Source organism: Mesorhizobium sp. XAP4, from assembly GCF_029269325.1.
GTDB classification, from domain to species: Bacteria; Pseudomonadota; Alphaproteobacteria; order Rhizobiales; family Rhizobiaceae; genus Mesorhizobium; species Mesorhizobium ciceri.
The window spans coordinates 341890-397843 of the sequence record NZ_JARIXW010000006.1; the positions used below are offsets into that span (position 1 = coordinate 341890).

Here is a 55954-nt window from a genome sequence, read left to right on the forward strand (position 1 = left end):
ACACGCCCATGCCTATGAAGGTGAGACCCGAACCGGAAAGCTCGGAGAAGCGCCGCATCGTGTCGCGGAAATTGGCGTTGCCGGCATCGATGACGATGTCGTTGGCCGACAGCACGCCGCGCAGTGCCGCGATCTGTTCGTCGACCGGCTTGCCGGCCAGCACCATGATGATGATCGGGCGCGGCGGCCGGATCGCGGCGGCGAGCTCTTCAAGGCTGTAGCAGGGCACGACCATGTCCCTGAGCGCTCCGGCATTCTCGACAAAGGCATCGGTGCGCGCCCTGGTGCGGTTGAAGACAGCGATGCGGTGCCCGTGCTCGGCGATGTTGAGCGCCAGGTTGGAGCCCATCGTGCCAAGGCCGATCAGGCCGATTTCGGCTTTTTCCATCGTTTCTTCCCTGCTCTCGGATCGTTTGTTGAGACCGCGATTTTGCGGGCGATGATTGACGGGCCTTGACGCCTGCGTCAACCGCCTCGCCGAATTGTGTTGCCCGGATTGTCGGTCGTGCCCGTGTAGAGGTACCTGGCAGTCCCGCCTACGGCCTGATGTCGACGGGCGCCTCGATCTTCACCATCTGAAAATCCGAGACCAGTATGTCGATGCGCACCGTCCACCGGCCAGGCACCGGAATGACGAGGTTGTCGACGCGCCAGCTGCCGTCGCCGGGCTTGGTCGCCGTGCGCTTCAAGGGTTCGATGCCGGAATCGGGCTTTGACAGCACAAGCGTTACCTCCTTGGCGTCGAGCGGGCCGAAATCGCCGCTCATGATGACCATCGAGGCAACGACCGGGCCGGCATGGCCGGGAGTGAAGTTGAGATCGGCCATCGCTTGCAGCGCGTGGATATGGACCGACACCGGTTGCGCTGCCGCGATCGCCAGGGCTCGTGGCGGCGGTGTGAAGCGCCAGCCCGCGGCAACGCCGAAAATCGCCAACACGATCAACATCTCGACGCCGATCGAGCGGACCAGCCTGCGTTGAACTTCCGTCGATCCCGCCTCGGCCGATGCCGTGAGTTTCCAGCGGTTGACGGCAGCGAGCGTGAACAGAAAGACCAGCAGCCCGAGCTTGATCAGCAGCAGCCTTCCATAGGCGGTGTCGACCAATGCCGCGGGCGTTTGCACCTGGATGACGGCAAGCACGGTGCCGGCAGCGGCAAGCACGGCCACCACGGGCAGGATCGCCCAAGAAAATCGCCGCAGGAATGGCGTGGCCTCCGCCGATTGCCCCTTGAGCGCCAGCCCGAGTGGGACCAATGCGCCGACCCACGACGCGATGCAGACGCCATGCAGGAACACCATCGGCCGCGTCAGCCATTGCGGTTCGGCGGCACTGGCATGGCCGCTGGCGGCAAGTGCAATCCCCACCCCGGCCAGGCCGGCCAGCGCCAATGGCTTGGCGGTGGCACGGGGACCGGCCAGCGACAGCAGGCCAAGCCCCAGCGCGATCAGCGCGACCAGCACCGTCCAGCCGAAGCTGGTGCCGAGCCCGGTCCGCCAGATGACCGATTGTGCCAGATGGGAGAGCGGCGCCCCGAGTGCATCAAGCCCCTGCAATCCGAGCGACAGGGACGACGCGACCAGCCCGCTCAGGATTGCAGCTGCAACGAAGCGCTGCCCGGCACGGGCACTTCCGGCCAACCAGGCAAGCGCGAAGGCGCCGCCAACGCCGAGGAAGAGGCCGACGTAGAGAAAGATTTTGCCCGCCCAGATAGCCGACCGCAACGGCCAGTCGACGGTTTCGGATACGGCCGGCGGTTCGCTGGGCGCTCCGATGGAAAACAGCAGCGATCCGCCGACGGGATGACCGTCTGCGGAGATGACGCGCCAGCTCAAGACATGCGTGCCCGACTTGAGCGGCTGCGGATTGTCGATCTCGACGGTCTGGTCGCTGAGACGAAAGGCGGTCAGTGGAACCGGCTTGCCGTCGGGCTTCACCAGCGTCAGCACCAGAGGCGAGACCGGCTCGCTGAAGGTCAGCGAGAACTGCGCCGGTCCCTGTGCCAGCACCGCGCCGTCGGCCGGGTCGGTCTTGATCAGCGCGGCATGGGCAAAGGCCTGATCTGACACGGCAAGGCTGGCAAGAAACACGATCACAGCCAACAGGCCGACGGCAAGCCGGCCGGTGCGTTTGCCGGTCATGCAAGCCGTTTGCAGGAGGGAGGTCGTGCTCATGTCACCGCCACGAAAAAAAGCGGCGCACTCGAAAGAGCGCGCCGCCTGGGAGATCATTTCTTCGGCAGCAGCTTGATGCCGGGTGCCGGGCTTTCCAGTGCGTCTTCATCCTGCCCTGCCGCTGGAATCTCGATCCAGCGATCGGCTGCACCGTCGCATTCCTGCACGACCGGGAAATAGAGTTTTTGGCCGACGGGGAGATCCGCCGTCAGCGTCGCGCGGAAAACGAACTCGTCATAGAATTCATCGGGCAGGTTGCCGCCGCTCCAGTCGACCTCCTTGACCCCATCGGTCACCGCCTGACCGTAGAGCTGGTAGGATTTCTCGTACTTGCCCTTCTTGGTCTGCAGCGTCCAGCCGGGCTTCGGCATCGGCTTGATCGCGATCACCCCTTCCGGAATTTGCACGCGCACGGCGGTCGTCGCCTTGCCGTCGCAGCCATGCGGCACGCGCAAAACGGCCTTGTAGGTCGAGCCGACCGCCGCCTCCTGGGTTTCGAACGTGATATGCGCGAAGGCGGCGCTGGTTCCGAGCGCGAGAAGTGCGCCGGCCGACAAAAGATATTTGTTCATGATGGTCCCTCGGATTTTCAAGATTTGTCGAGCTGGCGCGGTCAATTGGCGTGATCGTCCACGGCGCCGCCGCCCATGCCTTCGACGGCGAAATCGACGCTGACGGCGCCGGCCTTTTCGAAGGTCAGGGTGGCGGAGAACTTTTCGCCCTGTTTGGGTTGCCGCTTCAGGCCCATGAACATCAAATGATAGCCGCCAGGTGCAAGGGCTACCTTGCCGCCGGCCGGAATTTCCAGGCCGCCGGCAACCGGCCGCATGGTCATGACGCCGTCCTTGACGCCCATCTCATGCAGCTCGGCCTTTTCGGAGACATCGGAGGAAATCGACACCAGCCGGTCCGGCGCACTGCCCTTGTTGGTGATGGTGAAATAACCGCCGGCCACTTTGGCGCCGGCCGGCGTGGCGCGCGACCAGGGGTGGCCGATCTCAAGATCGCCAACCTTGAACTCATGCGCGAAGACGGACTGCGCGCCTGTGAACAGCAGCGCAAGAGCCAGCACGGCAATGCCGACACGCTCTTCGATGCCGCGTAGAATGCTGCCGGCCATAGGACGCGCGGCGTCAGGGAAAAAATAGGACATGGTTGCTCCATGAAGTGAAGGTCGCGCCGCTGCCGGTCGCGAGCAGTTAGATCTTTGGATGGGTACGCCCACGAAAGGTTCCGCCGGGCAAACAGGCTCAGGCCGTCAGCGGCGGCGCGCGCGGGTTCGACGGCGAGCGCTCACGCGCAAAGTCGAGATGGATGGCCGCCGGGAAGACAAAGGCGACCGTTTCAAAGGAAAGGCTGCCCGGCGCCAGACCGGCATTGGGCGGCGGCGCAAAGGCCGCCGAAACCATGCTGCAGCCGAGCGCGCAGCATGCCGGCAGATGGGACGGCGGCTGGTTGCCGCCCGGAAGCTGGGTTGCGCCTTCATGGGTACAGATGACGTTGCCGAAAGCGTCGAGTTGCGATGCATTGGGACCGGCGCCGAAGGCGAATGCACCAAGCGTCGACTGGAGCAACAGCAGATAGGCCGCGACAAGCGCGACCGGCATGCTCCATCGTCTCCTCGATACGCCCAAAGCCCTGCCTCTTCGCAGCAACCAACCATATCTAGCACGGGGCCGGCGGGTGGAAAATCGCCAAATCGCCGCGGCGGCAACGCGGCAGGCCCAAGGCATGTCGCCCAGAAGTGTATAGCGGTTTTGGGACAACGACATGCATGAAACAAGGCTGCGAGCCGCGATGCGGCTCAGTGTTTTTGCAGCGACCGGCTCTCCGGGATCGAGGTCAGCAATGTCTGGCGCGCCGACTTCAAATGCTTGCGGCAAGCGGCGTCGACCTTGCCGAGATCGCGTGATTTCAGCGCTTCTATGTAGACCAGATGCTCACCGATCGCGACTTCGTTGCGCTCGCGTTCCTGCGCCTTGTTCCACTGGTAATGGTAGTGGAAGATCATGGCGATGACATCGTAGAAATCGACGATGAAGCGATTGCGCGATGCCCGGTGGATCAGCCGGTGGAAGCGCTCGTCGAGTTCGGAGAACTCGGTGAAGCGGGCGGCTATGTCGTTTGCCAGCTGGCGATGCTCGTCTTCCAGGCGGTCGAGATCGGTCCAGACTGCGCTGTCCTGCGGTAAAGCGGCAAAGGCGGCCGCCGAGCGCAGTTCGAACATCTCGCGGATTTCGGTCAGCTCCAGCGCGAAGGCGCGCGTAAAGCCCTTCAGCACCCAATGACTGTTGCGACGTTTCTCGATCAGGCCGAAGCGGGAGAAGCGGATCAGGAACTCGCGCACGCTGGTGGTGCCAACGCCGATCTCGCGCGCCAGTTCGAGTTCGTTGATCTGCATGCCGGCTTCGGCACCGCCGGCGAGCAGCCGACGCATGAACGACCGTTCGATGATCTCGGCCAGCGTGTCTGTCTCTTCCTCGGGGAAGAAATCATCGGGAAGCGGTTCGCGCAGCACCGTCTTGGCGCGCTTGTTCCAGGCGATCAGCCCGGTCTCTTCCATGCGCGCGAGAATGGTGCGCACCGTGGTCCGGCTGACGCCAAGCAAGGTGCCCAGTTCCGGCTCCGAAGGCAGGCTGCGCGTTTCGTCGAGCAGCCGCAGGCAGCGGTTGTAGGCATCCTTGTAGACGTTGTTGCTCTTCGACATCCCTGACCCGTTGCACGCCGTCGCTTGCAGCGGACGGTTTGAAGCGCAATATGACGTTCGCATGGCTCTGAGAAGCGAAATTGCTTCCCGGAACAACCCGGAGACATGCGGAACTCCCCACGAAAAAACAATTGACGCAAAACTGTTTTTTCACGATAAAAGACAATATCTCTAAACAGGCGCGTGTCAATCCGCCCCGCGCAACCCAGGATCACCCAGGAAACCGCCCGTGAACGCCTCCAACTGCATTCTTCTGTCCCCCGCCGACAATGTCGCCGTCGCCAACGGCCGCATCGAGATCGGCACCGCGCTGCCGGGCGGTGCCGTCGCCAGTGCGCTGATCGAGCCCGGCCACAAGGTGGCGATCAAGCCGATCGCCGCCGGCGAGGCCGTGGTGAAATACGCCCAGGCGATCGGTCGCGCGACACAGGACATCGCAGCCGGCGAGCACGTGCATTCGCACAATCTGGTTTTCGAATCCGGCCGCTTGCCGGTCGTGCCGCCGAGCGAGGCCGAGCACGCGACGGAGGCCGACCGCGCCCGCACCTTCATGGGCTATCGCCGCGCCGATGGCCGCGCCGGCACGCGCAACTTCATCGGCATCGTCGCCAGCGTCAATTGCTCGGCCACCGTCTGCCATTCCATCGCCGATACCGCCAACCGCACGCTGTTGCCGAAATACCCCGGCATCGACGGCTTCGTGCCGATCGTGCACGGCCAGGGCTGCGGCATGAGCGGCACCGGCGACGGCATGATGGTGCTGCACCGCACGCTTGCCGGCTATGCCCGCCACCCGAATTTCGGCGGCGTGCTGATGGTCGGCCTCGGCTGCGAGGTCAACCAGCTCACCCTCTACGGCCAGAAGGGCGTCGCTGCCGGCAAGCGCCATTTCAACATCCAGGACGCCGGCGGGTCGCGCAAATCGGTGGAAAAAGCGATGGGCGTGCTGGCCGAGATCGCCGAGGAAGTCGGCCAGTTGAAGCGTGAGCCGATCCCGGTCAGCGAGATCGTCGTCGGCCTGCAATGCGGCGGCTCCGACGGCATGTCGGGCATCACGGCCAATCCGGCGCTGGGCGCGGCTGTCGACATCCTGGCCGGCGTCGGCGGTATCGGCATCCTCTCCGAGACCACGGAAATCTACGGCGCCGAGCATCTGCTTGCCTACCGCGCGGCAACGCCGGAGATCGCGCAGAAGCTCGACGGCTTCGTGAAGTGGTGGGAGGACCACGTCGCCAAGCATGGCGCCTCGATCGACAACAATCCCTCGCCCGGCAACAAGCGCGGCGGCCTCACCACCATCCTGGAGAAGTCCCTCGGTGCGGTCGCCAAGGGCGGCCAGACGCCGCTCAACGGCGTCTTCGGCTACGCCGAAAAAGTCACCGGCAGTGGCCTCGTGTTCATGGATACGCCTGGCTACGACCCGGTTTCGGCGACCGGCCAGGTGGCGGGCGGCGCCAACGTCATCGTCTTCACCACCGGCCGCGGCTCCTGCTTCGGCTGCCGTCCGACGCCGTCGATCAAGGTCGCCACCAACTCGACCATGTACCACCAGATGGAAGAGGACATGGACGTCAATTGCGGCGTCATCGCCTCGGGTGAAAAGACCATCGCCGGCATGGGCCGCGAGATCTTCGAACTGATCGTCGAAACGGCTTCCGGCCGCAAGACCAAGAGCGAGGACTTCGGCTACGGCGACAACGAGTTCGTGCCCTGGCATCTGGGCGCAACACTTTAGATTTTACTGATATAAAGTAGACTGCGCGCCGGTCAGCGGCGGGCAACGGGGAGGTTTTGCATGGAAAAACGCCGTATCGGTCGGACAGCTCTGGAGGTCACCGAAGTCAGCTTCGGCGGCGCCGCACTTGGCGGCCTTTACCGCGCCTGTTCGCGCGAAGCGGCGATGGAGACGCTGCAGGGCGCCTGGGATGCCGGGCTGCGCTATTTCGACACCGCACCCTTCTACGGTTTCGGACTGTCGGAGCGCCGCTTCGGCGACTTCCTGCGTTACAAGCCGCGCGATTCCTATGTGCTGTCGACCAAGGTCGGCCGGCTGTTTCGCCCGGTGCCGGACGATCAGGTTCCCGATCACTCCTATGTCGATCCGCTGCCCTTCGCGCTCGACTACGACTATTCCTATGACGGCATTATGCGGTCGGTCGAGTTCAGCTATGCGCGGCTTGGCCTAAACAGGATAGACATCCTGTTTGTCCACGACATCGGCGCCTACACCCATGGTATCGAGAAGACCAAGCTGCATTTTCGCGACCTGATGGATGGTGGCCTCAAGGCACTCGAAGAGCTGAAACGGACTGGCGTCATTTCCGCCTATGGGCTTGGCGTCAACGAGGTGCAGATCTGCCTGGACGTGATGCGCCGGGCGCCGCTCGACTGCATCCTGCTTGCCAGCCGCTATTCCCTGCTCGACCGCAGTGCCGAAGCGGAGTTGCTGCCGCTATGCCGGGCACAGCAGACCTCCTTGGTCATTGGCGGCGTGTTCAACTCCGGCATCCTGGCGACCGGCCCGGTGCAAGGCGCACATTTCGACTACCGCCCCGCCAGCCATGACGTGCTCGACCGCGTCGGCGCAATGGAAAGGATCGCCGCCGAGGGTGGCTATCCGCTCGCCGCCGCAGCGTTCCAATTCCCCTTGCATGAAGCTGCCGTCGCCACCGTACTGACCGGCACCGCCAAGCTGGCAAATCTGACGCGCAACCTCGAGCTGCTCGACATCGACGTACCGGAAACGGAATACGCCAAATATCGTCCCTACACGCTGGTGCAGGAGCTGGCGTGAAACGTCATGTTCTTGCGGCACATGGAGGAATGGATATTCCATATTGACGAATTGGTGGAATTAATATTCCATACGTTCCCAGAACGGAACGGAAGCGTGACGGCGCCAATGGGAGAACAGGGCGGGGGATCTGCCTCTGCCAGACCTCGCAACGACTGGTCAAACACCGCTTGCATCGATCTGTTCGATGCACTATCAAAACAGGGCAACTGTTTTTTATTGATAAAGTTCTGTTTGGGACCGCGCCTATCCGAACGGAGCTTCCGTATCGTTCACCGGGCGACTTAGGGAGGAAACCTCATGAAATTCGTGATCAGCATTCTCAACCGCCGCGCCGTCATGGCGCTGGCAGCAGCTTCAATGCTCGCCGGCGTCATGCATTCGGCGCCGGTTTCGGCGGCGGACGTCACCATTCCGATCATCGTCAAGGACACCACGTCCTTCTACTGGCAGATCGTTCTGGCCGGCGCCCGCAAGGCCGGCAAGGATCTCGGCGTCAACGTGCCGGAACTCGGCGCCCAGGCTGAAACCGACGTCAACGGCCAGGTCTCGATCCTCGAGAACGCCGTTGCCAGCAACCCGGCGGCCATCGTCATTGCGCCGACCGAGTTCAAGGCGCTCGGCAAGCCGATCGATGAAGCCGCTGCCAAGGTGAAGGTCATCGGCATCGACTCTGGTGCCGACTCCAAGGCCTTCACCTCGTTCCTGACCACTGACAATGTGCAGGGCGGCCGCGTCGCTGCCGACGGCCTCGCAGCCGCCATCGGCGCCGCCAACGGCGGCAAGATCGAGGGCGACGTCGCCCTGATCACCAACGCACCGGGCGCCGGCTCGCTCGAACAGCGCAAGCAGGGCTTCACCGAACAGCTGGCCGCCAAATATCCGGGCCTCAAGCTGGTTGCCGACAAATATGCCGACGGCCAGGCCACCACCGGCCTCAACATCGCCACCGACCTGATCACCGCCAACCCGAACCTCAAAGGCATCTTCGCTTCCAACCTGATCATGGCGCAGGGCGTCGGCCAGGCCGTCGCGGAAAACAACCTTGGCGGCAAGCTGGCGCTGGTCGGTTTCGACAGCGACGAGAAGCTGATCAAGTTCCTCAACGACGGCGTCATTTCCGCCCTCGTCGTCCAGGATCCGTACCGGATGGGCTATGACGGCATCAAGACCGCGCTCGCCGCCTCCAAGGGCGAGAAGGTCGAAGCCAATGTCGACACCGGCGCCAATCTGGTGACCAAGGACAACATGAAAGATCCCAAGATCGACGCGCTGCTCAATCCGAAGCTCTGAGCCGTCGCATCCGCAATCGTCTCCGGGGCACCTCGCCCCGGAGACACAAACTGCCGCACAAACGGCTTGGCAATCCGCACGCCTGAGCCAGGCTGTTTTCGAGGCATATCCCTGCCTCGCCGCGTGCCAATCGTGAGGCCAGCCTGGGAAGCCAATCCGGGAGGCCAATCTGGGAGGATTGTCATGATTTCGACGGCGCAGGAACTGCATCCCGCACCCGTTCTGGAACAGGGGCGGACTATCCTCGAATTGCGCGGGCTGGAGAAGCGCTATCCCGGCACCCACGCGCTGAAACCGGTCGACCTCGCCTTCAAGTCCGGTGAGATCCACGCCATCGTCGGCGAAAACGGCGCCGGCAAATCCACGCTCATCAAGCTTCTGACCGGCGTCATGCCGCGCACCTCCGGAGAGATTGTCTGGGAGGGCCAGCCGGCCGCCCTGGCGACGCCGCACGAGGCGATGGCGCTCGGCATCAATGCCGTGCACCAGGAAGTCGTGCTGTGCCGTCACCTGACGGTCGCCGCCAACATGTTCCTCGGCGAGGAGAATTCGCGCTTCGGCATCCTGCAGCAGCGCGCCATGGTCAGGCAGGCGCAGACGATCATCGACGACCTCGGCTTCGACCTGCCGGCGCATGTCACGCTCGGCGACCTGACCATCGGCCAGCAGCAGCTGATAGCCGCCGCCCGCGCCACCGTGCGCGGCACCAAATTCCTGATCTTCGACGAGCCGACCGCCTACCTCACCCGCAAGGAAGCCGACCAGCTCTTCACGCTGATCCGCCGTCTGAAGGGCGAAGGCGTGACGATCATCTACATCAGCCACCGCATGGAGGAAGTGTTCGAACTCGCCGACCGGGTATCCGTGCTGCGCGACGGCACGCTGGTCGGCACCCGCAACATCGCAGAGACCAACGATGCCGAACTGGTCAAGATGATGATCAACCGCTCGATCGAGCAGGTCTATCACAAGGAGCATTTCACGCCGGGCGCCGCCATCATCGAGGCGAAAAACCTGTCCGGCAAGGGCTTCGAAAATGTCTCGATGACGGTCCGCGCCGGCGAGATCGTCGGACTCTATGGGCTGATCGGCGCCGGACGCAGCGAGTTCGTCACCACGCTCTACGGCCGCCACCGCAAATCCGCCGGCCAGATCCTCTGGGAAGGCAAGGAGGTACAGGTCAATTCCGAACATGACGCGATCAAGCTCGGCATGGCGCTGGCGCCGGAGAGCCGCCGCGACCAGGGCCTCTGCCTCAACCTGCCGGTCGGCTTCAACCTCAACCTGCCGATCTACAAGCGCATCTCGAACAATCTGCTGATTTCGAGCACGCAGGAGAAGACGCAGGCCGATCGCCAGATCGCCGATCTGCGCATCAAGACACCGACACGTGGCGCGCTGGCATCCAGCCTGTCGGGCGGCAACCAGCAGAAGATCGTCATCGGCAAATGGCTAGCGCACGGCGCCAAGCTGTTCATCTTCGACGAACCGACCGTCGGCGTCGATGTCGGCACCAAGGCCGAGATCTACCGCCTGTTCGGCGCGCTTTTGTCAAAGGGCGCCGGCATCATCCTGATCTCGTCCTATCTGCCGGAAGTCTATGAACTCGCCGATACGCTGCATGTGTTCCGGCGCGGCAAACTGGTGGCGACGCACGGTTTTCACGCCGCCAGCCACGAGGATATTCTCACTCAGGCGCTCGCCGAGAAACAAGAAAAGTTGGGAGGACAGATATGAGCACCGAGGCGATCGCCGTCGAAAAACCGAAGCGCAACTATAATGTCCTGTTCGGGCTGACGCTATTGGCGCTGCTGGTTCTGCTCTGGATCCTCCTCTCCGTGACGACGACGAGCTTCGCCTCGGCCAACAACATAGCCAATCTCCTGCGCCAGGGCTCGATGATCGCCATCATGGCGGTCGGCCAGACCTTCGTCATCATCACCGGCGGCATCGATCTGTCGGTCGGCGCCGTGGTCGGCTTCGCCACCGTGGTCGTGGCCATGATGATCAATGCCGGCTTCCCCATCTGGCTCGCCATTCTGGTGACGCTGCTGGTCGGTGTCGCCATCGGCATGTTCCACGGCTTCGGTATCGTCAAGATGGGCCTGCCGCCCTTCATCATCACGCTGGCGACGTTGACCTCGCTGCGCGGCATCGGCCTTTTGATGACCAACGGCAATTCGATCAACATCAACAGCGACACCTTCACCGCCTTCTCGCGCAATTCCTTCATCGGCATCCCCAACCTGTTCTGGATGGTGATCCTGGTCGGCATTCCGGCCTATATCTTCCTGCACCACAGCCGCTGGGGCAGATACCTGTTTTCGGTCGGCTCCAACGCCGAGGCCTCGCGCCTGTCCGGCGTCAATGTCCAGCGCACCATCTACATGGCCTACACGCTGTCGGGCCTGTGCGCCGCCTTCGTCGGGGTGCTGCTGGCCGCCCGCATCGGCATCGGCAACCCGACGCAGGCCGAGGGCTGGGAACTGCAGGCGATCGCGTCGTCGGTCATCGGCGGCACCTCGCTGTTCGGCGCCGTCGGCTCGGTGCATGGGCCGCTGCTCGGCGCCTTCATCCTGGCCACCATCAACAACGGCGCCAACCTGCTCAACGTCAACTCGTTCTGGCAGCGCATCATCACCGGCGCGCTGATCATCATCATCGTCTACTTCGACGGCCTGCGCCGCCGCGGCAAGTAGCGACCCCGCAATCAACCGCCGGTCCGCCACACCAACGGGCCGGCGATTTCATGACTGGATTAGCGCATGAAAGCCGTCCTCTGCCGTTCGCCCGGCGATCTTGTCCTTGAAGACCGGCCCGCACCCGAGGCACCGCCTCCCGGCTGGGCGCTGGTGGCGGTCAGCCATGTCGGCATCTGCGGCACCGACTACCACATTTTCGAGGGCAAGCACCCGTTCCTCGCCTATCCCCGCATCATGGGTCATGAGGTCTCGGGTACCGTGATGGAGACCGGCGAAGGCGTCGAACTGGCCATTGGTGAGCCCGTCGTCGTCAACCCCTATCTTTCCTGCGGCAAGTGCATCGCCTGCCGGCACGGCAAGCCCAATTGCTGTGTCAGGATCGAGGTGCTTGGCGTGCATCGCGACGGCGCCATGTGCGAACGCATCCTGGTGCCGGCGCAAAATCTCTATCCGGCCAACGGCCTGTCGCTGGCCGACGCCGCCGCCGTCGAGTTCCTGGCCATCGGCGCGCATGCCGTGTGGCGCGCCCGCGCCGACCCCGGCGCCCGCACGCTGGTCATCGGCGCCGGCCCGATCGGGCTCGGCACCGCCATCTTCGCCCGCATCGCCGGGCTCGACGTGACGCTGCTCGACATGAGCAGTGAAAGGCTCGCCTTCGCTGCAAACGAGCTTGGTTTCCAGACGCTAGACGGCTCGCGCGGCGCGGTGCCCGATCTGGTCAGGGAAGCGACATCAGGCGAAGGCTTCGATGTCGTCTTCGACGCCACCGGCAACACCCAGTCGGTGCAGTCGGCCTTCGCCCATGTCGCGCATGGCGGAACGCTGGTGCTGGTCTCCGTCGTCAAGGACGATATCAGCTTTTCCGACCCGGAATTCCACAAGCGAGAGATGACGCTGATCGGCAGCCGCAACGCGCTGCGCGCCGACTTCGATCATGTCGCCGCCTCGATCCGCAACGGGGCCGTACCACTGGCCAAGCTCGTCACACACCGCACCACACTCGCCGCCACGCCGCGCGATCTGGCTCGTTGGGCGCATGAGAAATCCGGCCTGATCAAGGCTGTGATCGAGGTGGGGTTATAACATGGCAGGCGGCGAACCCGGCCCGAATTGACGACGCCCGAGCCAGGTCGACCCCCACTCCGTCTCGGCTTCGCCGAGCCACCTCTCCCCCGATCGACGGGGTAGAGGAAGGGTGCGAGTTCGCCGACCTTGGCGTCCTTCCTCTCCCTCCGGAGGGGGGACAGGTGGCTCGGCGAAGCCGAGACGGAGTGGGGGAAGCCGGTCCTCAAACGCCAAGCCGCTGACAAATGAGCGCGACCGAGTTCAGCGTGAGTCAGATAATCACGGTGTCGTAGAAGCCCGGCACTCCTACAGCGCCGACAGTTTCAGCTCCACCCGCTCGGCCGGGAAGCGCGACTCCGAAAACTGGATCGGCTGGCCGTCCGGCGTGATGTTGACGGCGACCGTGACCAGTACGATGGCGCCGGGCTGCAGGTCGAGGTCGGCAAGGTCCGCCGCATCGGCATGGCGCGCCGACAGCACGGTCGATTGCCTGAGATAGTCGTCGATGCCGAAGCGCGCCAGCGAGGCGGTGATCGACCCTGTTTGCGCCATCGCGGCATCGATGCCGGCAAAGCGCCGGGCTTCGAACCAGCCAGCAGCGCGCGACACCGGCCGTCCATCGGCTTCGCCGCGCGTTTCCAGGCGGATCACATCGGCTCCCTTGGCAAGACCCAGTCCCTCGGCGACGCGCTGGCTGGCCGGCTCGACCGACGAGGCGAGCAAGGCGATGTGCCGTTCCGTCGTCTGCGCTTGCAGCCCTGTCGAAAACCGTGTGCGCGCCCCGATCGGATAGGACAGCCGCTTGCGCGACAGCACGAAGGTGCCGCGCCCCTGCTCGGCCCGCAGCACGCCTTCCCTTACGAGGGCTGATATGGCGCTGCGCACCGTGTGGCGGTTGACGCCATAGCGCTCTGCCAGCGCCACCTCCGGCGGCAGCGCTGCATTCTCCGTGAAATCGCCGATGGCGATCGCATGCAGCATCTTGTCGGCAATCTGCCGCCACAGCGAAACGCCACTGCGCCGCTCGATGCTGTCCGCTGCTAGCCGCCCGACCATCATTGCCCCAACCTTCCAGCGCCCAGTCTTCTATCGCTGTCATCCACCCGTCATGGACACCCGTTAGATAATAGGTATAATTTGTATAGTTGTCTATATCAATAGACAAATTTAGCCACGAGGACTACAGCTCATGCGAGGACAGGAAGCCCGCGACCAGGCCGAGCGCAAGGCCGCCATGGCAACCCTTGCGCAATCCAGCGGCGATGACATCGTGCGGCTCTGGAATGAGGCCGGACTGCCTTCGGACGCCGAGCTGTTGCGCGGCCCCGAAACCGGCCTTGTCACCCTGCGCGGCCGCATCGGCGGCGGCGGCGCGCCCTTCAATGTCGGCGAGGCGACCGTCACCCGCGCCACGGTCCGGCTGCCGTCCGGACAGGTCGGCCATTGCTATGCGCTTGGCCGCGACAAGCAGAAGGCGAAGCTGGCGGCTATCGCCGACGCCCTATGGCAGGACCCTGCCCGCCGCAATGAGGTCGAGACCGGACTGATAGCGCCTCTGCGGTCGGCTCTGACCATGGCGCACGAAAAACGCCGCGCCGAGACGGCGGCAACGAAGGTCGATTTCTTCACAATGGTTCGCGGAGAAGACTGATGGACGCAGCTGTGCAATCGATCGAGGGCGGGTTCGCCGATCCGGTCTTCAACGCCCAGACCGTGTTCCGCGCCGTGATGGACGCAATGGCTCGGCCGGGCAGCGTGCAACCGCTGCCGGCCTTCGCCCGCCCGCCGGTGCCGCTCTCGGCTACCGCCGGCGCCATCGCACTGGCGCTGTGCGACAATGACACGCCGCTCTGGCTCGACCCGGCTTTGCAGGCCTCCACCGCGATCAGATCGTGGCTTGGGTTCCATACCGGCGCGCCATTGGCCAACACACCGGCCGATGCGCATTTCGCCTTGATCGCAGCACCTGCCGAGATGATGGCGCTCGATGGCTTTTCGCAGGGCACGCAGGATTATCCCGACCGCTCGACCACGCTGATCCTGCAGGTCAGCGATCTGGTCTCCGGCACGCCGCTATTGCTCGAAGGTCCTGGCATCGAAACCAGCGCCACGATCGCGCCGGCGCAGATGCCACGCCATTTCGTCGAGCAGTGGAAGCAGAATATCAAGCGCTTTCCGCGCGGCGTCGACATCATCCTCGCCACATCAGGCGGCATCGCCTGCCTACCGCGCACGACGCGCATCAAGACGATGGAGGCGTAAGATGTATGTCGCGGTAAAAGGTGGCGAAGCGGCAATCGCCAACGCCCACAGCCTGCTGGCCGACCGCCGGCGTGGCGACCGTTCGGTGCCCGCCCTTCGTCTCGACCAGATCGTCGAGCAGCTGGCGCTCGGCGTCGACCGGGTGATGAGCGAAGGCTCGCTCTATGATCGTGAACTGGCCGCGCTCGCCATCGTCCAGGCGCGCGGCGACATGATCGAGGCGATCTTCCTGGTGCGCGCCTACCGCACCACGCTGCCGCGCTTCGGCTACTCCAGGCCCATCGACACCGCCAACATGCTGGTCGAGCGGCGCGTCTCGGCGACCTACAAGGATCTGCCCGGCGGCCAGTTGCTCGGACCGACCTTCGACTACACCCACCGGCTGCTCGATCCCGAGCTTGCCGCAGGCGCCGATGTCGCCGAGCCCTTGCTGCGCGACACGGAAGCGCAAGCCATGCCGCGCGTCTCGGCGATCCTCGCCCGCGAAGGCTTGATCGAACCGGATGGCGACATGCCGCAGGACCATGTCCCCGGCGACATCACCCGCGAGCCGCTCGAATTCCCGATGGCGCGCGACATCCGCCTGCAGGCGCTGTCACGCGGCGATGAAGGGTTCCTGCTGGCGCTCGGCTATTCCACCCAGCGCGGCTATGCCCGCAATCACCCCTTCGTCGGCGAGATCCGCATCGGCGAAGTCGAGCTGGAGCTCGACGTGCCCGAACTGCCCTTCTCGGTGCCGCTCGGCACTGTCCGCGTCACCGAATGCCAGATGGTCAACCAGTTCAAAGGCTCGGCCAAGGCGCCGCCGCAATTCACCCGCGGCTACGGCCTCGTCTTCGGCCAGAGCGAGCGCAAGGCGATGGCCATGGCACTCTGCGACCGGGCGCTGCGCGCGAAAGAGCTCGGCGAGGATGTCGTCGCCGCGGCCCAGGACGAGGAGTTCGTCATCTCGCATTCCGACAATGTCCAGGCGACCGGCTTCGTCGAACATCTGAAGCTGCCGCACTATGTCGACTTCCAGGCAGAACTCGATCTCGTACGCCGCATGCGCACCGAATATGACGCGCGCGAAAACCCCGTGAAGGTCGAAGAGAAGCGGGAGGCTGCGGAATGATCGAGGGCCTTTCCCACATGACCTTCATCGTCCGCGATCTCGAGCGGATGACCGAAATCCTCGAGGGCGTATTCGACGCACGCGAAGTCTATGCCAGCGACGCCAGGCAGTTCTCGCTGTCGCCCGAAAAATTCTTCCTGATCGGTGACATCTGGGTCGCCATCATGGAGGGCGAACCCTTGCCAGAGCGCAGCTACAACCACATCGCCTTCAAGATCGATGACGCCGATTTCGACCGCTATGCCGAGCGCATCGGCAGGCTCGGCCTCGACATGCGCCCGCCGCGCCCGCGCGTCGAGGGTGAAGGCCGCTCGATCTATTTCTACGACGAAGACAACCACATGTTCGAACTGCACACCGGCACGCTCAATGAGCGGCTGGCGCGCTATGCCAGGGGATCGGAGGCTGCGGAATGAATTTAGTGCCCGACGCCACCATGGCCGCCACCATCGTGGGAATGACCGCCATAGCCGTCATACCCGGAGTAATCACCATTCCCGACGCCCAGGGACTCACCTTGAGAGCCTTCTTTGGGGCCGGGCAGAATCATGCGCCGAAGGAAGAAGAGAACGACGCCGGCGAACACCACCAACAGAATTCCGAGATGCATCCATCCGGTCGAGTTCATCTGAATTCGCCCCTGTATCCGCGTCCTGGACGCCAATTCGATAACACAATGTGGATGTGATCGCCATGACCGACATCGCCACCTACAACTTCGCCTATCTCGACGAGCAGACCAAAAGGATGATCCGCCGGGCGATCCTCAAGGGCATCGCCATTCCCGGCTACCAGGTGCCGTTCGCTTCGCGCGAAATGCCGATGCCCTACGGCTGGGGCACCGGCGGCGTCCAGGTCACCGCTTCCATCATCGGCCCGGACGATGTGCTGAAGGTCATCGACCAGGGCGCCGACGACACCACCAATGCGGTGTCGATCCGCGCCTTCTTCAAGAAGGTCGCCAATGTCGCGGTGACGACCGACACTGCCAGCGCCACCATCATCCAGACCCGTCACCGCATTCCCGAGCATCCGCTGACGGCGGGCCAGGTGCTGGTCTACCAGGTGCCGATCCCCGAGCCGCTGCGCTTCCTCGAACCGCGCGAGACCGAAACGCGCAAAATGCACGCGCTGGAGGAATATGGCCTCATGCACGTCAAGCTCTACGAGGACATCGCCAAGCACGGCCGCATCGCCACCACCTATGCCTATCCGGTCAAGGTCGAGGGCCGCTATGTGATGGACCCCTCGCCGACGCCGAAATTCGACAATCCCAAGATGCACCGCTCGCCGGCCCTGCAGCTGTTTGGCGCCGGCCGCGAAAAGCGAATCTACGCGGTGCCGCCTTTCACCGAAGTGGTCAGCCTCGACTTCGAGGATCATCCGTTCGAGGTCCAGACCTTCGACCAGCCCTGCGCGCTGTGCGCGGCCGAGAACGTCTATCTCGACGAAGTCATCCTCGACGACCATGGCGGTCACATGTTCGTCTGCTCCGACACGGACCATTGCGAGAAGCGGCGGGCGGACGGCCATCGCGGCCACCTTGCTCCAGAAAGCCATCTTGCCTCGGGAACAAGGGAGCCGGCGCAATGACCGACGAACCGCTGCTGCGTGTCGCAGCACTTTCTAAATTCTACGGCTCGCGCGTCGGCTGCGACAACGTCTCCTTCGACCTGTGGCCGGGCGAAGTCCTGGCTGTGGTCGGCGAGTCCGGCTCCGGCAAGACGACATTGCTCAACTGCCTGTCGACGCGGCTGCTGCCCTCCTCCGGCAGCGCCAGCTACCGCATGCGTGACGCCCAGTTCCGCGAGCTCTACCGCATGAGTGAGGCCGAGCGCCGCTTCCTGATGCGCACCGACTGGGGGTTTGTCCACCAGAACCCGGCCGACGGCCTGCGCATGACGGTGTCGGCCGGCGCCAATGTCGGCGAGCGGCTGATGGCGGTCGGCGACCGCCACTACGGCAGGATCCGCGCCACCGCCGTCGACTGGCTATCGCGCGTCGAGATCGACGAGGACCGCATCGACGACGAGCCCCGCGCCTTTTCCGGCGGCATGCGCCAGCGCCTGCAGATTGCCCGCAACCTCGTCACCGGCCCGCGTCTGGTGTTCATGGACGAGCCAACCGGCGGCCTCGACGTCTCGGTCCAGGCGCGCCTGCTCGACCTGCTGCGCGGTCTGGTCACCGATCTTGGTCTGGCGGCCATCGTCGTCACCCATGACCTTGCCGTGGCGCGGCTTTTGTCGCAGCGCATGATGGTGATGAAGGACGGCCGCGTCGTCGAAAGCGGTCTCACCGACCGCGTGCTCGACGACCCGCGCGCGCCTTACACGCAATTGCTTGTTTCCTCGATTCTGCAGGTTTGACGATGGCGCCAAGGCACCCCCCTCTGGCCTGCCGGCCATCTCCCCCTCAAGGGGGGAGATTGGCTATCGTCCTCGGTTTCGCCACTCTCCAACGTTGCAGAACAAGCGCAACGAGAAAGCTGCCGATCTCCCCCCTTGAGGGGGAGATGCCTGGCAAGGCAGAGGGAGGCGTTGGCCCGCAAACGAACGACAATTGGAGGCCCTTCTGATGGCAACCCCCCTCGTTGTCTCCGACGTCGCCAAGAGTTTCACCATGCACCTGCGCGACGGCATCAAACTGCCTGTTGTCGCCGGTGTCTCGTTCTCGATGAGGGCTGGCGAATGCACCGTGCTCGGCGGTCCTTCCGGTGCCGGCAAGAGCTCGATCCTGAAGATGCTCTACGGCAACTACGCCGTCGACGAAGGCCAGATCATCGTCACGCATGATGATGGGCTGATCGACCTCGCCACCGCCAGCCCGCGCACCGTGCTGGCCATACGCCGGCAAACGATCGGCTATGTCAGCCAGTTCCTGCGCACCGTGCCGCGCGTCTCGGCGCTCGACGTCGTCGCCGAACCGCTGGTTGAGCGCGGCGAGGATCGCGAGATTGCCCGCGGCAAGGCGCGCGCCTTGCTGGCGCAGCTCAACCTGCCGGAGAAACTCTGGGCCTTGCCGCCTGCGACCTTCTCCGGCGGCGAGCAGCAGCGCGTCAACATCGCGCGCGGCTTCATCACCGAGCATCCGATCCTGTTGCTCGACGAGCCGACAGCCTCGCTCGATGCCAGGAACCGCGATGTCGTGATCGAACTCATCGCCGCCAAGAAGGCTGCAGGTGTCGCCCTGCTCGGCATCTTCCATGACCACGATGTGCGCGAGGCGGTTGCCGACCGCATCATCGACGTCACCGCTTTCGCGCCCGGAAAAATCGCCGCATGACCAGGAAATTATCCGAGACGCCGTTGATCCATCCGACGGCGGAGGTGCAGAACTCGACGCTCGGCCGTTGGACCGAGATCGCCGACCGCAGCCGGGTCTCGGAAAGCGAACTCGGCGACTATTCCTACATGATGCAGGACTGCGCCGTCTGGTGCGCGACGATCGGCAAGTTCGCCAACATCGCGGCCAGCGTGCGCATCAACGCCACCAACCACCCGACCTGGCGGCCGACGCTGCATCACTTCACCTATCGCGCCTCGGACTACTGGGACGATGCCGAGCACGAGAGCGAATTCTTCGCCCAGCGCCGCGCCAAGCGGGTCGCCATCGGCCACGACACCTGGCTCGGTCACGGCTCGACCATCCTGCCCGGCGTCACCATCGGCGATGGCGCCGCGGTCGGCGCCGGCGCTGTCGTCTCGAAAGATGTCGCGCCCTATACGATCGTCGCCGGCGTGCCGGCAAAGCCGATCCGCGAGCGCTTCGATCGCCGCACGGCCGAACGCTACCAGGCGCTGGCCTGGTGGGACTGGGACCATGCAAGGCTGCGCGCTTGCCTTGAGGACTTCCGTGAGCTGTCCGCAGAGGCATTTCTGGAGAAGCATGGTTGACGCGAATGGTGCTTTCATCGAACTAATAATCACCCAACCCAGAGCCATGGAGCATATGTGACCTTATTGTCGTAATACCTCTTTTCATTGGACTGGGGTTGGTCGCGTTGGGAATTTTGGTGATTAAGCTTGCAGCTAAGCGTTGGAGGCAATCCCACGTTGGCTCTTCAATAACGTTGATGATATTAGGCTGTGTTTTGTTCACGGCGGCGATAGCTCCACTCTATATGCTGTGGGTCCTTGCGCAACTTACAGGTAAGCCAGGCTGACAAGCTAAGGCCTGTGGAGCGTAACAAAACTGACATCATCGCGACACGGCAGGTTCATGTGGCTGCGTTAGGCGAGAGCCTGACGATCAATGGTCCCGGACTGGAACCTGCCCCCATGCCAGCAAATTCCGCCACGCTCGAAATCCGCGGTGTCACCCGACGATTTGGCAAGAACACTGCCGTCAGCGACATCAACATCGCGATCCCGCAGGGTCAGATGGTTGGCATTATCGGCCGTTCGGGCGCCGGCAAATCAACCCTCCTTCGCATGATCAACCGTCTCATCGATCCCAGCCAGGGGTCGATTTTTTTTGACGGCGCCGAGGTCTCGAAGCTGAGCGGCTCGCCGCTGCGGCGCTGGCAGCGCGACTGCGCCATGATCTTCCAGCAGTTCAACCTGGTGCCGCGCCTCGACGTGCTGACCAATGTGCTGCTCGGCAAGCTGAACCACCGCTCGACCATCACCAACCTGTTCGGCATGTTCTCGCGCGCCGAATGCGCCGAGGCGATCGCGGCACTCGAGCGGCTCGACATCGCCCGCACCGCGCTGCAGCCCGCCGGCACCTTGTCGGGCGGCCAGCAGCAGCGTGTCGCCATCGCTCGTGCCATGATGCAGCAGCCCAGAGTGATCCTCGCCGACGAGCCGATCGCCTCGCTGGACCCGCTCAACGCCAAGGTGGTGATGGATTCGCTGCAGGACATCAATCTGCGCGAAGGCATCACCGTCGTCACCAATCTGCACACGCTGGACACCGCCCGCACCTACTGCAACCGCATCATCGGCATGGCTGCCGGCAAGGTCGTCTTCGACGGCCCGCCGGAAGAGCTCAACCGCGAGGCGGTGCGCCTCGTCTACGGCGCCGACAGCAATGGCCAGGAAATCTCCGAGGCCATCACCTCGACCAGCGTTGCCTTCAGCCGAAAGATCGCCGCATCCACCGGACCGCTCGAGCCCGCATTCCCGGGATATTGAGAGCGGTTGGGATCGCCAGCCCACGTCAAGGGCACCTGTCAAAATCGATAACGCTGCCGGCGCGGGGCCGGAACCTACAGGAGAAATATCCAATGTTCAGGAAGATGGTCTTTGGCGCCGTTTCGGTGCTCGCCATGGCGACCAGCATGGCCCATGCCGCCGACATGAAGGAATTTCGCGTCGGCATTCTCGGCGGCGAAAACGAAACCGACCGGCTGCGCAACTACCAGTGCCTCGCCGACCATCTGAAGGCCGAATTCGGCTTCGAAAAGGTCTCGCTGTTCCCCGCCGCCGACTATGACGGCGTCATCCAGGGCCTGCTCGGCGGCACGCTCGACTTCGCCGAACTCGGCGCTTCCGGCTACGCCAGCGTCGCTCTCAAGGACCCGAAGGCGGTCACCCCGATCCTCACCACCCAGCAGACCGACGGCGCCACAGGCTATTATTCGATCGGCCTGGCGCTGAAATCCTCCGGCATCACCGACATCAAGTCGGCCAAGGGCAAGAAGCTCGGCTACGCCGATCCGGATTCTACCTCCGGCTACCTGATCCCGCTGACCCAGATCCCGAAGGATACCGGCGCTTCGAACGAAACCTTCTTCGCCTCGACCCAGTTCAACGGCGGTCACGAGAACAACGTCCTGGCCGTGCGTGACGGCAAGGTCGACGTGGCGGTGGACGATTCTTCCGGCATCGGCGACTTCAAGGACGGCTACACCTCCGGCACCTTCCACAAGGAAGTCGCCAAGGGCGCCGTCGACCCCAACGACTTCGTCGAAGTCTGGCGCTCGGGTCTGATCCCGAACGGCCCGCTGGTCGTGCGCACCGCGCTCGGCGACGAAATGACCGCCAAGCTCGCCGACTTCTTCACGCAGTTGCCGAAGAAGGACAAGGCTTGCTTCGAAGGCGTCGAGGGCGGCGACTTTACCGGCTACGTCCCGGTTAAGGCGGACTTCTACAACGTCATCGTCGAAGCCCGTAAGGCAGCCATCGGCGGCTAACGGCGAAACCAGGAAGGGCGGCGTCGAGAAAACGCCGCCCTTCTTGCATGTCCGATCATGACCCTTTCCGTGACAGCCCCTTCCGGCGCCACTCACCAGATGGCCGACGCCTGGCGTCGCCAGACGTCCTTGCGCCGGCTCTACACCGCCATCGGTGTCGGCCTGCTCATCACCGCGCTCGGCAGCACCATGTGGTTCGCCGACGAGGCCAATGCCGGGCATTTCTTCGACCGGTTGCCGCATTTGCTGGATTTCCTGAGCTGGCTCGTCCCCAAGGATTGGAACGATGTCTGGCGGGCGATGTTCGACATCGCTTCTCCGCATGACACCGGCACCCAGGAATTCAATTTTCCGCTTGGCCGCTCCTATGTCTGGGGCAGCTTCTACATCCCCGAATATTTCGAGCTGATGCTGACAACGCTCAACGTGGCGCTGGTCTCGACCTTCATCGGCTTCGTCTTCGCCGTGCCGTTCTCCTTCATCGCGGCGCGCAATTTGACGCCGCATCCGGTGCTGCGGCTGATCGTCAAGCGCCTCATGGAACTGCTGCGCGCCTTTCCCGAGATCGTCATCGCCGGCCTGTTCGCCGCCATCGTCTCGATCGGCCCGATCGCTGCCATCATCGCCATCGGCCTGCATTCGATCGGCGCGCTGGGCAAGCTGTTCTACGAGATCAACGAGAACATCGACATGCGCGCCGAGGAAGGCCTGAGGGCCGTCGGCGCCAACTGGTTCGAGCGGGTTCGCTTCGCCGGCCTGCCGCAGGTGCTGCCCAACTTCATGTCCTACACGCTGCTGCGTGTTGAGATAAATGTCCGCATTTCCACCATCATGGGCGCGGTCGGCGGCGGCGGTATCGGCGAGGAGTTGAAGCTGTCGATCTCGCGCGGCTTCGGCGCCAAGACGATAGCCCTCGTGCTGCTCCTGTTCACGACGATCTTCATCGTCGACCAGTTCTCCGCCTGGCTGCGCCGCAAGCTGGTCGGCGAGCAGGCTTTCGTGATGAGCGCTTGACCATGGCCACCATGACCGCCGATCAGATCCAGTCGATCGAAGAGCGCTTCCCGCAGGTGTTCCAGCGGCCGTTCCACAAGCGCTTCGGGCCGCTGATGCTGCTTGGCGGCATCTTTCTCTACCTGCTGTACGCCTTGTGGTTCTTCAACCTGCCGCAGGTCATGCGAGAATCGCACTGGGAGCGCCTGCCGCTGTTCCTGACCCAGTGGATCAGCTACGACGTGCAGCCGATCTTCCGCCTCGATGAACCGCAGATCACTGCCAAATATCCACGCTTCTCGGTGCTCGGCCCGAACCCGGATCCGGACTGGGTCAAGACCAATGCCGATGGTTCGGTGACGATCCTGATCGACGGCACCGCCAAGTCGATCACCTTCACCAAGACGCAAGCGACGATAATTGCCAACGGTGAGACTGTCGCGGTCGCGCTCGGCACCGGCAAGCCGCTGATTTCGGGACCGGCTCCCGGCTGGATCACCGCGCATGAGGATGAGGTGGTCGCCGACATGGGCTTTGCCGGCGAGGCCCGCGTCGCCGTTGACCGCGTCAGGATACGCAAGCGGTTTCTAGGCTGGGCAAACTTCATCTTCGACACGCGTTCGCCTTTCTTCGGCAAGTCGGCAAGCGAAGTCGCTTCGCTGATCGTCTCCGGGCCGGAACTGAAACCGGGCACGTCAAATCTGGCGCTGGCCGGCGACAACATCTGGAACAACGCCCAGTGGCAGCATGGCGATGTCTGGACCAAGCTCCTGCAGACCATCGTCATGGCCTTTCTCGGCACCATGCTGGGCGGCATCGTCGCCTTCCCGCTGGCCTTCTTCGCCGCCCGCAACATCACGCCCAGCCGGCTGGTCAACCAGGTGCTCAAGCGCTTCTTCGATTTCATGCGCTCCATCGACATGCTGATCTGGGCGCTGTTCTTCACCCGCGCCTTCGGGCCGGGACCGCTGGCTGGCAGTGCGGCGATCTTCTTCACAGAGGTCGGCACGCTCGGCAAAACCTATTCCGAGGCGCTGGAGAACATCGACGACAAGCCGCGCGAGGGGATTACCTCGACCGGAGCCAACGGCCTCCTGGTGCAGCGCTACGGCGTGCTGCCGGAAGTGGTGCCGGTGTTCATCAGCCAGACGCTCTACCAGTGGGAATCCAACACCCGCGGCGCCACCATCATCGGCGCTGTCGGCGCCGGCGGCATCGGCCTGAAGCTGTGGGAAGCGATGCGCACCAACTCCAACTGGGCCAACGTCTTCTACATGGTGCTGCTGATCCTGGCCGTCGTCTTCATCTTCGACAACATCTCCAACTTCCTGCGCCGCCGGCTGAGCCGGACCATCCACGACTACAACAGGATCCAGGCTGAGCAGGGGTAGGCTTGTGATGCAGACGCGCAAGTCGTCTCGACCGGCGCCAAAGGATCGACCCCCACTCCGTCGAGCTTCGCTCGACACCTCTCCCCCGATCGACGGGGTAGCGCCAGGCTGTCCGAGCCGACGCCTGTCCTCTTAGGCCGAGTGTCCCCCAGGCCGAGGCTTCCTTCCTCTCCCTCCGGAGGGGGAAAAGTGGCTCGGCGAAGCCGAGACGGAGTGGGGGAACCACCTGGCAACCGCCGCGAACGCAAATAGAAAATGGGCCAGGGCGCTAAGCCGCCTTCTTCCACCCGCTCTTGATATGCCTATACCCCTCCCGATAGACCGCTTCCGGCGTCTCTGAGAAATCCCGCCACACCTTGGTCGCCGCCGCCAAATCCTTGAGTGAGCGGCCGAACGCCTCGATCGTCAGCCAATCGTCATAGCCGCTCTTGCGGATGGCGGAAAACGTTTCGGTCCACGGAATGTTGCCGCGCCCCGGCACGCCGCGATCATTCTCCGAAATATGGATATGCACGACATTCCTGCGGTGTTTCGTGTAGGCGCCGATCGGGTCGGCCTCCTCGATATTGGCGTGGAAGGTGTCGTACATCGCCTTGATGTGCGGCCGGTCGATGGCGTCGATATGCTCCGACAGGTCCGCCATCGTGTTGACGAGATAGCATTCGAAGCGGTTCAGCGCCTCGAGCCCGATGGTGACATTCCTCTTGCCGGCATGGTCGCCGATGGCGCGCTGCGAGCCGACGGAGCGCTTCTTCTCCGCGGCCGTCGGCCCAGAGCCGGAAAAGGACCCGAGCGTCGAATGCAGAGGGCCGCTCAGCGTGTTGGCCCCAAGCGCCTGCGCGCAGTCGATCGCCCGTTTCATGTAGTCGACACCGGCCTTGCGCGTTGCCGCGTCGGCCGAGATCAAATTCATCGCCGGATCGCCCATGGCCGAAACCGCAGTCCGCTCCAGCCCGATGCGGTCGAGCAGATCGCCGAGCTTTCTATAATCGTCCGGCGTGCCGGCGAAGATCGGTATCTCGACGCCATCGAAACCGGTCGCCTTGATGTCGCGCAGCAGCGGCTCGTGTTTCTTCGACACCGCCGTCGTCCACAAGAACATGCACATGCCGATTTTCATCGAAGCCCCCTCCCTTTGACGGCGCACTGGCTGTTCCGCCGCTTCGCGCCATGCCCCCTCATCCGGCCGCTTCGCGGCCACCTTCTCTCCGCTGGGGAGAAGAGACTTGGCGTCGCGCCATCTCCTCCTCCTCTCCCCTCGGAGAGAGGTTGGATTGCCCCGAATTGCCCTTCGCAATTCGGCTGGCAATCCGGGTGAGGGGGTCTTCGTTACCCGCCGCGCCACTAAAGCTTCGTCCACGCCCCGTTTTTCTTCGACGACTTCACGCAAGCCTCGATGAAGGCCATGCCCTCGACGCCGTCCTGTATGGTCGGGAAGACGACATCCTTTGCCGGCTTGCCGCCCTTGCGGCGTGCCGCCCGGATGGCGCGTGCGGCCTCCTGGTAGATGTTGGCGAAACCTTCGAGATAGCCTTCCGGATGGCCCGACGGGACGCGGCTGACACGGCCCGCCACCGGCAGCGCGCCGGCGCCGTTGCGGGTGATCAATTGCTTTGGCTGGCCGAACGGCGTGTACCAGAGATAGTTCGGGTCGGCCTGCACCCATTCCAGCCCACCCTTCGAGCCATAGATGCGCAGCTTCAGCCCGTTCTCATGGCCGGGCGCCACCTGGCTTGCCCAGATCATGCCCTTGGCCGGGTGCGTCTTGCCGGTAGGCTTGAAGCGCAGCATGACGTTGACGTTATCATCCAGTAGCCGTCCCGGCACGAAGGCGTCGAGATCGGCCGACAGGGAGTCCAGTTCCAGCCCCGAGACGAAGCGGGCGAGGTTGTAGGCATGCGTGCCGATATCGCCCAGCGCACCGCCGGCGCCTGCCTGCTTGGGGTCGGAGCGCCACGCCGCCTGCTTCTGGCCTGTCGCCGCCAAATCCTCGGTCAGCCAGTCCTGGGGATATTCGGACTGCACGATGCGGATGTCGCCGAGCACGCCCTTGGCGACCATTTCGCGTGCTTGCCGCACCATCGGATAGGCGGTGTAGTTGTGCGTCAGCACGAACACCTTGCCGGTCTTCTCGACTATCGCCGCGAGCTTTTTCGCTTCGGCCAGCGTCGTCGCCAGCGGCTTGTCGCAGATGACGTGGATGCCGGCCTCGAGGAAAGCTTTTGCCGCTGGCACATGCACATTGTTGGGCGTGACGATGGCCACCGCCTCGATGCCGTCGGGGCGCTTCGCCTCGGCCTTGGCCATCTCGGCATAGGATGCGTAGCTGCGTGAGGGGTCGAGCCCCAGTTCGGCCGCCGAGGCCTTGGCACGGGCCGGGTCGGCTGACAAAGCGCCGGCAACCAGCACGAACTCGTTGTCCAGCCGCGCCGCGATCCGATGCACCGCGCCGATGAAGGCGCCTTGCCCGCCGCCGACCATGCCGTAGCGGATCGGGCCGCCTCCCGTTTCCGACTTCGATGCGCCGACCATATCTTGCTCCTCGCTGTTGCTTGCCCCCCTTGAGGGGAGTTCGATCCGCGCAGCGGATCGGGTGGGGTCGTTGAGGCAGAGCGCGGTGTGAACCGACCCACCCGGCCTTTGGGCCACCCTCCCCGCGAAGGGGAGGGAAAATCGAGCTAGATTCCCATCATGGCGCGCAGCAACTTCTTGTCGGTGGTGCCAGCGGCGAAGTCGTCGAATGCCTTTTCCGTCACCCGGATGATGTGGTGCTCGATGAAAGGCGCGCCTTCGGCCGCACCATCCTCCGGATGCTTCAGGCAGCACTCCCACTCCAGCACCGCCCAGGAATCATAATTGTACTGCGTCAGCTTGGAGAAGATGCCGCCGAAATCCACCTGTCCATCGCCCAGCGAACGGAAGCGCCCGGCGCGGTTGGTCCAGCTCTGATAGCCGGAATAGACGCCTTGCCGGCCGGTCGGGTTGAACTCGGCGTCCTTGACGTGGAACGCCTTGATGCGCTCGTGATAGATGTCGATGAATTCGAGATAGTCGAGCTGCTGCAGCAGGAAATGCGACGGATCGTAATTGATGTTGCAGCGCTTGTGGCCGCCGACCGCGTCGAGGAACATCTCGAAAGTGGCGCCGTCGAAAACGTCTTCAGACGGGTGAATTTCATAGCCGACATCGACGCCGTTGTCCTCGTACACGTCGAGAATCGGCTTCCAGCGTTTGCCGAGCTCGCCAAACGCTTCCTCAATGAGTCCAGCCGGCCGCTGCGGGAACGGATAGAGGTAAGGGAAAGCCAGCGAGCCGGTAAACGACACTGAAGCATTCAGGCCTAGATTACGCGATGCTTTGGCGCCGAACTTCATCTGCTCGACAGCCCACTTCTGCCGGGCTGCGGGATTGTTGTGCACCGATGGCGGCGCAAAGCCATCCATCTGCGCGTCATAGGCAGGATGCACCGCCACCAATTGCCCCTGCAGATGCGTCGACAATTCCGTGATCTCGACGCCGGCGTCGGCGCAAATGCCTTTCACCTCGTCGCAATAGGCCTTGGAAGAGGCTGCCTTCTTGAGATCGAACAGCCGCGCGTCCCAGGTCGGGATCTGCACGCCCTTGTAGCCGAGACCGGCCGCCCATTTGGTGATCGACGCCAGTGAGTTGAACGGCGCGGCGTCGCCCGCGAACTGCGCCAGAAACAGCCCCGGGCCCTTCATTGTCGTCGGCATCGGCATCCTCCCTCATTTCTCTCGCGACCGAGCATAGCGCCGATTGGAAACAGGGCCAGCCACTTTGGTCTTTTCTCAACGGGCGCTTGCACGCACCACCATTCTGGTATTACCAAATGTGAAATTTTGGTCAAGCCTTGCAATGCGCCATCATGACCCCAAAACCACCCGGCGCAGGCATGTATATCTCAATATAATCAAGGAAATACTCCACAGCGAAAGTTGCATCCCGGCGCTTCTTGCCGATCCGGATAATTTGCTGTAGACCTCGCTTCAGGCCCAATTGGTCGAACCAGTTTGCGAGAAAAGGCTGGGAACGCCTTGGGGAGGAACCTTTGTGTCGCCTTTTGGCGATGCATGTCGCAGGCGAACCATAGAGACGAGTTGGGAAGGACAGACCATGCATCTTTCGACGCACAACTGGATGCGCGCGGAACCCCTGGAAACGACGCTCAAGCGCATCAAGAAATTCGGCTATGAGTCGATCGAGATTTCCGGCGAACCCGAGCAGTACAAGACCAGGGAGACCCGGGCGCTGCTGAAGGAGCATGGCATTCGTTGCTGGGGCGCGGTGACCCTGATGCTGGGCGAGCGCAACCTCGCAGCCAGGAACCAGGGCCAGCGCGAGCGTTCCGTTCAGTATGTCAAGGACGTGCTGACCATGGTCAGCGAACTCGATGGCGAGATCATCACGCTGGTTCCGGCGACCGTCGGCAAGGTCGTGCCTGACGGCACCGAGGAAGAGGAATGGAAGTGGGTCGTCGACGCCACCCGCGAATGCTTCACCCACGCCAAGAAGGTCGGCGTCAAGATCGCTGTTGAACCGCTCAACCGCTTCGAGACCTATCTGTTCAATCGCGGCGCCCAGGCGCTGGCTTTGGCCGACGCGGTCAGCCCCGAATGCGGTGTCTGCCTCGACGCCTACCACCTCCATATGGAAGAATTTAACGTCTATGACGCGATCCGGCAGGCCGGAAAGCGCCTGTTCGACTTCCATGTCGCCGACAACAACCGCTTCGCCGCCGGTCTCGGCCAGATCGACTGGCCGAAGATCGTCGCCACCTTGCGCGAGATCGGCTACGACGGCGCGCTGACCAACGAGTTCGTCGCGCCCGTCGACCGGACGCCGGCGGCCCCCTATCCCGACATGGTCGAGCGCAATCCGGTCGATATCTCGCCCGAACAGCTGAAGTTCATCCAGGACCACGGCTCCAGCGTGCTCACCGAGAAATTCTACACCGACCAGATGCGCATCAACGCCGAAACGTTGCTGCCGCTGATCAAGTAGTCGACTGCCTCAGGGAAATTCGCCCTTCCGCCCTGACCGGCGCAGGGCTGGGGAAGAATATGCGTATCAAGTCCGTCCAAGCCTGGTGGATCCGCGTTCCGATCGAAGCCGCTCGGCAGCACCGCAGCGACTTCGGTCAGGTGACGACCTTCGACGCCGCCATCCTGCGCATCGAGACCGATGACGGGCTGGTCGGCTGGGGCGAAGGCAAGAACGCCGCCGGCAGTGCCGGCAGCTACGGCGCGCTCGTCCATATGCTGAACCATGAGGTCGGGCCGCAGCTGGTTGGCCGCGATCCGGCCGACATCGGCGTCATCTGGGAGATGCTCTACAATGGCGTGCGCCACGACAGCGCCGCACGCGGCGGCCACGCCATGCCGCAGCTGGCGCGGCGCGGCATGAGCATCGCGGCGATCAGCGCCGTCGACATCGCCCTGTGGGACATTCTTGGCAAATCGCTTGGCGTTCCTGTCTGGCGGCTGCTCGGCGGCCGCAAGCTCGATCGCATGCCGGCTTACGCGTCCGGCGGCTGGGCGGCCGCCGACGCCATCGGCGAGCAGTTGAAGTCCTATATCGCCAAGGGCGGTTTCAAGGCACTGAAGATGAGGGTTGGCGCCATGGACGGCGCGGCGCACATTTCCGCCACCCGCGTGCGCGCCGCACGGCAGGCGCTCGGCCCCGATGTCGAACTGATGGTCGACGCGCACGGCACCTACACGGTGGCTGAAGCCAAGCGCTTCATCCACCTTGTCAACGATTTGGACCTCGCCTGGTTCGAGGAACCTATCATCGCCGACGATAAGCCGGGCATGGCCGAAGTGCGGGCAAGTGGCGCCGTTCCGATCGCCACCGGCGAAAGCGAGGCGACCCGCTACGCCTTCCGCGACCTCGCCGTGCTCAAAGCCGCCGACATCTTCCAGCCCGATCCCGCCTTCTGCGGCGGCATCAGCGAAGCGATGAAGATCGGCACCATCGCCAGCGCCTTCAATCTGCGCTTTGCACCGCATTTGTGGGCCGGCGCGCCCTGTTTTTTCGCAGGCTTGCATGTCTGCGCCGCCTCGCCGTCGAGTTTCACCGTCGAATATTCGCTCGGCGCCAACCCGATGATCCATGATCTGGTCGAAGAGACTGTCGAAGCCAGGGACGGTATGATAGCGATCCCGGAAAAACCGGGTCTGGGATTCACCATTTCGGAGCGGTTCCTGGAGGCGCACGCGCAACGCGGTTGACGATGAAAGAAAAGAACCTTCTCGCGGAACTCGCTGCCTACCTGTTCTCCCATTCGGACAAGGAGAGCGGCCGAACGCCATCGGAGCGCGAACTGGCGGAGCATTTCGCCGTCAGCCGCGGTCAGATCCGCGAGGCGCTGGCCATCCTGGAGGCCATGCGCATCGTTGAGCGCCGGGCCAAGTCCGGCATCTACATCGACACCAAGCAGGCCAGTGTGGAGGCCATGGCGCTCTTTGCCCGCGCGGGCCTGCCGCTCGACCCGATCCAGATCTACGAGACGGTTGAACTGCGCAAGATCCACGAGATCAAGGCGGCCGAACTTGCCTGTTCGCGTGCCACAGAGGAGAATTTCGAGCGGCTGCGCGAAATCCTGAAGGCTTCGGAAGAGCGCATCGCCGCCGGCGAAGGGCTTGCCAGGGAAGACCGCGAATTCCACCTCGAAATCGTGCGCGCCACCAAGAACAGCGTCTTCCACAATGTCTGCAGCGTCTACTACATGATGGGCGAGCAGCGCCTGCCGATCTATTTCAACGACCCCGAGCGCAACGTGCGCTCGCATGCCGAGCATATCCAGATCTATGAGGCGCTGCTGCGCCGCGACGGCAATCTCGCACAGGCGCTGATGAGCGCCCATCTGCAGGGCGCTGAGAGCTACTGGAAGGGCCTGATCGAGGGCCATGGCGAGGAGCCGCAAAGCCCGGCGCTCGAAAAAGCCTGACCGACATGGCTCGTATCCTCACGACGCACCCTCTGCATCCGCGCGCCTCGGCTATGCTCTCCGGCGCCGGAGAGCTCGTCGTCGCCTCCGCCATCGATCCAGTCACGCTGATCGCCGAGGCCAGGAATGCCGACATCGTCATCGTGCGCGCGCCGCTGCCCCCACAGCTTTTCGACGGCGCAAAGCTGCTGCGGGCGGCAATCCGTCATGGCGCCGGGCTCGACATGATCCCGATGGAAGCAGCGACGGCCGCCGGCGTGCTGGTGGCGAATGTGCCGGCGGTCAATGCCCGATCGGTGGCCGAACACGTCATGTTCGTGGCCCTCGCCTTGCTGCGCAACTTCCGCGTCGTCGACCGCGACCTGCGCGCCAAAGGCTGGCTTGCCGGCCGCGAGCACGCCAACGCCAACAGCGAGCTTGCCGGCAAGACGATCGGCATCGTCGGCCTCGGCGCCGTCGGCCAGGCGGTCGGCCATATCGCCGCGCACGGCTTCGACCTGAAGGTGTTGGCAACGACGCGCAGCATGCAGCCAGCGCCGGACAAGGTCGGCTTCCTGTCGATCGACGCTCTCGTCGAGCAGAGCGACATCATCGTTCTGTGCTGCCCGCTGACGCCGGAAACGCGCGGCCTGATCAACCGTGAGCGGATCGCCCGCATGAAGCCGCAGGCGCTGCTGATCAACGTGTCGCGCGGACCGGTCGTCGACGACGACGCGCTGATCGAGGCCTTGCAGAAACGGCGCATCGGCGGCGCCGCGCTTGACGTGTTTGCGACGCAGCCGCTGCCGTCGAACCATCCCTATTTCGGCTTCGACAATGTTATCGTCACGCCGCACATGGCGGGGATCACCGAGGAATCGATGATGCGCATGGGCGTCGGCGCGGCGGGCGAAGCCCTGCTGGTGCTGGCGGGCAAGCTGCCGGTCAATCTGCGCAATCCAGAAGTGGTCGATCACTATCGGCGGCGGTTTCCGGCGCGCCTGTAACACATCGCGGTTTCGCCCCAATTCTCCGCGACGTTGAGAGCCATGTCCGGTCTAGCCTTCCTCTTTGTCGCTGCCTGTTCGCTCTGTGCCATGCCGGCATTCGCGGCCGAGAGCAGTTATGTCTATTGCGACAACGGGCTGCGCTGCTTCAAGGCGCCCTGCCCGTCCAACAGCGCACTCGACCTTGCCACCGGGGCGATCATCAAGGGCGTGTCGATCGACCCCAGCGGATTGCCGCAGGCCGACAAGGCGATAACCGATCTTTCCGACGCGCTTCATGCTGGCAAGATCGTCGTCAAGGGCTCGATCGAGCACCGCACCCAGACGATCGCCGGCAAGGAGTACAATCTGCCCTGGCTGGTCGCGACCCGTATCGTACGGACCGCCAAGGACAGCGAACGCAAGCACTGTTCGTCGCGCTGATGGGCGGTTCAGCCCTGCTCACGCGCCAAGCAGCTGCTCCACCTCTGCTGCTATGCGCAGCAGGCGTTGGTCATGGCCGTTGCGCGCCACCAGCATCAAGCCGGCGGGCAGCTGAGTGCCCGGCATCGGCAGCGAGATCGCGCAGAGATCGAACTGGTTGGCGACCTGCGTGTTGCGCAGCAGCAGGCCTTCGGTGCGGTCACGCAACTCAGGGTGGTCAGCCATCGAGACGATGGTCGGCGCCGTCACCGGTGTGGTCGGCAAGGCCAGCACATCGACCGAGGACAGCCGCTCGTCCATGGCGGCGCCGAGCGCTGTACGACGGCGCATTGCCCGGATGTAGACAGGCGTCGGCAGCATGGCTGCCCGCGACAAAGGTCCGCTGACATGCGGGTCGACCGGCACCGATGCCCCTGTCGCCAGCCAGTCGGCATGCACTTCGGCCCCCTCCATCGCGGCGATCGAACCACGCTTGGTGGCCGCGCGCAAATCGGCAAGCAGATCGTCGATCGACAGTTCCGCGATCCGCGCGCCCGTCTGCTCGATCTTGCCAAGGCAGCGGTCGAACGCGGTCGCCACCTCGTCTTCCGTCTCTTCGAAAAGGACGCCACGCGGAATGCCTATGCGAAGCCCTGCCAGGGCAATCGGCGTCAGCGCGGTCGGCACCTCACCGGCCATCACGGCGTCGGCGGCGGCACACTGGGCGACGGTTCGGGCAAGCGGACCGATCGAGTCCAGCGTGGCCGACAGTGGGAACGCGCCGGCGAGCGGCACACGTCGCGCCGTCGGCTTGAAGCCGACGACACCGTTGAGTGAAGCCGGAATGCGTATCGAACCGCCGGTGTCGGAACCGATCGATATTTCGCTCGTGCGCTCGCCGACGGAAACGCCGGCGCCTGAGGAAGAACCACCCGGAATGCGATTGGTGTCCACGGCATTGCCAGGCGTGCCGAAATGCTGGTTGTCGCCGATCGCGGTGAAGGCGAATTCGGTCATGTTGGTCTTGCCGGTGATAACCGCGCCGGCCTGCCGCAGCCGGCTGACGATCGCGGCATCGCGCAGCGGAGGTGCTGCGGTCTTGAGCATCAGCGAGCCGGCCGTGGTTGGCTCGCCGGCGACATCGAACAAATCCTTGATCGAGACGATGGTGCCGTCGAGCGGCCCGAGCGTCACGCCGGCTTGGCTGCGCGCATCGCTGGCATCGGCCGCGGCCCTCGCGGCTTCGGCATAGAGCTTCGTGAACACACGCTCTTCGCCGGCACGGGCGGCGAGGCGCGCAAGGATGATTTCCAGATGATCACGGACGGATTGCATTTTCGGTGTCGGACTCCGGACGCCTTGAACGTCTTAAGGGATAGCGGCCAGTGCCTGGCTTGCCGAGACTTAACCCGGCGCAGACGGTTTTGCACCCTGTCGAATGCGAGGAAAATCCGATGCTCTACAAAGGCAGTTGCCACTGCGGCAAGGTCGCCTTCGAATTCAAGGCCGAACTGACCGGCGCCATCAGGTGCAATTGCTCGATCTGCTCGCGCAAGGGCGCCCTGTTGTGTGCCATCCCGCACGAGACCTTGCGGGTCCTGGCCTGGGGCGACGATTTGGGCACCTACACATTCGGCAATCATGCCATCGCGCACCGGTTCTGCCGGGCCTGCGGCATCCATCCCTTTGCGGAGGATGTCCGCGAGGACCGTGAACGCAGCGCCTACATCAACGTCAACTGCGTGGCCGATCTCGACCCCTCGACACTGTCGGTCTTCGATTTCGATGGGCGGTCGGCCTGAGTTCGTTCGTCGCTGCCGTCACAACGGCGTCGACCGAAAACCGTGATGGTTCTCGGGCCGACGCGCAGGTGTCAGGGAAGCCTGATTGCGGCGAGGCTACTCGGCCTGCTTCGGGCCGCGCAGGAACACCACGCTGGCCGCCAGCAATGTCGCCGCGCCGCAATGGGCGAAGGCACTGGCGACGCCGGTGTGGTCGACCAGCAGGCCGCCGAAGACGGCGCCGAGCGCGATCGCCACCTGGAACGTCGCCACCATCAGTCCGCCGGCGCTTTCTGCCTGGTCGGGTGCTGCCCGCACCAGCCAGCTCTGCAGCCCGACCGGAACCGCGCCGAAAGCAAAGCCCCAGACCGCAACGGCGGCAGCGGCGATCGTCGGCGAAGCTCCGAAAACCAGCATCGAGGCGGCGGCCGGTGCGATCAGCAAGGGCGCCAGCCCAACGGCTGCCTTGAGGCTGCGCTCGGCCAGGATGCCGCCGGCGACATTGCCGAAGAAGCCGCCAATGCCATAGGCCAGCAGCACCAGCGAGATCGTCTCGATGTCGAGCACGGGGACCTTCTCGAGGAAGGGACGGACATAGGTGAAGCCGGCAAAGTGTCCCGAAGCGACCAGCAGCACGACCAGCAGCGCCACCCTGATCGACGGACGCTTCAGCACGTCGAGCAAGGTGCGGAAGCTTGCCACACCCACGGGGGGCAATTTCGGAATGGTGGCCAGCTGCACCAGCAGCGCCAGGGCGGCGACCACGGTCGCAATCATGAAGGCCGTGCGCCAGCCCCAGATGTCACCGACATAGGCGCCGACCGGCGCCGCACAGACGGTCGCCAGCGAAACGCCGGTCAGGATGATCGACATGGCGCGCGGCATCAATCGCATCGGCACCAGCCGCAGCGTGGCCGTGGATTGCCGGGTCTGGATGAATTGCCAAGCCTTCCGGACGCAATGCCATTGCCGGGCCACCCGCATGCAATAGCTTGCCAGAACCAGGCAGCGAGAGGCCGGCGTCCAGTCGGCCCGAAGAGGAGAACCAATGCCAAATCATCCGAAGCTCATCGCACTCGCCGTCATGCTTGCGGTTCCCGGGCGCGCCTTTGCCCTCGAGGACAGCTACCTGCCGGCCGACAAGATCCCCTATGTGGCGGAAGTACCCGACCAGCCGCATCGTCTTGGCCCATTGTGGGGCGAGCGGGCCAAGGGTCCGGCAGGCACGTTGCTGAAGGTTCCCGGCAACTGGCGCGCACCGGTCCATGCGCACACCGCGGATTACCGTGCGGTGGTCATAAAGGGGATGTGGGCGCACTGGCAGATGGATGGCGGCGAGGCGACCAAGGTCGAACTGCCTCCTGGATCCTACTGGACCCAGAAAGCCAATGAGATGCATGACGACGCCTGCGTCTCCGACACGGAATGCGTGATCCTGCTGATCAACGACACGCCCTACGAAACCTACTTCCAGAAATAGGCTGGGATGCGGCTACGAGGCGTGACGCAAGCTGACGCCGCTGCCCTTGTCGAACAGCACCACCTTGTCGGGGTTCCAGGCAAAGCGCACCGCCTGCTCGATGGCGACGTCGGTCCTGGCCGGCACGGTTGCACGCAGTGTCGCGTCGCCGACGCGCAGCGTCAGGATCTTTTCGACGCCGTGGTTCTCGACGTCGTGGACACGCGCCTCGACCGGCGCGCCGCTCTCGAGATAGACGTCCTCGGGACGAATGCCGAAGACGAGCGGGCGACCATCGGTCGCCCCGCCCGCTTTGGCTCCCCCTGAAAAAGGCAATTCGAAATTCAGCGGCGCCATCACCGCGCGGCCGTTCACGAGCTTGCCGTCGATGAGGTTCATCGGCGGCGAACCGACGAAGCTCGCCACATAGGTGTCGCGTGGATTGTTGTAGATCTCATGCGGTGTGCCGGTCTGGACGATTCGGCCATGGTTGAGCACGCCGACCTTGTCACCCATCGACATCGCCTCGATCTGGTCGTGGGTGACGAACAGGAAGGTGGCGCCGAGCTGTATCTGCAGGTTCTTCAGTTCAGTCCGCAGCGCCTCGCGCAGCTTGGCGTCGAGCGCAGACAGCGGCTCGTCCATCAGGAACACACGCGGCTTGCGCACGATGGCGCGGCCGATCGAGACGCGCTGCATCTCGCCGCCGGACAGCCGATCCGTCTTGCGGTCGAGCAGATGCTCGATCCGCAGCGTACGGGCGGCACGGTCGACACGGTCCTTGATCTCGGCGTCGGGCAGCCGGCGAATTTTCGGCTTCAGCGGGAATTCGAGATTTTCGCGCACCGTGTAGCGCGGATAGAGCGAATATTGCTGCAGCACCAGCGCCACGTCACGCTCGGCCGCACCCCAGTCGGCAACGTCGACGCCGTCGATGAAGACCTGGCCTTCGCTGGGCTTTTCCAAGCCGGCGATAAGCCGCAGCGTCGTCGTCTTGCCGGCGCCCGTCTCGCCCAGCAGCACGAAGAACTCGCCATCGGCAATATCGAGATCGAGCCCGGTGAGCGCCGTGTGGTTGCCGAAGGTCTTCGAGATGTTCTTGAGCTGGATATGGGCCATCAGAGTCTCACCTCGAGCGACTTGCCGCTTGCCTTGTCGAAGAAATGCGCCTGGGTCGGGTCGATCCTGGCGAAGACCCTTTCACCGGGTCCGGCAACGAAGCCGCTCTTGGTGCGGGCCCGCAGCAACTCGGTTCCGACCTTGAGATCGACGATGTCGAAGGAGCCGAGCGGCTCGACGATATGTGTGTCGACAGGCACGAAGCCCTCGGTCGCCTCGCGCCGGATGAGCACGCCTTCCGGCCGTATGCCAAGCGCCAACTGGCCGCCGGCATGGCCGTTGAGCTTCGACAGCAGCGCTCGCGGGAACTCGAAGCCGGCGGCGGCTCCACCGACCGTCACCGAAACCGAGGACGCCGTCTCGGCCACCGCCGCATCGGTGACATTCATCACCGGGCTGCCGACGAATTGCGCCACGAACAGATTTGCCGGCTGCGAATAGACCTCGTCGGGCGTGCCGACCTGCTGCAAGACGCCTGCGTGCATGATGACGATGCGGTCGGCCAGGCTCATGGCCTCGATCTGGTCGTGCGTGACATAGATGGTGGTCGAGCCCTGCTTGATGTGCAGCCGCTTGATTTCCGCGCGCATCTCCTCGCGCAGCTTGGCGTCGAGCGCGCCGATCGGCTCATCCATCAGCATGGCCTTCGGTCGCCGCACCAGAGCGCGGCCAATGGCGACGCGCTGCATGTCGCCACCCGAGAGCGCCGACGGCTTCTTGTCCAGCAGGTCGGTGATCTGCAGCGTCTTGGCGACCGAACGCACCTCGCTGTCGATCTCCGTCTTGCTCTTGCGCGTGGCGCGCAAGGGGAAGGCGATGTTCTCGTAGACGCTCATATGCGGATAGAGCGAGAACGACTGGAACACCATGGCGATGTCGCGGTCGGCGGCCTTCAAATGCTGCACCGGCTTGCCGTCGATGAAGATGTCGCCCTCGTCGATGGTTTCCAGCCCGGCGATGGCGCGCAGCGTCGTCGTCTTGCCGCAGCCCGATTGGCCGAGCAGCACGATGAACTCGTTGTCGGCGATCTTGAGGTTCAGGTCCTTGATGACCTGGACGGCGCCGAAGAATTTCTGGACGCCGCGAAGCTCGATCTGGGTCAATGCTGTGCTCCCGGATTGCGCACCTGGCCGGTGCCGGCCTTCTCCTCGGGCGCGATCTTGGAGGTTACGTTGAAGCCGACGAGCCCGATCAGGATGATGGTCAGGCCATAGCTGTGCAGCAGCATGTTCCAGGGCTGGCAGAGCGCGACGATGCCGAGCACCATCAATATCTGCGACCCAGGCTCAAGGTATTTCTGGTTGAAGGCGCGAAAACTCATTTGCGGATCGCTCCGAAGGACATGCCGCGCAGCAGATGATTGCGAAGCAGGAAGGTGAAGATGGCGACCGGCAGCAGGAACAGGAAGGTTCCGGAGGCGATCACCGTCCAGTCCGGCAGGCCCGAACCGACCTGGCTCGGGATGAAGGGAGGCGCGGTCTGGGCGCGGCGGTTGGTCATGATCAGCGCAAAGGCGTATTCGTTCCATGCGGTGATGAAACAGAACACGGCGGTGGCGGCGATGCCCGTGGCGGCCTCCGGCAGCACGATCTTGAAGAACGCCTCCATGCGCGTGTAGCCGTCGACAAGCGCGGCCTCCTCATATTCCTTCGGAATCTCGTCCATGAAACCCTTCATCAGCCACACGGAGAAGGACAGGTTGAAGGCGGTGTAGAGAATGATCAGGCCCAGATGCGTATCGTTGAGCCCGACTGCCCGGTACATCAGGAACATCGGGATGGCGACCACCACCGCCGGCAACATGCGCGTCGACAGGATGAAGAAGAGCAGGTCCGCTTCCCCCTTCACCTTGAAGCGCGAGAAGCCATAGGCGGTGAATGTCCCCATGCCGACCGCCAACACCGTCGAGGTGATGGCGATGATGAGCGAGTTCAGAAAGCGGCTCGGATATCCCGACCATTGCACCTGGCCCTTGCCGTCGCGCACGATCTTCTCGCCGCCGTCGAACACGACGCGCTCCCACCACGGGGCGGCGGCATATTCTTCGGCCGACGGCGGGCTGCGCAACTGTGAGCGCTTTGTGAAAAGTTTGACGAAAGGCGAGATGGTCGGCTCGAACATCACCGTCGGCGGGATCGTCGTGGCCAGGTTGCGTGGCTTGAACGAGGTCGCCACGATCCAGTAGATCGGCGCCAGGAAGATGATCGTCACCAAGAGGACGGCGACAATAGCGACCTTGTTGAGCGCCCGTTCACCCGAAGTCTGGACGGCCGCCATCTCAGCGCTCCTTAACTTTGTTGAGGTATTTCACATAGATGTTGGTGATCGCCAGCACCATGATCAGCACGATATAGGCAAGCGCGCAGGAGCGCCCCGTCTGCCATTCCTGGAAAGCCATCTTGTAGAGACGGATGGAAATCACCTCCGTGCTCGGCTGCGTCGACAGCACATAGGCAAGATCGAAAGTCTTGAAGGCTTCCATGGTGCGGAAGATGACCGCGATCATCAGGATCGGCGCGACCAGCGGCAGCGTGATGCGGAAGAAGGTATAGAAAGGCCCGGCGCGGTCGATCGCGGCAGCTTCGTAAAGATGCTTCGGCACCGCCGAAAGCCCGGCGAGCGACAACAGCATGACGAAGGGCGACCACATCCAGATGTCCGTGAACGCGACCGCGTAGAGCGCCATCTTCGGGTCGCCGAGCCATTGGAATTTGCCGAGGTCGAGCACGTAGTTGATGACACCCCAGGACGGATCGTAGAGCAGCTTCCAGAACAGGCCGACCACCGCCATCGAGAGCATCATCGGCAAGAGCAGCAATGTCGTGATCAGGCCCTTGAGCGGAATGGTGCGATTGAGCAGCATTGCCGTTCCAAAGCCGACGACAACCTGACCGACGACCGAGACGATGACGTATTTCGCGGTCACCGCGAAATTGTTCCAGATATAAGGGTCGCTGAGGAGCTCGCGATAGTTCTTCAGTCCGACGAAATTGGCCGGCGCATTGGTCGATGCGCGGAAGTCGGTGAAGGAATAGCCGAGCGAATAGATCAGCGGAAAGATGTTGAAGACGATCAGGAACACGATCGTCGGAATGATGAAGAGGTTGCGTATCGAAATGTCGCTGAGGCCGCGAGAGGCGGCTCTGGAGGAGGTATTCAGCGGTGTGATCATTGTGGTCGCCAAGACCTGCTCCCATTCCTGAAAAAGAAAACGGAGGAGGCGCAGGCCTCCTCCGCACTACATGTCGGTTATTGGCCGCGGCCGTATTTCTTGAACGTGGCGTCCCAATCCTTCGCCAGCGCATCCAGCATTTCCTTGGCCGTACCATCGCCGTTTACGATGTACGGATAGACACGCTGGTTGAGCTGCTGCAGCAGTTCCGCATACTCCGGCACCGCCCAGAAGTCCTTGACCTTGAACATCGTGTCGTAGAAGGCCTTGTTGTAGGGCGTGGCGTTCTGAAACTCGGCCGATTCCAGCACGGCCTTGTTGCAGGTGTAGCCGCCGAGGGCCGCCCACTTCTTCTGCGTATCGTCCTGGATGAACCACTTCAGGAATTTCATCGCCTCTTCCTTGTTGTTGGAATAGGAGACGACGGAAATGCCCTGGCCGCCGAGCGCGGCGAACTGCTCGCCACCTGGACCTGCCGGGTTGGCGAAGAAGCCGGTGTTCTTGGCGTTCGGGTTCGACGCCTCGTTGATCAACGAGGGGAAGAAGGCGAAGTAGTTCATGCTCATCGCCGCCAGGCCTTCGGTGATGGCCTGGTTGTTCTCGACGAAAAAGGCGTTGGTCCAGCCCGGAGGCGTGAAGCCGAACAGCTTGCGGTAGTTTTCCGCCGCGGCCACCGCCTTGTCCGAGTTGATGATGCCGTCGACCTTGTAGGTGCCGAAGTCGCCGAGCTCACCGCCATACGAGAACAGCGCGTTCTCGAAGCCCATCGCCAGGCCGTCATACTGGTTCTGGGTGTAGATGGCGATGCCGTAGCGGTTCTGGTCGGGCCTGTTGAAGAACTCCGCGATGTCGGTCATTTCCTTGAAGGTCTTCGGAACGGCAAGGTCGTAGCCATACTTGGCCTTGAACGCTTCCATTTCCTTCGGATCCTCGAACCAGTCCTTGCGGTAGGCCCAGCCCACGGCGTCGCCCTCGGCCGGGATCGACCAGTATTTGCCGCTGTTGCCGGGATATTCGGAGTAGAACTTGACCGTCGCCGGAGCCATCTTGTCGAGAACCTTGTTCTCTTTGACGAAGTCGGTGAGGTCGACATAGTGACCGCCCTCGGAGGCGGCACCAAGCCATTGCGAGTCGCCGACGACCAGGTCATAGGCGCTGCCCTTGGCGTTGAACTCGGTAAAGGCCTTGGTCTGGAAGTCGGCCCACGGGGTGGTTTCCACCGTGATCTTGACGCCGGTTTGCTTCTCGTACTCGTTGCCGAGCTCCTGCAGATAGTTTGCGGGATCCCATTCAGCCCAGAAGATGGTGAGTGACTTTTCCTGCGCGTAAACGGACGTTCCGCAGGCAAGCGTTAAGCCGATACCAGCAAGTACGCTGGTCACTAACTTGCGCATAATGATTTCCTCCCTTGTGCGCGTTCTACCTTATCGTGCGAGCCGGCAACGTGGCCGGCCCTGGTAGTTCCTCCCGTGATCGCACCTTTCCGGTTTCGAGCCTCCTCGCCCCGCCGGAAAATGGATCGCAGCCCTCACTTTCGATCCGCTTTTCTGATCCAATCTGGTATTACCAATTTTGCATGCGCGTCAAGCCCTTTCTTGGCAGCTTGACGTGGCCATTTCCATCGGATTACCGCTTTATCTGCCTGTTTTACCAAGATTTTCCTACTCAGTGATATGATCGGGTATTGTCTGATACCCCACCCAACCGCTAAGATCAGTAGTGTGCATGCCAATCTGGTCGAACCAGTTAGGCTCTATTTCACGACTGCCTTCGGATCGAGGCTGCCTCCTTCATCGACCGATTCCGCCACTGCCGCACGCACCAGCGCCCCGGCCGCCCACTGTGCGACCGACATCGTCCGGCGGCTGTCCAGCCCCCAGATATCCTTGAGCACGATCAGCACCTCGACGCCGAAGATAAGCGACAGCGCCTGTGCCAGCCGCTTGAAGTCGCGCGGCGGCAAACGGCCCTTGAGCGGCGCGATCGCATCCTTCAGCAGGTCGATGCGGTGGCCACGCGTAAAGGCGGGCTCACCGCCCAGCGTGCCGGCCTGACGCCGCGCCCATTGATCGAGCGACAGCTTCAGTGCTGCCTTGAACGTAGCCTCGAAGGCCTCGATGCGCGGCATGGCCGTGTCGAACAGCTCGGCGACCCGGCGCTCGGCATCGGCGGAGGTCGATTGCCAGGTGAGGATTGGCCCCAGCCCCTCGTCGACGACGGCCTGCACCAGTGCCGACTGGCTCGGGAAGTAACGATAGGCGGTGGCGCGGGAAACCTCGGCCGCCTCGGCGACCTCGCTGACCGAGGGCGTGACGCCCGCCTGCATCAGCCTTGTTGCCGTCTCCAGCATCAGCCGTTTGGTCCGCGCGCGCGGCCCACGTTCGGGCACTGGGCCGGTTGCCCGTTCAGCCTCGTCGCTCGCAGCGGATTGTTGACGTGAGACATTCATACCAATACGATACGCGCGTCTCAAAAATTTGCAATGGCGTCCGCATCGTCGAGTGGCCCGGGCAATGAGCGATGGGGGCGGCATCGCGCCTGCCAAGATTGGGAGAGCGCAATGAAGCGTATTTATGTGGTGGGGACCGCGGACACCAAGGGCGAGGAACTCGCCTTCCTGGCCGATGCAATCACGGCTGCGGGCGCCCTCGTTTGTCGTGTCGATGTCGGAACGCGCGACGCAACCATCCCCGTCGATATCAGCGCGAGGGAAATCGCCGACCATCATCCCGGCGGCAGTGAAACCGTGCTCGGCGGCAATGATCGCGGCGCCGCGGTCGCCGCAATGGGCATCGCCTTCGCCCGCTTTGCCCAATCGCGCAACGACATCGCGGCCATGATCGGCATTGGCGGCGGTGGCGGCACATCGATCGTCACGTCGGGCATGCGCGCCCTGCCGCTCGGCCTGCCCAAGATCATGGTCTCGACGCTCGCCTCCGGCGACACCGCTCCCTACGTCGATGTCTCCGACATCATCATGATGCCTTCTGTGACCGACATGGCCGGACTGAACCGGCTCTCCCGTGTCGTGTTGCACAACGCGGCTCAAGCCATATCAGGCATGGCGGCCAGCCCGGCGCCACCACCCGACGGCAAACCATCGATCGGCCTCACCATGTTCGGCGTCACCACGCCTTGCGTGACCGCCATCGCCGACCAGCTCCGTTCCGGATATGACTGCATGGTCTTCCACGCCACCGGCACCGGCGGCCGCAGCATGGAAAAGCTGGCCGACAGCGGCTTGCTGTCCGGCGTCGTCGACATCACCACGACCGAAGTCTGCGATCTTCTGTTCGGCGGCGTGCTGCCGGCGACGGAGGATCGTTTCGGCGCCGTCGCACGCACGGGGCTGCCCTATGTCGGCTCCGTCGGCGCGCTCGATATGGTGAACTTCTGGGCGCCTTCGACCATCCCGGAACACTATCGCGACCGGCTGTTCTACGAACACAATCCCAATGTCACGCTTATGCGCACCACGGCGGACGAATGCCGTGCGATCGGCGAGTGGATCGGCACCAGGCTCGCCCGCTGCAAGGGGCCGGTGCATTTTCTCATCCCGGAAAAAGGCGTCTCGGCGCTCGACATCGAAGGCGGCGCCTTCTTCGACCGGGAAGCCGACGCCGTTCTGTTCGATGCCATCGAGCGCACCATCAAGCCCAACGGCAAGCGGCGCGTGACGCGCCTGCCGCTGCATATCAACGACCCGGAATTCGCAAGGGCTGCAACAGCGGCCTTCCTCGACATCGCCAGACAGTGAGAGACCTCAAAAAATGCCCGCCATACCGCGCAAGGACATCTTGAAGAAATTCAGGGGAATGATCGACAAGGGCGTGCCGATCGTCGGCGGCGGCGCCGGCACCGGCCTGTCGGCGAAGGCCGAGGAGGCCGGTGGCATCGACCTCATCATCATCTACAATTCCGGCCGCTACCGCATGGCCGGGCGCGGCTCGGCCGCCGGCCTGCTCGCCTATGGCAATGCCAACGAGATCGTCAAGGAAATGGCCTATGAGGTGTTGCCGGTGGTCAGACACACGCCGGTGCTGGCCGGCGTCAACGGCACCGACCCGTTCGTCATCATGCCGCTGCTGCTGGCAGAGCTGAAGACGATGGGCTTTTCCGGCGTGCAGAATTTTCCCACCATCGGCCTGTTCGACGGCAGCATGCGGCAGAGCTTCGAGGAAACCGGCATGGGCTTCGGCCTCGAGGTCGACATGATCGCCGAGGCGCACAAGCTCGATCTCTTGACCACGCCCTATGTCTTCAACCCCGACGAGGCCCGCGCCATGACCAAGGCCGGTGCCGACATCGTCGTCGCCCATATGGGGGTGACGACAGGCGGCTCGATCGGCGCCACGTCAGCCAAGTCGCTCGACGACTGCGTTCAGGAGATCGACGCCATCGCCAATGCCGCGCGCTCGGTGCGCAAGGATGTCATCCTGCTTTGCCATGGCGGCCCGATTTCGATGCCCGACGACGCCCGCTACATTCTCTCCCAGGCCAAGGGCCTGCACGGCTTCTATGGCGCCAGCTCGATGGAACGGCTGCCGGCGGAAGCCGCGATCGCCAAGCAGACGGCCGATTTCAAGGCCGTCGCGCTCGGCGGCCAGAAGACCACATTCAAGAAAAAGAAGGGATGAGTGAGATGACCGACAAGAGCAAAGTGTTCGTGTACCCGAAGGACGTCAGCGCCTTCGGGTTCGACTGGGGAAAATTGGCGCTGACGGTGGCGCCCGAAGTGAATGGCGCAACCCGCTTTTCCGGCGGCGTCGTCGACCTGCCTTCCGGCAAGGGCCACACGCGCCACAACCATCCGGGCGCGGAAGAAATCATCTTCGTCATCTCAGGCCATGGCGAACAGATGGTCGAGGACGAGAAGGGCAACCCGATGGTCGAGAAGGTCGGCCCCGGCTGCACCATCTACGTGCCGGAAAGCCGCTTTCATTCGACGCTCAACACCGGCGACGGGCCGATGCAGCTGTTCGTCGTCTATTCGCCGGCAGGACCTGAACTGGTTTTGCGTGAGCTGCCGGATTTCAGGCTGATCCCGCCGGGGCAGTGATCTTTCCTCGGTTCCGGCTCCGACCTCTGCCCTCGGGGAGAGGTCGGATTGCCCCGAATTGCTTTTCCCGGATGGCAATCCGGGTGAGGGGGCAGCAGCCTCAATACCAGCTAGGCCGTCCCACCCCTGTTCCACCCCCGGCCCCGATCACCGAACATCACGTATCCGCTCTCCGTCACCGCCAGCGTGTCTTCCAGCTTGATGAAGCCCCGTGTCGGGTGAAGCATGGTCGTCTCCACCGACAGCACCATGTTCTTCTCCAGCGGTTTGGCCGCATAGGTGCCTTCATAGGTCACCGGATGGTTGGTCATCAGGAACGGCGCCTCGTGAGTGATCAGGCCCATGCCATGGGCGAAGAAATCCGTGTAGGGCGCGACCTTCGAAGCCTTCAGCACGCCCTCGGCATGCGAAATCATGTCGCCGCCCAGCGTGCCCGCTTTGACTTTTGAGAAGGCCGCCTGCTGCACCGTCTCGACCTCGGCCAGCAGATCTTCGAGCTCGGCATCCGGTTCGCCGAGAATGCCCATCCGGCAGAGGTCCCCTATATAGCCGTGATAATTGCCGCCGGAATCGATTGACAGCACCTCGCCTTTTTCCCACGCCTGCGGTGAAGCGGCGCGGTTGTGGCTGGCACCCAGCGTCAGCAGGCAATATTCGAAATGGATGCCGCGATTGGTTTCCTCGCGCCGCAGCTGCTCGATGATCTCGCTTTTAGTCGTGCCTTCACGCGCCCAGGCAATGGTCGCCAGCATGGAATCGGTGATCAGTTCGGAGGCCGTGCGCAGCTTCTCCAGCTCCGCATCGGTCTTGATGGCGCGCATGCGCTCCAGCATGTCGGTCGCATCGATCAGCCTGGCATCCGGCAACGCCTTGCGGATCAGCGTATAGGCGTCCGATGGCAGGAAGCCAGGCTCGATGCCGATGCGCGCGCCGGCCTTGCCGATCTTCTGCAGGTGCTCGACCGCAAGGTTGGCGGCGTCGAGCGTGCCCCAGCAGGCGGCGTGCAGCGTCGGCGTCCAGAACGGATTGTTCTGGTGCTCGCCGCCCTCCATGCGGTTGCCGATATAGGCGGCATGGTCCGGCCCGCCCTTTTCGTACACGACGATCGGCAGGTACCGGCTGTGGCCGATCGCATCCATGGCGGCGAAGAAGATGAACTTGTAACCGCCCAGCAGGTATTGCGTGTTGTGCTTGGAGGTGGCGAGCAGCACATCGATGCCGGCCTCCTCCATCAGCCGGTCGACCCTTGCCTGGTCGAACGGGATATTGCCGACGGCATTCTTGCCCGGAGCAATGTTCATCTCTCTCTCCCTGAATTGCCTGGGACCGCCGGCCGTTCCGCTCGCGATCCCCTGGCCATGACTCAAATCTGCACCATTTTGCCCGCTCTGGTCCAGCCAGAAATAGGGAAAACAGCACCGTTCGATGTCATCATACCTTTGTCCGTCGCGTATCCCATCAATTTGGTCCTACCAGATTGACGTGATAGAAGCGCATATTCCAAACTGGTCCAGCGGACGAAAATTTCAAAGCCAAGCGAGGATGCGCCAATTCCGTCTCTGGCGAAACCCTCGGCAAGGCTCATAATCGCCGCCGCAAGGATGCTGGCGGGCTTGCCGGCGTTCGAGGGGTATTGGCGCGCCCAACCGGGTGGCGGAGAGGACGGAGTTCGATCATGTCAGGTTTCACGATTTCCAGACGCACGATGCTTTCCGGCTCGGCAATGCTGCTGGCCTCCACCGCCATGCCGACACCGGGCTGGGCGCAGACGCCGAAGAAGGGCGGGCGGCTTGTGCTTGCCGCCGATTCCGAACCGCGCAACCTTAACCCGGCGATCGTCGCTTCCAACGGCGTCTTCTTCATCTCCAGCAAGATCGTCGAAACGCTGGCCGAAGCCTCCTACGACGGCAAGGACGGACTCGCGCCAAGGCTGGCGCTGAGCTGGGAGGGTGCCGCCGACGGGCTCTCGGTGACGTTCAAACTGCGCGACGGCGTCAAATGGCATGACGGCAAGCCGTTCACCTCGGCCGACGTCGCCTTCTCGGCGCTGCAGATCTGGAAGCCATTGCAGAACCTCGGCCGCACCGTGTTCAAGGATCTGGCCAGCGTCGACACCCCTGACGATCTCACCGCCGTGTTCAAATTCGCCAAGCCGACGCCGTTCCAGTTGATCCGCAACGCGCTGCCGGCGCTGAGCAGCGTGGTGCCGAAGCACATCTACGAGGTCGGCAAGATCGAGGACAACCCGGCCAACAACGCGCCCATCGGCACCGGACCGTTCAAATTCGCAGAGTACAAGGCCGGCCAATATTACCGGCTGACCAAAAACACCGACTACTGGGGCAAGGACGAGCCCTATCTCGACGAGATCATCTATCAGGTGCTGCCGGATCGCACGTCCGCGGCGAGCGCGCTGGAGGCCGGAGAGATCCAGCTCGCGGCCTTTTCCGCCGTGCCGCTGGCCGACCTCGACCGCATCTCGAAAGTGCCGGGCCTGAAAGTGATCACCAAGGGTTACGAAGGGCTGACCTATCAACTCGTCGTCGAGATCAATCATCGCCGCAAGGAACTGGCCGACGTCAAAGTGCGGCAGGCGATCGCACATGCCATCGACAAGGATTTCGTCGTCAAGACGGTGTTCCTCGGCTATGCCGCGACAGCCACCGGCCCGGTGCCGAAGAACGATCCACAATTCTACACCGCCGATGTGCCGACCTATGCCTTCGACGTCGCCAAGGCCAACGCGCTGCTCGATGAAGCCGGCTACAAGAAAGGCCCGGACGGCAAGCGCTTCACGCTGAAACTGCTGCCTGCGCCCTATTTCAACGAGACAAAACAGTTCGGCGACTATCTGCGCCAGGCGCTCGCCGCCATCGGCATCGACGCTGAGCTGGTCAACAACGACTCGGCCGCGCACATCAAGGCGGTCTACACCGACCACGCCTTCGATCTCGCGGTCGGTCCGCCGGTGTTCCGCGGCGATCCGGCGATCTCGACCACCATCCTGGTGCAGAGCGGCATTCCGGACGGCGTGCCGTTCTCCAACCAGGGCGGCTACAAGAACGATGCGCTCGATGCGCTCATCGCCAAGGCATCGGAGACGCTCGACGCATCAGCCCGCACCGACCTCTACAAGGAATTCCAGAAGGCGGTGGCTGCCGACCTGCCGCTGATCAACGTCGCCGAATGGAGTTTCATCAGCGTCGCGCGAGACACCGTCGGCAACATCGCCAACAACCCGCGCTGGGCGGTGTCGAACTGGGCGGACACGTATTTGGAATCGTGACAGAATTGCGCGGATGAAAATTCGCGAAATCATCGTAGGCTTTGAGTTCTACGAGGCCCCCCTCTGTCCTACCGGACATCTCCCCCTCAAGGGGGGAGATTGGCCGCTTGTCTGTCCCGCGAATTCTTCAACGTTGGAGATTGGCGAAGCCAAAAGAGACAGCCGATCTCCCCCCTTGAGGGGGAGATGTCCGGCAGAACAGAGGAGGGTGCCTAGGCGCGGTCCTAATCAACGTATCGCCAACCCATCGACGCCCCCATGAACCGCGCCCTCACCCTTCTCCGCCGCCGCCTCGTCGGCAGCATCTTCGTGCTGCTGATCGTCGTCATCGGCACGTTCCTTTTGCTCGAGGCCGCCCCCGGCGACGCCGTCGACGCCTACATCGTCTCGACCGGCGGCGACGCCGGCATGATCGAATTGCTGCGTCATCGCTGGGGCCTCGACCAGTCGGAGCTGACGCGGCTGGCTTACTACCTCTGGGCGCTGTTGCATCTCGACCTCGGCCAGTCGGTGACCTTCTCCCGACCGATCCGCGATGTGATCCTCGAACGCCTGCCCAACACGCTGCTGTTGATGGTCAGCGCCACCGCGCTCTCCTTCGGGCTCGGCTCGGCACTCGGCATCTATGCCGGCGCGCGGCCCGGGAGTTTGCGCGACCGCCTCCTGTCGATCGGCTCGCTGGCGCTCTATGCCGTGCCGGGTTTCTGGCTCGGACTGGTGCTGATCGTCGTCTTTGCCGTCGACCTGCGCTGGCTGCCGATCGGCGGCATCGAGACCCTGGCTTCCGACAAGACCGGCCTTGACCGCGCAGCCGACATCGCCGTCCATCTTATCCTGCCTGTTTCGGCCCTCGGCTTCATCTACCTGGCGCTTTATCTGCGCATGATGCGCGCCGGCATGGCCGAGGTCTGGCGGCAGGATTTTGTGCTGGCCGCCCGCGCCAGAGGGCTTTCGCGCCGCCGCATCGTGCTCGCCCACATTGCCCGCAATGCACTGCTGCCGCTGGTCACCATGCTCGGCCTGCAGTCGGCGCAGATGCTCGGCGGCAGTGTCGTCATCGAGAGCGTCTTTTCCGTGCCCGGCCTCGGCCGGCTGGCGCAGGAGGCAGTCGCCTCCCGCGATACGCCGCTTCTGCTCGGCATTATTCTCACCAGCGCCGTCCTGGTCATTGTCATCAACCTTGCCGTCGACATCGCCTATGCCTTCCTCGACCCGCGCGTCGGCGCCAGCGAGGCCGGCGCATGAGTGCCCTCCGCCGCTTTCTGCGCACGCCCGAGGCGGTCGCCGGCGCCATCCTCCTGGCGGCGCTGATCGCCATGGCGCTGTCGGCGTCGCTGCTGTTCCCCGGCGATCCGCAAGCGATTGCCGGGCCGGCGCTGCTGCCGCCGTTCCAGGACTGGTCGCTGCCGCTTGGCACCGATCGGCTTGGCCGCGACGTACTGGCCGAGCTTTTTCATGGCGCCCGCACATCGCTGGCTGTCGGGATCGCCGCCGCGGCCGCCGCACTTGTCATCGGGGCAGTGGTCGGCACATTGGCCGGCTTTGCCGGCGGCCTCGTCGACGAGGTGCTGATGCGCATCACCGACGCCTTCCAGACCGTGCCGAGTTTCCTGCTGGCACTGGCCTTCGTCAGCGTCGTCGGACCGTCGCTCGGCATCGTCGTGATCGCCATCGCGCTTGGCACCTGGACCGGACCAGCCCGTGTCGCCCGCGCGGAAGTCCTCTCCATTCGCGAACGCGATTATGTCGCCGGCGCCAGGGTCATCGGCATGCACCCGCTGGCGATCGCCTTTCGCGAGGTGCTGCCCAATGCCTTGCCGTCGGTGCTGGCGATGTCGTCGGTGATCGTCGCCGCGGCGATCCTCACCGAGGCGGCCTTGTCGTTCCTCGGCCTGGGCGATCCCAACCGGGTCACCTGGGGCGGCATGATTGCCGAAGGCCGTGCTGTCCTGCGCACCGCGCCCTTCCTGTCGATCGTCCCGGGCATAGCGCTGGTGCTGACCGTGCTCGGCGTCTATCTCGCCGGTGAAGGCCTCGTCGAGACGACGGCGGTCAGGAGAGGCCTGTCGTGACCACGCTGGCTTCGATCCGCGACCTGACGGTGACCTACCGCCGCGACGGCAGCGAGGTGGCGGCGCTGAAGGATGTCAGCCTCGACATAGAGGCTGGCGAGCGCTTGGCCATCATCGGCGAAAGCGGTTCGGGCAAGAGCACGCTGGCGCTGGCGATTGCAGGGCTGCTGCCGGCAAGCACCAAGACTGAAGGAAAGATCGATTGGTTCCTACCGTCGACGTTGGGCGCCAAGGCACCCCCCTCTGTCCTGCCGGACATGTCCGGCAGGACAGAGGGGGGCCTCGTAGAGCATAGACCGCAAATGCTCTTCACCAGATCAAGTCACCCTCCCCTCGGCGGCCGCGATATCGGTTTCGTCTTCCAGGACCCATCCGCCAGCCTCGACCCCGTAATGCCAATCGGCAAACAAATCGCCGAAGTCGCCCGCACCCATCTCGGCCTCACCTGGTCCCAGTCCTATGCCAGGGCCAAAACCCTGCTCGAACGCGTCCGGCTGCCCGATCCTGACTCGGCCCTGCGCGCCTTCCCGCACCAGCTTTCCGGCGGCCAGAAGCAGCGTGTGGCGATTGCCGCCGCCATTGCGGCCGGTCCGAAATTGCTGATCGCCGACGAAGCGACCAGCGCGCTCGATACCATCGTGCAGGCCGAGATCGTCGCCTTGATCCGACGCCTGGTGACCGAGGACGGCATGACGCTGCTGTTCATCAGCCATGACATCGCGCTGGCGGCCGAGCTTGCCGGGCGCATCGCCGTTTTCCGCCATGGGCAGTTGGTCGAGCTTGGCATGACGGCGCAGATTGTCGGCGCCCCGGCCCAGCCCTATACGCGCGCATTGCTCGATGCCCATATCGGCCTCGACACCAAGCCGCTGCTGAACCGAGCCGGGCTCCACGCATGAGCCTGCTGGCGGTGTCCAACCTCACCAAGCGCTACCGTCGCGGCGACAACACCATCGCTGCAGTCGACGATGTCTCCTTTCACATCGAGCCGGGTGAAACGCTGGCGTTGGCCGGACCCTCCGGCAGCGGCAAATCGACGATCGCGCGGGTGGTGCTGCGATTGATCGAGCCGGACGACGGACGCATCGAGTTCGAAGGCGACGATTTCCTGGCCCTGCGCAGCGCAGCACTGCGTGCCCGCCGCGCGCGCCTGCAAATGGTGTTCCAGGACCCGCTTGCCGCCTTCAACCCGCGCGCCACGGTGGCGCGTGTGCTCGACGATCCCTTGCGCATCCATGGCATCGCTTCCCGCAGCGAGCGCCCGCGCCGCATCGCCGCCTTGCTGGAGCGCGTCGGGCTGACGGCGGACCTCGCCCCGCGTGCCATCCACGAAATTTCAGGCGGTCAGCGGCAGCGCGTCGCCATTGCCCGCGCCATCGCCACGAAGCCGTCGCTGATCGTGCTCGATGAAGCGGTGTCGGCGCTCGACGTTTCCGTGCGCGGGGAGATCCTCGAGCTTTTGCTCGACCTGCAGCGCCAGGAAAAGATCGCCTATCTCTTCATTTCACATGATCTCGGCGTCATCCGGTCGGTCGCCCACCGCGTCATCCTTCTCGACGCCGGCCGGGTTGCCGAGAACGGCGATGCCCGAACCGTCATCGACGCACCGCAATCGGCCATCGGCAAGGCGCTGGTGGCGGCAGCACCGAGATTGAACCGGACCCTGATGCGGCTGGCGTCGGCCGGCCTCGATTGAGACCCGGCCGCCACCACCCGTTCGCTCAATAGCCGACGGTGAAGCGCTGCCTGATATGGGCCGGCTTCTCGATCTCGTCGACCATGACGATCGCGTAGTCCTCGAAGGAAATGCTGCTGCCCTTGTCGGAGGCGAGAAGCGTGTCCTTGCCGAGGCGGAATTTGCCGGTGCGCTCGCCAGGCACGAACATGGCGGATGGCGACAGGAACGTCCAATCGAGGTCTTCGACCGTCTTCAATCTGTCCAGGAAGTCGGCGCCCTTCTGCGCTTCTACCTTGTAGATCGCCGGGAAGTCGGGGCTATCGACCAGCCGCTTGCCGGGCGCGACTTCGAGACTGCCGGCGCCGCCGACGACGAGATAGCGCTTCACGCCGGAGGCGCGCACCGCCTCGATCAGTGCATCGGTATCGCTATCCAGGAAATGCACAGAGCTGATCACAGCGTCATGGCCGCGGATCAGGTCCGCGAGACCTTCTGTGTCGAAGACATCGCCCTTCCTGGCCGTCACGCCCGGAAGCGCGACAATCTTTTCCGGGTTGCGCGCGATGCCCGTGACGGTATGGCCGCCATCGGAGAGTTCCCTGAGAAGGCGCGAACCGACAGCGCCCGATGCACCAATGAGAGCGACTTTTGCCATGTCTGTTTCCTTATGCTTGGGGGTCTGGAGGATGGGGTCACGCCGCCGCGATGTGGGCGACGAGATTGTCGAAGCTGCCGAACAGCGCGTTCGAACCGATGAGCCGGGGCGCATCGTTGCGGATGACCGCGAGCGAAGGCACGCCATCGGCATGCAGGCGCTGGAACAGCGCACGGCCACGGCCAACCTGATCGCGGTGAGCCGCCAGCAATGTTTCGGTCGGCGCCTTGAGCATTTCGGCGGCGTCCGCCATGCCGTCGGCGGCGAGCACCTCGGCCACACCGCCGATCGTCACGACATCGCGTCCTTCTACATAGCGCGCATGCTGGATCGTCTTCAGCGCCGCAAACCGGCGGCTAGGGTCCTCCAGGCCAGCGGCAGTGATGCCGAGTGTGGCGGCATGTGAGTCGAGCAGGGTGCCACGGACATTGAGGACATTGTGCCGGTAGGCCGGCGTGAACGATTGTCCGGTCAGGCGCTCGATGCGCTGGTCGTTCGCCCAGGCGTGCGCCGCAAAACCTTCATCCATCGGACGCGCGCCGGCGCCGGAAAACAGGCCGGTCGGCAGCAGCTCGACGCGCACGCCGGCGGCCGACAACCGGCCGAGCATCCGGGTGGCACCATAGCACCAGCCGCAGAGCGGATCGAAAAGATAGGTCACTTCTGAATTGTTCATAATCGCTGCTACCCATGATCCGGCTGCCGGCTTGATCGAATGCCGTTGGCTGATATGTGGCAGGTGGGGGTCTTGCGATAAATGGCACCCAATAATACAAACTGTATGATCTGATCATACAAATGGCAGCCAGCTTGGCCGAACTTCTGAACCTCAATCGGCTCGCCTACTTCACCACGGTGATGGAAACCGGCTCGTTCACGGCCGCAGCCAACCGGCTTGGCGTCGCCAAGGCCGTGGTCAGCCATCAGATCGGCAAGCTCGAAGAGGAACTGGGCGCAACGCTGCTGCAGCGCACGACCCGGCGTGTCACGCCGACCGAAGAGGGGCGCCTCTTCTATGACCGCGCGATGATCATCCTGCGGGAAGCGGAGGCCGCCTATGGCGAAATCTCGCGCGGGACCGTCGAACCGAGCGGAACGCTGAGGCTGACGGCGCCGCTCGACTACGGCACCAAGATGGTGGCTCCGGTCATGGCGGCCTATCTCAGAACCTATCCGCAGATGCGCGTCGAGGCGATCTTCGACGACGCCGTCAGCAATCTGGTGGACGAGCAGATCGATCTCGGCATCCGCGTCGGCTGGCTCACCGATTCCTCGAACCAGGCGCGGCGGCTGGGGACGATCCGGCAAATCGTGGTGGCGAGCCCTGGCTTCGCGGCGAGCCTGCCGCCCGACCTGACGCCGCACCAGGCAAGATCGCTGGCCTGGGTCGGCAACACCCAGTTGCGCGGCATCGGCCAATGGCTGTTTTCCAGGGATGGCGAAACGGTGCTGACCGAGCTCAATCCGGTCCTCATGTGCGACAAGAGCCCCGCCGCCCTTGCTTGCGTGCTCGTCGGCATCGGGCTGGGCGTCTTTCCGGACTACAGCGTCAGCGACGATATCGCCGAGGGGCGGCTGGTGCCGGTATTTGCCGACTGGAGCCTGCCGTCAGGCGGCATCCACGCAGTCTTTCCGCCGGCCCGGTTCCGGCCCGCCAAGGTGCGCACCTTCGTCGATCTGCTCGCGGCGGCCGAGAAGCGGCGATCGCGCGGTGTTGCCACGGCTTGAAGCCGATGGCGGTCAGCGGGCCTCTTGCAGGATCATCTCGGCTGCCTTCTCCGCGATCATGACGACCGGCGAGTTGGTGTTGCCCGAGACGATTGTCGGCATGATCGAGGCATCGACCACACGCAGCCCGGCAAGCCCGTGAACACGCAGGCCGTCGTCGACCACCGCCATCGTATCCGAACCCATCTTGCAGGTGCCGACGGGGTGGAAGATCGTCGTGCCGATATCGCCGGCCTTGCGGATGAGCTCTTCATCGCTGTCATACTGCGTGCCGGGCAGCATCTCTTCCGGCGCAAAGCGCGCCACCGCCCGAGCCTTCATCAAACTGCGGACATGGCGCAACGACGCGACGGCCACGCTGCGGTCTCCCTCGGTGGAAAGATAGTTCGGCCGGATCTTCGCCGTCTCCCGCGCGTCGGACGAACCCATGTGCACGCTGCCCCGGCTTTCCGGACGCAGATTGCAGACCGAGACGGTGACCGCGGGAAAGCGATGCAGCGGCTCGCCCAGACGGTCGGTGCTCAGCGGTTGCACATGATATTCCAGATCGGGCGTTGCGAGGCGCGGATCGCTCCTGGCGAAGATGCCGAGCTGGCTTGGCGCCATCGACAGCGGCCCGCTGCGCTTGAGCGCGTATTCCAGCCCCATCGACGCACGGCTGACCAGATTGTGGTAACGCTGGTTGAGCGTGGCAGTGTTGGCGACCTTGAAGACGGTGCGGATCTGCAGATGGTCCTGCAGGTTTTCTCCGACGCCCGGCAAAGCATGACGAACATCCACGCCGATGCCCGAGAGCAGGTCGGGGCGACCCACCCCCGACAGTTCGAGCAGCTTGGGCGAGTTGATGGCGCCGGCCGCAAGGATCGTCTGTCCAGCGCGGACCTGATGCAGGCGGCCGCCTTGGCGGAAAACCAGTCCGGTGACGCGCCGGCCGTCGAATTCGAGACGTTCGGTCT

58 protein-coding genes and 1 pseudogene (2 of these 59 running past the window's edge) are annotated in these 55954 nt (G+C 63.8%); 35 read left to right on the forward strand and 24 right to left on the reverse strand.

The window, feature by feature from the left end; all coding sequences use genetic code 11:
• From gndA to P3C39_RS25570, 6 genes are all read right to left on the reverse strand, one after another.
• Positions 1–388 carry the 5' end (the start) of an NADP-dependent phosphogluconate dehydrogenase gene (gene gndA, locus P3C39_RS25545; protein WP_064995551.1) on the reverse strand. 1040 nt of this gene lie to the left of the window's left edge, so only the first 388 of its 1428 coding nucleotides appear in the window; it begins with the start codon at positions 386–388; its stop codon lies off the left edge, out of view.
• Positions 389–536: 148 nt separating this feature from the next.
• Positions 537–2174, reverse strand: coding sequence for a copper resistance CopC/CopD family protein (locus P3C39_RS25550; RefSeq protein WP_275954531.1), 1638 nt, complete (start codon positions 2172–2174; stop codon positions 537–539).
• A gap of 53 nt (positions 2175–2227) precedes the next feature.
• Positions 2228–2746, reverse strand: coding sequence for a YcnI family protein (locus tag P3C39_RS25555; protein ID WP_013529535.1), 519 nt, complete (start codon positions 2744–2746; stop codon positions 2228–2230).
• A 41-nt stretch (positions 2747–2787) separates the two neighbouring features.
• The gene (locus P3C39_RS25560) at positions 2788–3327 is read right to left on the reverse strand and encodes a copper chaperone PCu(A)C (RefSeq protein ID WP_063173102.1); all 540 of its coding nucleotides are present in this window, start codon (positions 3325–3327) and stop codon (positions 2788–2790) included.
• Positions 3328–3424: 97 nt separating this feature from the next.
• The gene (locus tag P3C39_RS25565; protein ID WP_275954532.1) at positions 3425–3781 is read right to left on the reverse strand and encodes a DUF2946 family protein; all 357 of its coding nucleotides are present in this window, start codon (positions 3779–3781) and stop codon (positions 3425–3427) included.
• Positions 3782–3978: 197 nt separating this feature from the next.
• Positions 3979–4881: a GntR family transcriptional regulator gene (locus P3C39_RS25570; protein WP_013529532.1), complete on the reverse strand. Its 903-nt coding sequence runs from the start codon at positions 4879–4881 to the stop codon at positions 3979–3981.
• 229 nt (positions 4882–5110) lie between these two features.
• Here P3C39_RS25570 and P3C39_RS25575 point away from each other — a divergent pair, with 229 nt between their 5' ends.
• From P3C39_RS25575 to P3C39_RS25600, 6 genes are all read left to right on the forward strand, one after another.
• Complete coding sequence (locus tag P3C39_RS25575) at positions 5111–6616, forward strand: altronate dehydratase family protein (RefSeq protein WP_013529531.1); 1506 nt, start codon at positions 5111–5113, stop codon at positions 6614–6616.
• Between the two features lie 60 nt (positions 6617–6676).
• A complete protein-coding gene (locus tag P3C39_RS25580; RefSeq protein ID WP_275954533.1) occupies positions 6677–7675 on the forward strand; it encodes an aldo/keto reductase in 999 nt (332 codons plus the stop codon).
• Positions 7676–7975: 300 nt separating this feature from the next.
• Positions 7976–8968: an ABC transporter substrate-binding protein gene (locus P3C39_RS25585; protein WP_275954534.1), complete on the forward strand. Its 993-nt coding sequence runs from the start codon at positions 7976–7978 to the stop codon at positions 8966–8968.
• Between the two features lie 183 nt (positions 8969–9151).
• On the forward strand, positions 9152–10705 hold the full coding sequence (locus P3C39_RS25590) for a sugar ABC transporter ATP-binding protein (protein WP_064995547.1): 1554 nt from the start codon (positions 9152–9154) through the stop codon (positions 10703–10705).
• Positions 10702–11667: an ABC transporter permease gene (locus P3C39_RS25595; protein ID WP_013529527.1), complete on the forward strand. Its 966-nt coding sequence runs from the start codon at positions 10702–10704 to the stop codon at positions 11665–11667. The genes P3C39_RS25590 and P3C39_RS25595 overlap by 4 nt, the downstream gene beginning before the upstream one ends.
• A gap of 66 nt (positions 11668–11733) precedes the next feature.
• Positions 11734–12753: a zinc-binding alcohol dehydrogenase family protein gene (locus P3C39_RS25600; protein ID WP_063173105.1), complete on the forward strand. Its 1020-nt coding sequence runs from the start codon at positions 11734–11736 to the stop codon at positions 12751–12753.
• A gap of 288 nt (positions 12754–13041) precedes the next feature.
• Here the strand turns inward: P3C39_RS25600 and phnF are convergent, their stop codons facing one another.
• Positions 13042–13791 carry a phosphonate metabolism transcriptional regulator PhnF gene (phnF, locus tag P3C39_RS25605; protein ID WP_275954590.1) on the reverse strand — a complete coding sequence of 250 codons (750 nt, stop codon included), beginning with the start codon at positions 13789–13791 and terminating at the stop codon, positions 13042–13044.
• A gap of 133 nt (positions 13792–13924) precedes the next feature.
• Here phnF and phnG point away from each other — a divergent pair, with 133 nt between their 5' ends.
• From phnG to phnE (P3C39_RS25670), 13 genes are all read left to right on the forward strand, one after another.
• A complete protein-coding gene (phnG, locus tag P3C39_RS25610; protein ID WP_063173107.1) occupies positions 13925–14386 on the forward strand; it encodes a phosphonate C-P lyase system protein PhnG in 462 nt (153 codons plus the stop codon).
• Complete coding sequence (gene phnH / locus P3C39_RS25615; protein WP_063173108.1) at positions 14386–14997, forward strand: phosphonate C-P lyase system protein PhnH; 612 nt, start codon at positions 14386–14388, stop codon at positions 14995–14997. The genes phnG and phnH overlap by 1 nt, the downstream gene beginning before the upstream one ends.
• A 1-nt stretch (position 14998) precedes the next feature.
• A complete protein-coding gene (locus P3C39_RS25620; RefSeq protein WP_224620215.1) occupies positions 14999–16111 on the forward strand; it encodes a carbon-phosphorus lyase complex subunit PhnI in 1113 nt (370 codons plus the stop codon).
• The gene (gene fosX, locus P3C39_RS25625) at positions 16108–16527 is read left to right on the forward strand and encodes a FosX/FosE/FosI family fosfomycin resistance hydrolase (RefSeq protein WP_013529521.1); all 420 of its coding nucleotides are present in this window, start codon (positions 16108–16110) and stop codon (positions 16525–16527) included. Before P3C39_RS25620 ends, fosX begins: the two co-directional genes overlap by 4 nt.
• A complete protein-coding gene (locus P3C39_RS25630) occupies positions 16524–16799 on the forward strand; it encodes a hypothetical protein (RefSeq protein ID WP_063173110.1) in 276 nt (91 codons plus the stop codon). Before fosX ends, P3C39_RS25630 begins: the two co-directional genes overlap by 4 nt.
• A 5-nt stretch (positions 16800–16804) precedes the next feature.
• A complete protein-coding gene (locus P3C39_RS25635; protein WP_224620213.1) occupies positions 16805–17704 on the forward strand; it encodes an alpha-D-ribose 1-methylphosphonate 5-phosphate C-P-lyase PhnJ in 900 nt (299 codons plus the stop codon).
• Positions 17701–18477: a phosphonate C-P lyase system protein PhnK gene (gene phnK / locus P3C39_RS25640; RefSeq protein WP_224620212.1), complete on the forward strand. Its 777-nt coding sequence runs from the start codon at positions 17701–17703 to the stop codon at positions 18475–18477. The genes P3C39_RS25635 and phnK overlap by 4 nt, the downstream gene beginning before the upstream one ends.
• 208 nt (positions 18478–18685) lie before the next feature.
• Positions 18686–19393 (forward strand): phosphonate C-P lyase system protein PhnL, encoded by a 708-nt coding sequence (gene phnL, locus P3C39_RS25645; RefSeq protein WP_224620211.1) that lies wholly within the window; start codon positions 18686–18688, stop codon positions 19391–19393.
• Entirely contained in the window at positions 19390–20004 is a 615-nt protein-coding gene (locus P3C39_RS25650) for a DapH/DapD/GlmU-related protein (protein WP_275954535.1), read from the forward strand. The genes phnL and P3C39_RS25650 overlap by 4 nt, the downstream gene beginning before the upstream one ends.
• Before the next feature lie 384 nt (positions 20005–20388).
• Positions 20389–21246: a phosphonate ABC transporter ATP-binding protein gene (gene phnC, locus P3C39_RS25655; protein WP_275954536.1), complete on the forward strand. Its 858-nt coding sequence runs from the start codon at positions 20389–20391 to the stop codon at positions 21244–21246.
• Between the two features lie 92 nt (positions 21247–21338).
• Positions 21339–22247, forward strand: coding sequence for a phosphonate ABC transporter substrate-binding protein (phnD, locus tag P3C39_RS25660; protein ID WP_063169040.1), 909 nt, complete (start codon positions 21339–21341; stop codon positions 22245–22247).
• A gap of 57 nt (positions 22248–22304) precedes the next feature.
• Positions 22305–23261 carry a phosphonate ABC transporter, permease protein PhnE gene (gene phnE, locus P3C39_RS25665; RefSeq protein ID WP_024504428.1) on the forward strand — a complete coding sequence of 319 codons (957 nt, stop codon included), beginning with the start codon at positions 22305–22307 and terminating at the stop codon, positions 23259–23261.
• 2 nt (positions 23262–23263) lie between these two features.
• Complete coding sequence (phnE, locus tag P3C39_RS25670; protein WP_275954537.1) at positions 23264–24631, forward strand: phosphonate ABC transporter, permease protein PhnE; 1368 nt, start codon at positions 23264–23266, stop codon at positions 24629–24631.
• A gap of 268 nt (positions 24632–24899) precedes the next feature.
• Here phnE (P3C39_RS25670) and P3C39_RS25675 read toward each other — a convergent pair whose 3' ends face one another.
• The 3 genes from P3C39_RS25675 to P3C39_RS25685 form a co-directional block, all read right to left on the reverse strand.
• Positions 24900–25751, reverse strand: a complete 852-nt coding sequence (locus P3C39_RS25675; RefSeq protein ID WP_275954538.1) for a sugar phosphate isomerase/epimerase — start codon at positions 25749–25751, stop codon at positions 24900–24902.
• A gap of 224 nt (positions 25752–25975) precedes the next feature.
• Positions 25976–27163, reverse strand: a complete 1188-nt coding sequence (locus P3C39_RS25680) for a Gfo/Idh/MocA family oxidoreductase (RefSeq protein ID WP_013529510.1) — start codon at positions 27161–27163, stop codon at positions 25976–25978.
• A gap of 146 nt (positions 27164–27309) precedes the next feature.
• The gene (locus tag P3C39_RS25685) at positions 27310–28365 is read right to left on the reverse strand and encodes a sugar phosphate isomerase/epimerase (RefSeq protein WP_013529509.1); all 1056 of its coding nucleotides are present in this window, start codon (positions 28363–28365) and stop codon (positions 27310–27312) included.
• Between the two features lie 400 nt (positions 28366–28765).
• On the opposite strand from P3C39_RS25685, the gene P3C39_RS25690 reads away from it, so the two are divergent.
• The 5 genes from P3C39_RS25690 to P3C39_RS25710 are packed head-to-tail and all read left to right on the forward strand — an operon-like array spanning position 28766 to position 33010.
• Entirely contained in the window at positions 28766–29653 is an 888-nt protein-coding gene (locus P3C39_RS25690) for a sugar phosphate isomerase/epimerase (RefSeq protein ID WP_013529508.1), read from the forward strand.
• A 59-nt stretch (positions 29654–29712) separates the two neighbouring features.
• Complete coding sequence (locus tag P3C39_RS25695; RefSeq protein WP_023812460.1) at positions 29713–30882, forward strand: mandelate racemase/muconate lactonizing enzyme family protein; 1170 nt, start codon at positions 29713–29715, stop codon at positions 30880–30882.
• Positions 30883–30884: 2 nt separating this feature from the next.
• A complete protein-coding gene (locus P3C39_RS25700; RefSeq protein WP_013529506.1) occupies positions 30885–31601 on the forward strand; it encodes a FadR/GntR family transcriptional regulator in 717 nt (238 codons plus the stop codon).
• A gap of 5 nt (positions 31602–31606) precedes the next feature.
• Positions 31607–32587: a hydroxyacid dehydrogenase gene (locus P3C39_RS25705; protein WP_275954539.1), complete on the forward strand. Its 981-nt coding sequence runs from the start codon at positions 31607–31609 to the stop codon at positions 32585–32587.
• A gap of 42 nt (positions 32588–32629) precedes the next feature.
• Positions 32630–33010 (forward strand): hypothetical protein, encoded by a 381-nt coding sequence (locus P3C39_RS25710; protein ID WP_013529504.1) that lies wholly within the window; start codon positions 32630–32632, stop codon positions 33008–33010.
• A gap of 18 nt (positions 33011–33028) precedes the next feature.
• On the opposite strand, the gene P3C39_RS25715 is transcribed toward P3C39_RS25710, so the two are convergent.
• Positions 33029–34324 (reverse strand): amidase, encoded by a 1296-nt coding sequence (locus tag P3C39_RS25715; protein WP_224620201.1) that lies wholly within the window; start codon positions 34322–34324, stop codon positions 33029–33031.
• A gap of 119 nt (positions 34325–34443) precedes the next feature.
• Between P3C39_RS25715 and P3C39_RS25720 the strand changes: the two genes are divergently transcribed.
• On the forward strand, positions 34444–34791 hold the full coding sequence (locus P3C39_RS25720; protein ID WP_275954540.1) for a GFA family protein: 348 nt from the start codon (positions 34444–34446) through the stop codon (positions 34789–34791).
• A gap of 96 nt (positions 34792–34887) precedes the next feature.
• Here the strand turns inward: P3C39_RS25720 and P3C39_RS25725 are convergent.
• Positions 34888–35679, reverse strand: a pseudogene (locus P3C39_RS25725) (MFS transporter); the annotation flags it as partial.
• A 139-nt stretch (positions 35680–35818) separates the two neighbouring features.
• Here P3C39_RS25725 and P3C39_RS25730 point away from each other — a divergent pair.
• Entirely contained in the window at positions 35819–36250 is a 432-nt protein-coding gene (locus tag P3C39_RS25730) for a DUF4437 domain-containing protein (protein WP_013529500.1), read from the forward strand.
• Between the two features lie 12 nt (positions 36251–36262).
• Here the strand turns inward: P3C39_RS25730 and P3C39_RS25735 are convergent, their stop codons facing one another.
• The 7 genes from P3C39_RS25735 to P3C39_RS25765 form a co-directional block, all read right to left on the reverse strand.
• On the reverse strand, positions 36263–37348 hold the full coding sequence (locus tag P3C39_RS25735) for an ABC transporter ATP-binding protein (RefSeq protein ID WP_013529499.1): 1086 nt from the start codon (positions 37346–37348) through the stop codon (positions 36263–36265).
• On the reverse strand, positions 37348–38451 hold the full coding sequence (locus P3C39_RS25740) for an ABC transporter ATP-binding protein (protein ID WP_013529498.1): 1104 nt from the start codon (positions 38449–38451) through the stop codon (positions 37348–37350). The genes P3C39_RS25735 and P3C39_RS25740 overlap by 1 nt, the downstream gene beginning before the upstream one ends.
• A complete protein-coding gene (locus tag P3C39_RS25745) occupies positions 38448–38669 on the reverse strand; it encodes a hypothetical protein (protein ID WP_013529497.1) in 222 nt (73 codons plus the stop codon). Before P3C39_RS25745 ends, P3C39_RS25740 begins: the two co-directional genes overlap by 4 nt.
• On the reverse strand, positions 38666–39625 hold the full coding sequence (locus P3C39_RS25750) for a carbohydrate ABC transporter permease (RefSeq protein WP_013529496.1): 960 nt from the start codon (positions 39623–39625) through the stop codon (positions 38666–38668). The genes P3C39_RS25745 and P3C39_RS25750 overlap by 4 nt, the downstream gene beginning before the upstream one ends.
• Before the next feature lies 1 nt (position 39626).
• Positions 39627–40532 (reverse strand): sugar ABC transporter permease, encoded by a 906-nt coding sequence (locus tag P3C39_RS25755; protein ID WP_013529495.1) that lies wholly within the window; start codon positions 40530–40532, stop codon positions 39627–39629.
• Between the two features lie 65 nt (positions 40533–40597).
• Positions 40598–41914 carry an extracellular solute-binding protein gene (locus tag P3C39_RS25760; RefSeq protein WP_013529494.1) on the reverse strand — a complete coding sequence of 439 codons (1317 nt, stop codon included), beginning with the start codon at positions 41912–41914 and terminating at the stop codon, positions 40598–40600.
• A gap of 359 nt (positions 41915–42273) precedes the next feature.
• Positions 42274–42969, reverse strand: coding sequence for a TetR/AcrR family transcriptional regulator (locus P3C39_RS25765; protein ID WP_013529493.1), 696 nt, complete (start codon positions 42967–42969; stop codon positions 42274–42276).
• 111 nt (positions 42970–43080) lie between these two features.
• Between P3C39_RS25765 and P3C39_RS25770 the strand changes: the two genes are divergently transcribed.
• The 3 genes from P3C39_RS25770 to P3C39_RS25780 are packed head-to-tail and all read left to right on the forward strand — an operon-like array spanning position 43081 to position 45579.
• Entirely contained in the window at positions 43081–44277 is a 1197-nt protein-coding gene (locus tag P3C39_RS25770) for a Tm-1-like ATP-binding domain-containing protein (RefSeq protein WP_275954541.1), read from the forward strand.
• 13 nt (positions 44278–44290) lie between these two features.
• On the forward strand, positions 44291–45157 hold the full coding sequence (locus P3C39_RS25775) for a phosphoenolpyruvate hydrolase family protein (RefSeq protein WP_013529491.1): 867 nt from the start codon (positions 44291–44293) through the stop codon (positions 45155–45157).
• A 5-nt stretch (positions 45158–45162) separates the two neighbouring features.
• Positions 45163–45579, forward strand: a complete 417-nt coding sequence (locus tag P3C39_RS25780; protein WP_013529490.1) for a cupin domain-containing protein — start codon at positions 45163–45165, stop codon at positions 45577–45579.
• 110 nt (positions 45580–45689) lie between these two features.
• Here the strand turns inward: P3C39_RS25780 and P3C39_RS25785 are convergent, their stop codons facing one another.
• Both P3C39_RS25785 and P3C39_RS25790 read right to left on the reverse strand, forming a co-directional pair.
• Positions 45690–46880, reverse strand: coding sequence for a Xaa-Pro peptidase family protein (locus tag P3C39_RS25785; protein ID WP_013529489.1), 1191 nt, complete (start codon positions 46878–46880; stop codon positions 45690–45692).
• A 62-nt stretch (positions 46881–46942) separates the two neighbouring features.
• Positions 46943–47164, reverse strand: a complete 222-nt coding sequence (locus P3C39_RS25790) for a hypothetical protein (protein ID WP_275954542.1) — start codon at positions 47162–47164, stop codon at positions 46943–46945.
• A gap of 90 nt (positions 47165–47254) precedes the next feature.
• Between P3C39_RS25790 and P3C39_RS25795 the strand changes: the two genes are divergently transcribed.
• The 5 genes from P3C39_RS25795 (at position 47255) to P3C39_RS25815 (ending at position 52633) form a co-directional block, all read left to right on the forward strand.
• Entirely contained in the window at positions 47255–48865 is a 1611-nt protein-coding gene (locus P3C39_RS25795) for an ABC transporter substrate-binding protein (RefSeq protein WP_275954543.1), read from the forward strand.
• A 258-nt stretch (positions 48866–49123) separates the two neighbouring features.
• Entirely contained in the window at positions 49124–50110 is a 987-nt protein-coding gene (locus P3C39_RS25800) for an ABC transporter permease (protein ID WP_275954544.1), read from the forward strand.
• Positions 50107–50937, forward strand: coding sequence for an ABC transporter permease (locus P3C39_RS25805; protein ID WP_275954545.1), 831 nt, complete (start codon positions 50107–50109; stop codon positions 50935–50937). Before P3C39_RS25800 ends, P3C39_RS25805 begins: the two co-directional genes overlap by 4 nt.
• On the forward strand, positions 50934–51836 hold the full coding sequence (locus P3C39_RS25810; protein ID WP_275954546.1) for an ABC transporter ATP-binding protein: 903 nt from the start codon (positions 50934–50936) through the stop codon (positions 51834–51836). Before P3C39_RS25805 ends, P3C39_RS25810 begins: the two co-directional genes overlap by 4 nt.
• Positions 51833–52633, forward strand: coding sequence for an ATP-binding cassette domain-containing protein (locus tag P3C39_RS25815; protein WP_063173128.1), 801 nt, complete (start codon positions 51833–51835; stop codon positions 52631–52633). The genes P3C39_RS25810 and P3C39_RS25815 overlap by 4 nt, the downstream gene beginning before the upstream one ends.
• Before the next feature lie 25 nt (positions 52634–52658).
• Here P3C39_RS25815 and P3C39_RS25820 read toward each other — a convergent pair whose 3' ends face one another.
• Both P3C39_RS25820 and P3C39_RS25825 read right to left on the reverse strand, forming a co-directional pair.
• Complete coding sequence (locus tag P3C39_RS25820; RefSeq protein ID WP_275954547.1) at positions 52659–53270, reverse strand: NAD(P)-dependent oxidoreductase; 612 nt, start codon at positions 53268–53270, stop codon at positions 52659–52661.
• Between the two features lie 37 nt (positions 53271–53307).
• On the reverse strand, positions 53308–53946 hold the full coding sequence (locus P3C39_RS25825) for a DsbA family protein (protein ID WP_024504444.1): 639 nt from the start codon (positions 53944–53946) through the stop codon (positions 53308–53310).
• A 134-nt stretch (positions 53947–54080) separates the two neighbouring features.
• Here P3C39_RS25825 and P3C39_RS25830 point away from each other — a divergent pair, with 134 nt between their 5' ends.
• Positions 54081–54998 carry a LysR family transcriptional regulator gene (locus P3C39_RS25830; RefSeq protein ID WP_224620221.1) on the forward strand — a complete coding sequence of 306 codons (918 nt, stop codon included), beginning with the start codon at positions 54081–54083 and terminating at the stop codon, positions 54996–54998.
• Positions 54999–55010: 12 nt separating this feature from the next.
• Here the strand turns inward: P3C39_RS25830 and P3C39_RS25835 are convergent, their stop codons facing one another.
• Positions 55011–55954, reverse strand: partial view of a GMC family oxidoreductase gene (locus tag P3C39_RS25835; protein ID WP_275954548.1) — the 3' portion only. Its footprint extends 673 nt past the window's final position; 944 of the gene's 1617 nt are visible here — the last part of the coding sequence; the start codon falls outside the window, past its right edge — the gene reads right to left on this strand; its stop codon occupies positions 55011–55013.

Excerpts from the sequence above, each read along its gene's own strand:
- phnH (WP_063173108.1), top strand. The coding sequence starts at position 14,386 with ATGGACGCAGCTGTGCAATCGATCGAGGGCGGGTTCGCCGATCCGGTC.
- P3C39_RS25800 (WP_275954544.1), top strand. The coding sequence starts at position 49,124 with ATGAACCGCGCCCTCACCCTTCTCCGCCGCCGCCTCGTCGGCAGCATC.
- P3C39_RS25775 (WP_013529491.1), top strand. The coding sequence starts at position 44,291 with ATGCCCGCCATACCGCGCAAGGACATCTTGAAGAAATTCAGGGGAATG.
- phnG (WP_063173107.1), top strand. The coding sequence starts at position 13,925 with ATGCGAGGACAGGAAGCCCGCGACCAGGCCGAGCGCAAGGCCGCCATG.
- P3C39_RS25685 (WP_013529509.1), bottom strand. The coding sequence starts at position 28,365 with ATGCCGACGACAATGAAGGGCCCGGGGCTGTTTCTGGCGCAGTTCGCG.
- P3C39_RS25595 (WP_013529527.1), top strand. The coding sequence starts at position 10,702 with ATGAGCACCGAGGCGATCGCCGTCGAAAAACCGAAGCGCAACTATAAT.
- phnE (WP_275954537.1), top strand. The coding sequence starts at position 23,264 with ATGGCCACCATGACCGCCGATCAGATCCAGTCGATCGAAGAGCGCTTC.
- P3C39_RS25805 (WP_275954545.1), top strand. The coding sequence starts at position 50,107 with ATGAGTGCCCTCCGCCGCTTTCTGCGCACGCCCGAGGCGGTCGCCGGC.
- P3C39_RS25600 (WP_063173105.1), top strand. The coding sequence starts at position 11,734 with ATGAAAGCCGTCCTCTGCCGTTCGCCCGGCGATCTTGTCCTTGAAGAC.
- P3C39_RS25710 (WP_013529504.1), top strand. The coding sequence starts at position 32,630 with ATGTCCGGTCTAGCCTTCCTCTTTGTCGCTGCCTGTTCGCTCTGTGCC.
- P3C39_RS25745 (WP_013529497.1), bottom strand. The coding sequence starts at position 38,669 with ATGAGTTTTCGCGCCTTCAACCAGAAATACCTTGAGCCTGGGTCGCAG.
- phnF (WP_275954590.1), bottom strand. The coding sequence starts at position 13,791 with ATGGTCGGGCGGCTAGCAGCGGACAGCATCGAGCGGCGCAGTGGCGTT.
- P3C39_RS25780 (WP_013529490.1), top strand. The coding sequence starts at position 45,163 with ATGACCGACAAGAGCAAAGTGTTCGTGTACCCGAAGGACGTCAGCGCC.
- P3C39_RS25565 (WP_275954532.1), bottom strand. The coding sequence starts at position 3,781 with ATGCCGGTCGCGCTTGTCGCGGCCTATCTGCTGTTGCTCCAGTCGACG.
- P3C39_RS25555 (WP_013529535.1), bottom strand. The coding sequence starts at position 2,746 with ATGAACAAATATCTTTTGTCGGCCGGCGCACTTCTCGCGCTCGGAACC.
- P3C39_RS25820 (WP_275954547.1), bottom strand. The coding sequence starts at position 53,270 with ATGGCAAAAGTCGCTCTCATTGGTGCATCGGGCGCTGTCGGTTCGCGC.
- fosX (WP_013529521.1), top strand. The coding sequence starts at position 16,108 with ATGATCGAGGGCCTTTCCCACATGACCTTCATCGTCCGCGATCTCGAG.
- P3C39_RS25680 (WP_013529510.1), bottom strand. The coding sequence starts at position 27,163 with ATGGTCGGCGCATCGAAGTCGGAAACGGGAGGCGGCCCGATCCGCTAC.
- phnK (WP_224620212.1), top strand. The coding sequence starts at position 17,701 with ATGACCGACGAACCGCTGCTGCGTGTCGCAGCACTTTCTAAATTCTAC.
- P3C39_RS25630 (WP_063173110.1), top strand. The coding sequence starts at position 16,524 with ATGAATTTAGTGCCCGACGCCACCATGGCCGCCACCATCGTGGGAATG.
- P3C39_RS25785 (WP_013529489.1), bottom strand. The coding sequence starts at position 46,880 with ATGAACATTGCTCCGGGCAAGAATGCCGTCGGCAATATCCCGTTCGAC.
- P3C39_RS25580 (WP_275954533.1), top strand. The coding sequence starts at position 6,677 with ATGGAAAAACGCCGTATCGGTCGGACAGCTCTGGAGGTCACCGAAGTC.
- P3C39_RS25815 (WP_063173128.1), top strand. The coding sequence starts at position 51,833 with ATGAGCCTGCTGGCGGTGTCCAACCTCACCAAGCGCTACCGTCGCGGC.
- phnC (WP_275954536.1), top strand. The coding sequence starts at position 20,389 with ATGCCAGCAAATTCCGCCACGCTCGAAATCCGCGGTGTCACCCGACGA.
- P3C39_RS25720 (WP_275954540.1), top strand. The coding sequence starts at position 34,444 with ATGCTCTACAAAGGCAGTTGCCACTGCGGCAAGGTCGCCTTCGAATTC.
- P3C39_RS25675 (WP_275954538.1), bottom strand. The coding sequence starts at position 25,751 with ATGAAAATCGGCATGTGCATGTTCTTGTGGACGACGGCGGTGTCGAAG.
- phnL (WP_224620211.1), top strand. The coding sequence starts at position 18,686 with ATGGCAACCCCCCTCGTTGTCTCCGACGTCGCCAAGAGTTTCACCATG.
- P3C39_RS25635 (WP_224620213.1), top strand. The coding sequence starts at position 16,805 with ATGACCGACATCGCCACCTACAACTTCGCCTATCTCGACGAGCAGACC.
- P3C39_RS25750 (WP_013529496.1), bottom strand. The coding sequence starts at position 39,625 with ATGGCGGCCGTCCAGACTTCGGGTGAACGGGCGCTCAACAAGGTCGCT.
- P3C39_RS25700 (WP_013529506.1), top strand. The coding sequence starts at position 30,885 with ATGAAAGAAAAGAACCTTCTCGCGGAACTCGCTGCCTACCTGTTCTCC.
- phnE (WP_024504428.1), top strand. The coding sequence starts at position 22,305 with ATGACCCTTTCCGTGACAGCCCCTTCCGGCGCCACTCACCAGATGGCC.
- P3C39_RS25735 (WP_013529499.1), bottom strand. The coding sequence starts at position 37,348 with ATGGCCCATATCCAGCTCAAGAACATCTCGAAGACCTTCGGCAACCAC.
- P3C39_RS25790 (WP_275954542.1), bottom strand. The coding sequence starts at position 47,164 with ATGAGCCTTGCCGAGGGTTTCGCCAGAGACGGAATTGGCGCATCCTCG.
- P3C39_RS25705 (WP_275954539.1), top strand. The coding sequence starts at position 31,607 with ATGGCTCGTATCCTCACGACGCACCCTCTGCATCCGCGCGCCTCGGCT.
- P3C39_RS25795 (WP_275954543.1), top strand. The coding sequence starts at position 47,255 with ATGTCAGGTTTCACGATTTCCAGACGCACGATGCTTTCCGGCTCGGCA.
- P3C39_RS25560 (WP_063173102.1), bottom strand. The coding sequence starts at position 3,327 with ATGTCCTATTTTTTCCCTGACGCCGCGCGTCCTATGGCCGGCAGCATT.
- P3C39_RS25590 (WP_064995547.1), top strand. The coding sequence starts at position 9,152 with ATGATTTCGACGGCGCAGGAACTGCATCCCGCACCCGTTCTGGAACAG.
- P3C39_RS25550 (WP_275954531.1), bottom strand. The coding sequence starts at position 2,174 with ATGAGCACGACCTCCCTCCTGCAAACGGCTTGCATGACCGGCAAACGC.
- P3C39_RS25650 (WP_275954535.1), top strand. The coding sequence starts at position 19,390 with ATGACCAGGAAATTATCCGAGACGCCGTTGATCCATCCGACGGCGGAG.
- P3C39_RS25730 (WP_013529500.1), top strand. The coding sequence starts at position 35,819 with ATGCCAAATCATCCGAAGCTCATCGCACTCGCCGTCATGCTTGCGGTT.
- P3C39_RS25570 (WP_013529532.1), bottom strand. The coding sequence starts at position 4,881 with ATGTCGAAGAGCAACAACGTCTACAAGGATGCCTACAACCGCTGCCTG.
- P3C39_RS25690 (WP_013529508.1), top strand. The coding sequence starts at position 28,766 with ATGCATCTTTCGACGCACAACTGGATGCGCGCGGAACCCCTGGAAACG.
- P3C39_RS25695 (WP_023812460.1), top strand. The coding sequence starts at position 29,713 with ATGCGTATCAAGTCCGTCCAAGCCTGGTGGATCCGCGTTCCGATCGAA.
- P3C39_RS25765 (WP_013529493.1), bottom strand. The coding sequence starts at position 42,969 with ATGAATGTCTCACGTCAACAATCCGCTGCGAGCGACGAGGCTGAACGG.
- P3C39_RS25585 (WP_275954534.1), top strand. The coding sequence starts at position 7,976 with ATGAAATTCGTGATCAGCATTCTCAACCGCCGCGCCGTCATGGCGCTG.
- P3C39_RS25760 (WP_013529494.1), bottom strand. The coding sequence starts at position 41,914 with ATGCGCAAGTTAGTGACCAGCGTACTTGCTGGTATCGGCTTAACGCTT.
- P3C39_RS25770 (WP_275954541.1), top strand. The coding sequence starts at position 43,081 with ATGAAGCGTATTTATGTGGTGGGGACCGCGGACACCAAGGGCGAGGAA.
- P3C39_RS25620 (WP_224620215.1), top strand. The coding sequence starts at position 14,999 with ATGTATGTCGCGGTAAAAGGTGGCGAAGCGGCAATCGCCAACGCCCAC.
- P3C39_RS25715 (WP_224620201.1), bottom strand. The coding sequence starts at position 34,324 with ATGCAATCCGTCCGTGATCATCTGGAAATCATCCTTGCGCGCCTCGCC.
- P3C39_RS25825 (WP_024504444.1), bottom strand. The coding sequence starts at position 53,946 with ATGAACAATTCAGAAGTGACCTATCTTTTCGATCCGCTCTGCGGCTGG.
- phnD (WP_063169040.1), top strand. The coding sequence starts at position 21,339 with ATGTTCAGGAAGATGGTCTTTGGCGCCGTTTCGGTGCTCGCCATGGCG.